We start from the raw sequence: 56997 nt of genomic DNA, 5'->3' as shown, positions 1-56997 counted from the left end.
GCGCATCGCCAAATTCGGCTTCCGCATCACCCTGGAGCAGGGCCTGAACCGGCAGATCCGCCTGATGGCGGCGGAATTCGGTTACCGCGTCACCCAGCTGCGCCGCGTCCGCATCGACAACATCAAGATCGGCGCGCTGAAGCCGGGCCAGTGGCGCAACCTGACCGAGCAGGAGCTGCACGGCCTGCTGCCGCAGCAGCAGGACTGGTAAACGACAGCGGTCGGACGTCGGCCCGGCCGCGCATCGGATAGACTCCGCCGAGACCTGCCGGAACATGACGCTGCATGATCAAGCCCGACAAGCCCGCCAATGAAGCGCTTCGCCTGGAAGCGCTGTACCGCTACCGCATCCTTGATTCGGAACGCGAGAGATCGTTCGACGATCTGGTGGTGATCGCCAAGGCGGTCTGCGGCACGTCGATGGCGGCCGTCACGCTGATCGACGTTGAACGGCAATGGTTCAAGTCGATCCAGGGCATCGATGCCACCGAGAGAGAACCTGCGCAGTGAATCGATGTGCGGCCATGCGATCCTGCAGCCGCAGGAGGTGATGGTGGTCGAGGACGCACTGCAGGACGTGCGCTTCCATGACAATCCGGTGGTGGTGGGCGATCCGCACATCCGCTTCTACGCCGGCGCGCCGCTGATCAGCTCCGACGGACTGCCGCTGGGGACGCTGTGCGTGTTCGATGCGCGCCCGCAGCATCTGGAACGGGCCAAGGCCGAGGCACTCAGTGCGCTGTCACGGCAGGTGATGCTGGTGATGGAGCTGCGCCGTTTTGCACTGGACATCCAGAAGCACATGCTGGAACGCGACGACTACGAACGCCTGTTGTCCGAGTATCACGATGTGCTGCTGGCACAGAACGCGGATCTGGCCGAACAGAGCCGCACCGATGCACTGACCGGGCTTCCGAACCGGCGGGCGATGGCGGTCGCGCTGGAAGAGTCCGTCGCCGACGCCGATGGCCAGCCACGACAGGTCTGCGTGGCATTGCTGGACATCGACCACTTCAAGAACATCAATGATTTCCACGGGCATGCGACCGGTGACCGTGTGCTGGCCGAACTGGGGGCATTGCTGCGTGCGCATTTCGCCGGCGGCGGAACGGCGGCGCGATATGGCGGCGAGGAATTCGTGGCGGTGATGCCGGACACGGATCTCCACGCGGCAGGCGTGCAGTGTGAGTTCCTGCGTATGGCCGTGGGCAACCTGCCGCTCGGCTTTCCGGTTACGGTCAGCATCGGCGTGGCCATGCATCGCGCCGGCGACAGTGTCGACCAGACCCTGGCCCGTGCCGACGCGGCGCTGTACCGGGCCAAGGGCAACGGACGCAACCGCGTGGAGTTCGCGGACTGAGCCGGTCGTCCGCAACCGGCGGCCCCATCGCTGCATGGCGCCGGGTCGCAGCGGGTGCGAACGCCCCGGGTCACCATGGTTGCCTTGTTTCCAAGGATGACCACCGTGCTGCAGACCCTGGCCGTCGCCAATTATCGCTCGCTGCATACGCTGGTGCTGCCGTTGCAGCAGCTGAACGTGATCACCGGCGACAACGGCAGCGGCAAGTCCAGCCTGTATCGGGCGCTGCGCCTGCTGGCTGAAACCGCCCAGGGCGGGGTGGCCTCAGCGCTGGCGCGCGAGGGTGGGCTGGGCTCGGCGCTGTGGGCAGGGCCCGGCAGGATCGACCGCCGGGTAGCTGCAGGCGAGATTCCGCTGCAGGGAGGGCCGCGACAGGAGCCGGTAGGCCTCAGACTGGGTTTCACCACCGATGACTACGGCTACGCCATCGACCTCGGTTACCCGCCGCCCAGCCTGTCGGCATTCGCCCTGGACCCGCAGATCAAGGCCGAAGCAATCTGGGCCGGTCCCTTCCTGCGCACAGCCAGTCAGCTGGTGGATCGCCGGGGCGGGATGGTGCGGCAGCGCCATGCACGTGGCTGGGATGTGCTGGACGACCGGTTGTCGCTGTTCGACAGCCTGTTCACCCAGGTAGCTGATCCGCAGCGCATGCCGGAGACCTTCGCCCTGCGCGAGTACATCCGGCGCTGGCGCTTCTACGATCACTTCCGCAGCGATGCCGATGCCCCGGCACGGCAGCCGGCGATGGCCACGCGTACCCCGGTGCTGCACCACGATGGCCGCGATCTGGCCGCAGCGTGGGTGACCATCTTGGAAAACGGTGACCCGGTCGCGCTGGCTCGCACGGTGGACGATGCCTTTCCCGGGGCTTCGGTGGGATTCGAGGTGCTGGATGGACGGATGGTGCTGCGGTTCCACCAGCCCGGCCTGCTGCGGCCGCTGTCGATGGCCGAACTGTCCGACGGCACGCTGCGTTTCCTGCTGCTGGCCGCTGCCCTGCATACGCCGCGGCCGCCGCCGCTGATGGTGCTCAACGAACCGGAAACCAGCCTGCATCCTGACCTGCTGCCTGCGTTGGCGCGGCTGATCGTGGCGGCCAGTTCACGCAGCCAGGTGTGGGTGGTGTCGCACGCCAGCCGCCTGATCGCCGCTCTGGAGCAGGCGCCCGCATGCCATTCCGTGCATCTGCACAAGGAACACGGCCGCACGCTGCTGAGCGGGCAAGGCCTGCTGGACGCGCCGGCATGGCACTGGCCGCGGCGGTGACGTGCCCGCTCAATCGGCGACGTTGCGGGCCTCCGCGGTGCCGAGGATTTCCGGATGCTGCAACGGCTTGCGGCGGTTCAGCAGCGGATGCAGGAAGACCGCACCGACGATGATCGCCACGCCCAGGTAGAACCAGGGAGTGACTTCGTGCTGCTCGCGCAGCAGCAGTACCGCCAGCAGCACCGCATACACCGGTTCCAGGTTGGTCACCAGCTGCACGGTGTAGGCGCTGAGGTGGCGCAGCGCGACCAGGGCGAGGGCGAACGGCAGCAGGGTGCAGATACCCGCCAGTACCAGCAGCAGGATGCCGTCGTGCAGGTCCGGCACCACCCACAGCGGGCTGGCCAGGGCCGGCAGCAGGTAGGGCATCAGCGGCGCAAGCAAGGTCAGGGTCAGGGTGCCGGCCCCCAGTTCAAGCGCAGTCACCGTCAACGGATCGGCGTGGCTGACCATGCGCTTGTTGAGCGAGCCGAACACCGCCACCAGCAGTGCAGACAGCGCGCCAACCAGAACCCCCAGCCGCATGCCATCCGGCACGCCCCCCACCACCAGCGCCACGCCCGGCAGAACTGCCAATCCGAAGGCCAGTTCGCGCAGCTGGAACGGACGCTTGGCCACCCACGGCTCGATGATCGAGGTGAACACCGGCGCCAGCGCGATGCAGGTCGCCGCCACCGAGGCATTGGCCAGTTTCACCGCACCGTAGAACGTCAGCCAGTGCAGGGCAACCAGCGCACCGATGCCGGCGTATCCGGCCACCACCCGCAACGGCAGCGTGCGCAGGCCGCGCCACACCCGTGGCAGCAGTGCCAGCATCGCCGTCACCAGCAGCATGCGCCACCACACCAGCGGCAGCGCCGGCAAGGTGATCAGCTTGCCCAGGATGGCCGTGACGCCCCACAACAGGACACAGAAGTGGATCTGCCAAAGTGCTTTGCGGGTGTCGGGCGTGCTCATCCGCCTATTGTGCGGCAAGGCGGTGACCGCTGGGCGTCGGCAGCTCGATCCTGGCCGCGTTTACCGCCCCTGAGACCCGAGCAGGTCGTCCAGCCGCCGCTGCAGGGCCATCGCCGCGGCCGGATTGCGTGCCTTGCCGGCACCGATGCAGAGCAGGTACACCTCTCGTGGCGTCGATGGGGCGGATCCGGCAAGGCATGGCAGGTCGTCGACCGGCTCGCCGACGGCCCAGCGCCGGGCGCGTTCGGCCCAGCGCTGCTGCGTGGCGGCAGGCAGCCCCTGCAGCAGACGGGCCTGGCTGCGCTTGATGCGCGCGTAGACGAAGCTGGCGGTGACGTCGCCGTGCAGCGGGGCTTCGTCGCTGTCTTCGATGACCAGCGCCACCCCGTGCCTGCGCGCGGCAGTGACCAGGGATGCGCTGTGCACCTGCGGATTGCGGATTTCAACAGCGTGCTGCAGCGCCACGCCATCGAGCTGCTTGGGCAGCTGGGCCATCAGCGCGTCCAGTGCCCCGGCATCGGCAGGGTGGCGGGGATCGAACTGCCACAGCAGCGGCCCGAGGCGGTCGCCCAGGGCGATCGCTGCCTGCAGGAACGGCGCGGCGGCCTCCACGGTGCCGGACAGGTCGCGACGCTGCACCAGATAGCGGGGTGCCTTCAGGGAGAAGCGGAAGCCGGCCGGAGTCTGCGACGCCCACTGCGCACACTGGGCCGGGGTCGGGGTGCGATAGAAGGTGCCGTTGATCTCGATGCAGCGCAGGGCACGGCTGGCGTGCGCCAGTTCCTCCCGCTGCGGCAGGCCGGGCGGATAGAACATGCCGCCGCGCCATTCCGGGAACACCCAGCCGCCGATGCCGCAGCGGATGGGGGCGGGTGCCGGCGCGGTCACTGGCGGTGGTCCGCGCGCCAGGGATCGTAGCTGCCGAACCACCACACGTAGCCTTCCGGATCGGCACAGGCGTAGCCACGGCCGCCATACGCCTGGTCGGCAATGTCGATCACGATGCGCGCGCCGGCCGCCTTGGCCCGCGCATAGTGCGCGTCGGCGTCGCTGACGATCACGCAGGCGCTCTGGGTCTGGCGGCCCCCTGTTTCGTCAGGCATCACCGCCAGCTTCGACCACGCGCTGTCGTTGCTGGTCGAACCCAGCATGATCATGCCGTGCCCGAACACCAGCTGCGCGTGGAACACCACGTCGCCATCGGCGTACACCGCCTGCGCCTGGAAGCCGAACGCGCGCTGCAGCCAGTCGATCGCCGCCAGCGCGTCGCGGTAGCGCAGGCATGGAATGATGGTGGATCCACTGCTTGATCGGCCGTTCTCGTCCATGGCACCCCTCCTATGGCACAGGGCACGATGCGCCGGCGACCGTTACCATCCCGCGAAACCCCGGTGATGGCCTGCACATGGCCGCGACCCCTGCTCGGAGATGGTTCTGGATGAATACCTGGATTGGAGGAGCCGTGCTGCTGGCCTGCACGACCATGGCGAATGCTGCAACGCCCCCGCAGCTGCAGGATCTGGATGCGACCGTCGAGCGCGTGCGTGCGCAGTTCGACGTGCCGGGCATCGCCGTTGCCGTGGTCAAGGACGGCAAGGTGGTGCTGGAACGCGGCTGGGGCGTGCGTGAGCAGGGCAGGCCGGATCCTGTGCAGGCCGATACCCTGTTCGCGATCGCCTCCAATACCAAAGCGTTCACCGCCACCTCGCTGAACCTGCTGGCCGAGGACGGCAAGCTGAAGATGGACGACAAGGTGATTGACCACCTGCCGTCGTTCCGCATGTCCGATCCGTTCGTGACCGGGCAGATGACGATCCGTGACCTGCTCTCGCATCGCAGCGGCCTCAGCCTGGGCGCGGGCGACCTGCTGTTCTGGCCGGCCACCGCCTACAGCAATGCCGAAGTGGTGGAGCGGCTGGGCAAGGTGCCGTTGAAAGGGGGATTCCGCGAGAGCTATGCCTACGACAACATCCTGTACGCCGTCGCCCAGCAGGTGATCGAGCACGTTTCCGGCATGAGCTACCAGCAGTTCCTGCAGACCCGCATCTTCGACAAGGTGGGCATGGCGGGCACGCGCTACAACGCCGACCACCTGCGGCCCGGCGACAAGGCGGCCGTCGGACACGCCAAGTACGATTTCAAGGATCTGCGCACCGTCGCACCGCTGACCTGGTCGAACAATGCCGGGGCCGGCGGCATCTATTCCAGCGCGCACGACATGGCGCGCTGGATGCAGGTGCAGCTGGCCGAGGGCGCGCTGGCCGATGGCAGCCCGCTGTTCACCGCGAAGAGCCAGCAGCAGATGTGGCGCATGATCACGCCGCAGTCGATTCCGGCGCCGAGCGTGCCGGAGCTGGCACCGGCGCGGCCGAACTTCGCCGGTTACGGCGAAGGCTGGAGCCTGAGCGATTACCGCGGGCAGAAGCTGGTCTGGCACACCGGTGGCTGGCCGGGCATGGTCTCGCGGCTGACGCTGGTGCCGGGCGAGAAGCTGGGGGTCGTGGTGCTGACCAACCAGGAAGTGGGCGCTGCGTTCAACGCGATCACGCTGAGCGTGCTCGATGCCTATCTGGGTGCGGAGAAGCACGACTGGGTGGACGCCTATGCCAAGGCCGTGGCCAAGGGCCAGGACAAGGCCGATGAGGCCTGGGCCAAGCACCAGGCAGCGCGTGTCAGGGGCAGCACTCCCTCGCTGCCGCTGGCCGGTTACACCGGCACCTTCCGCGACCGCTGGTATGGCGACATGCAGATCAGCACGGAAGGCAAGGGGCTGCGCCTGCGCTTCATGAAGACCGCGCAGCTGAGCGGCCGGCTGGAGCACTGGCAGCACGACACCTTCATCGTGCGCTGGGACGACCGTTCGCTCAATGCCGATGCCTTCGTGAACATCAGTCTCGACCCGGATGGCAAGGTGCGCGAGGTGCGCATGCAGCCGATCTCCGACCTGACCGATTTCAGCTTCGACTTCCAGGACCTGCTGTTCACCCCGGTCAACTGACGCCGCATGATCGGTAGCGCCGGGCCATGCCCGGCGAACACGGGCCGGCGCTACCGGCACCGCGCATCGTCGGTTGGCGTACACATCCGGCATGGGATACTCCGTCGGTTGCAAGAGGCGAGGGAATGCGATGTTCCGTTGGTTTGAATCCCTGATTCCGGTGTTCCCGCCCGTGGACGGGCGGATGCCGCCGCGCAGGGTGCTGCCGTTCTACCTGCACTACCTCCGGCCGGTGTGGCCGGTGCTGTTGGCCACGCTGATCGCTGGCCTGCTGCTGGCGCTGGTGGAAGTGGCGATGTTTGATTACCTGGGCCGCATTGTCGACATGGTCGCCGAGCAGCCCGGCGCCGGCTTTTTCAAACGTCACGCCAATGAGCTGGGCTGGATGCTGTTCATCACCGTGATCGCGCGCCCGGTGCTGGTCGGCCTGCACAACCTGCTGGTCAACCAGGCCATCGTGCCAGGCCTGAGCAATCGTTCGCGCTGGTTGATGCACAACTACGTGGTACGTCAGAGCCTGAGCTTCTTCCAGAACGACTTTGCAGGCAGCGTCGCCAACCGGGTGATGCAGACCGGCACGTCGCTGCGCGAATCCGCTGTGCAGATGGTCGACTCGCTCTGGTACATCGTGGTCTATACCGGCACCGCGCTGTATCTGTTCGCACAGGCCGACTGGCGATTGATGATGCCGTTGCTGCTGTGGCTGATCGCCTATGCGGTGATCATGGTCTACTTCGTGCCGCGCGCGAAGGAGCGGGCATGGATCGCCTCGGAAGCACGCTCCAAGGCGATGGGTCGCATCGTCGATGGCTACACCAACATTCCTACGCTGAAGCTGTTCGCCCATGGCGGCCGCGAGCAGGCCTACGTGGCCGAGTCGATCCAGGAGCTGGCGGTCAAGCACCGCGCGCAGACCCGGGTGACGACCGGCATGGACCTGGCCATCGCCATCGTCAACGGCTTCCTGATCGCCGGGACCTGTGGCCTGGCACTGTGGCTGTGGAACGGTGGCCACATCACCGTCGGCGCGATCACCTTGGCGACGGGCCTGGTCATCCGCATCCACAACATGTCGGGCTGGATCATGTGGACCATCAACGGCATCTTCGAGGACATCGGTACGGTGCAGGACGGCATCACCACCATCGCCCAGCCGCTGACCGTGCAGGACCGTGAGGACGCCGTGCCGCTGCAGGTCACCCAGGGCGGCGTGCACTTCCAGGATGTCCATTTCCACTACGGCAAGAAGGGCGGCGTGATCGCCGGCCTTGACCTGGTGGTGAAGCCGGGCGAGAAGATCGGCCTGGTCGGGCCCTCCGGTGCCGGCAAGTCGACCCTGGTCAATGTGCTGCTGCGGCTGTATGACCTGGAAAGCGGCCGCATCCTGATCGACGGCCAGGACATCGCGCATGTCACACAGGAGAGCCTGCGCCAACAGATCGGCGTGGTGACCCAGGACACCTCGCTGCTGCACCGCTCGATCCGCGACAACCTGCTGTACGGGCGCCCGGATGCCACCGATGATCAGTTGCGTGCTGCGGTCGCCAAGGCGCGTGCGGAAGCGTTCATCGACACGCTGGTGGACGGGCAGGGGCGCCGTGGCTACGACGCACATGTCGGCGAGCGTGGGGTGAAGCTGTCCGGCGGCCAGCGCCAGCGAATCGCCATTGCCCGCGTGCTGCTGAAGGACGCGCCGATCCTGGTGCTGGACGAGGCGACGTCGGCGCTGGATTCGGAAGTGGAAGCCGCGATCCAGGACAGCCTGGACGAACTGATGGGAGGCAAGACGGTGATCGCGATCGCGCATCGGCTGTCGACCATCGCGCGCATGGACCGTCTGGTGGTCATGGACCAGGGCCGGATCGTGGAAACCGGCAGCCATGCCGAGCTGATCGCGGCCGGTGGTCTGTATGCGCGGCTGTGGGCACGGCAGACCGGCGGGTTCGTGGCGGCCGACCAGTAGCCGTTTCGGCTGCGGCCGTTCCGCGCAGGCGTGGATGCGGCGCAAAGAAGAACGGCCCGGTTGCCCGGGCCGTTCATCATCCACATCCAGCGCAGCCGCTTACTCGATCGGCTGGTCCAGCATCAGCTGGCGGGCGAAGCGCACCGGCGGTGCGCCGTAGGACAGCATCTGGTCGTGGTAGGCCTTCAGGTTGAACGTGTCGCCCAGCTTGTCCTGCATCGCCTTGCGGGTGTCGAAGTGCTCCTGCGCGCCCACGAAGTAGGTCGGCAGCTGCGCCGAGGTCAGCTGCGCGCGCACCCACTTGCCGGCCGCTTCGCTCTCCTGCTGGAACGCGTCGTGGGTCATCAGGTGCATCGCCTTCTCGCGATCCCAGTTGTCCACGTGCACGCCCTGGTCGAGGATGGCGTTGGAGATCGTGCGCAGGTAGAACTTCAGCTGCACCAGGTGGAACAGCGGATCGTTGTCGAGGTAACCCTGCTCCTGCATCATGCGCTCGGTGTAGACCGCCCAGCCTTCGGCGAACAGGCCCGACCGCAGTACCGCGCGCAGGGTCGAGGGGAACTTGGCCGAATGCCAGCCTTCCAGGTAATGGCCCGGCGTGCCCTCATGGATGCTCAGGAGGTGGATCATGCGCGAGTTGTACTCACGCAGGAAGGAATCGACCTGCTTGTCGTTCCAGTCGTCGGGAATCGGCGACACCGCGTAGAAGGTCTTCAGGTTCTTGTCCAGCGGGCCCGGCGAATCGCAGTAGGCCACGGCCACGCCACGCTGGAATTCCGGCATCAGGATGATGTCCACCGGCGCATCCGGCAGCGTCATCAGGTCGTGCTCGCGCACGAACGCGGTTGACTGGTCCAGCGCGGCCTTGGCGTCGTCGACCACCTTGTCACGTGCCGGCTTGTCGGCGTAGGCCAGTTCCAGCGCGGCCTCGATGGCCTTCTGCTGCTGCTCGTCGGTCGGCTGCGCCGGCATCTCCGGCGCGCCCGGCTTGTCCTTCAGCACCGTCTGCGCGATGCCGTACATGTCTTCGCGCACGCGCTTGAGCTCGGCACGCGCGCGCTCACCGATCTCCTGCCGCGACAGCGAAGAACTGAGGGCGAACTTGAGCTTCTGGTCGTACTTCTCCGCACCGATGCGGAAATCACCCTTCGCGTTCGGCACGAGGGTCTTGTCCAGCCAGGTCTGCTGCTCGTCCACGGCCTTCTTCAGGCCATCGATGGCGGCCTGCAGGCGCTGCTGGTCGGCCTGCGGCAGTTCGCCGATATGCGGGGTGATGAAGGTATCGACGATGCTGAGAATGCCCTTGTTCTGCTTGGCCACCGTCTCGGCATGGATCTTCGGCACACGCGCCGGATCGAGGTTCTCGCGGGCCTGGGCGAAGATCGCCGGCAGCTTTTCCATGCGCGCGGTGGCCGACTTCAGCCGTTCCGGCAGCGGCGCGAACTCGCGTGCCATCAGGCCGTAGATCGCGCTGCCGGCGATGCCGTTGTACAGCTGCGGATCCCACTTGCCGGACTGCAGCACTTCGGCGTTCCAGATTTCCGACTGCAGCTGGTTGCGCAGGATGGCGGCATCGACCTGGTTCTCCCGGCCCAGCTTGGCCACGTCGATCCTGTCCAGCTCGCCCAGCAATGCCTTGTAGGCGGCGACAGTCTTCTGCTGGCCGGCAGCACTCAGGTCGTCGATCTCGCTGTCGTAGCGGTGGTCGCCGATCTGGGTGGCGCTGACCGGGGACAACTGCATCCAGGTGTCCAGGGCGCGCTTGGACAGATCGGCAAAGGCCGCATCGGCTGCCGCGTCACCGGCCTGCTGGCTGGCGGCGGAGGTGGAACCGGCGGTCGGGGCGTCGGCCTGCTGGCAGCCGGCGAGGGCGGTGACCAGGGCGAGGGCAAGAAGATGCGGGCGCATCGGCATTCCTGTACGGGGTCAAACCCCGAGCATAGGCCGCCAGGGCTGCTTTGTCCCCGTGCCATAGGATTACCATTGGCACCTACACGGACCCGCCAGCGGAGAAAAGGACATGGAATACCAGGGAAGCTGCCATTGCGGCAGGATCGCATTCACGGTGCAGGCCGAGGCCCCGATCAGCGACGTCATCGACTGCAACTGCTCGATGTGCCGCCGCCGCGGCAGCCTGCTGTGGTTTGCGCCACGCGAGGCATTCCAGCTGCAGACCGATCCAGCCGATGTGGCCACCTACCAGTTCAACAGGCACCACATCGACCACCACCATTGCCGCGAGTGCGGCACTGCACCGTACAGCGAGGCCGTGGATCCGCGCAGCGGTGCGGCCATGGTGGCGGTCAACGTACGCTGCCTGCCGCAGGTCGACCTGGCCGGCCTGTCGGTGACCTCCTACGACGGAGCCGCAGCGTGACGGTCCGGCATGGATGGGTGGGCGCATTGACCGTGCCCGCACTCGTGCTGGCCCTGGCGGCCTGCGCGAAGGTGGAGCACGCGGCCGGTGGCGGTGGTGCCGCAGCCGAAGCCGAAGCCGTGGCGTCGCCCGAAGGCGCCTTCCTGGCCTATGAACACGACGTACAGGTACAGCTGGACGCGGAAGCGATTGCGCCGCGCATCCAGCAGGTCGCGCAGGCCTGCCAGAGTGCGAAGTTCGGTGACTGTGCGGTGCTGCAGGTGGACCAGCGCAGTGGCGATTCACCCAGCGGCGAGGTCCGGGTGCGCATCGCGCCGAAGGGCGTGGAGCCCCTGATCGGCCTGGCGGGCGAGGGCGGCTCACTGCAGTCGCGCACCACCCGCGCCGAGGATCTTGCACAGCAGGTGGCCGATACCGCGTTGACCAAGGCACGGTTGGAGAAGGAACACGCACGCCTGCTCGCCTACCAGGACCGTGGCGGTCTGAAGATCGAGGATCTGCTGGCGATCAGCACGCGCCTGTCGGAGATCGAGGCGGGGGTGGAGCAGGCCAGCAAGGACGCCGCGCAGCAGCGTCGCCGCATCGATACGCAGCTGCTGACGCTGCACTTCGGTACCACCTCCGGCGAGCGCGGCCGCAGCGAGATCGGCGATGCGCTGAGCGAGTCTGGCAGCATCCTCAGTACCAGTATCGCCTTCCTGATCCGTGCGGCGGCTGCATTGCTGCCGGTCGCGGTACTGGCATTGATCGCAGGATGGGGCGTGAGGGCGGGGTTGCGTCGCCGCCGTCGGACGCCGTAACGCGCGGGTTCGCCGGGCCACGCCCGGCGATGCTCAGCCTTCGTCGGTCTCGTATTCGACGAACACGTCCAGCTCCAGCGCAAGCTCCTGCACCGCGTCACGAACCTTCTGCGCGGTGCTTTCGTTGCCCACCTCCACCTCCAGTTCGTGGATGCCCGGACCGATGTCATCGGACAGTCCTGCCGAACTGGAGTCATCGTCGTCCATGTGTGGCATCAGATCGTCGGTTTCCTCGACATGTTCGATGCCTTCCAGGCCCAGCAGCAGGTCGCTGATCGCACGGGCGTCGTCTTCGGTTCCAGTAATGCGCATTCGCAGCAGGGCCATGGCAGATGCAGGTCGTTGTGGAGGTATCCGCAGCGTAGCCAGCGATGGGCAAAGACCGGGTGAGGGCCTGGTCAGCCGGGCGTGGGCGCGCGGCCGAGCAGACTGTCGGGCAGTGCCGGGATCGGTGTGCGGTCGTCCTGTGCCTGGGCCAGCAGCCAATCGATGAACAGGCGTGCGGCAGGGCTGGGCGGCTGGCCTTCGGCATGCACCACGTAATACGCATAGCGGGCCTTCAGGGCGGGCCCAGGCAGCCGCACCACCTCGTAGCGCTGCAGGTAGGGTTGGGCGATGTGGGTGCGCGCCAGCACCGCGCCCATGCCATACACCGCGGCCCGCATCGCATCGGTGCTGTCGGCGAAGGTGTGCATCGGCGGCAGCGGCGAGGGCGGACGTACGCCCGCATGGCGGAACCAGTCGCGCCAGCCCTGCGGCGAGAGATCGGTCAGCAGCGGCAGCTCGGCGATGCGCGCCGGATCGTGCAGGGCTTCCACGCCCGGCAGCGCCGGCGAGGCGACCGGGAACAGGCTGTCGTCCATCAGGTGTTGCGCGTGCAGCCCCGGCCACTGGCCCAGGCCATAGCGGATGCCCACCTCCGGTCCGTTGTCGTCGTAGCGGTCCAGGCCGCTGCCGGTGTGCAGTTCCACCCGGATGTGCGGATGCGCCTGGGTGAAGCGCGGCAGGCGTGGCAGCAGCCAGCAGTACGACAGCGAGCGCAGGGTGGTGATGCGCAGCGGCACGCTGTCCGCATCCGGATGCAGGTTGTGGGCGACGGCGGCGACATCGGTGAACGCCGCACTGGCGGCGTCGGCCAGCTGCCGGCCTTCGGCGGTCAGCCGCACGCCGCGGGCATGGCGCAGGAACAGGCGGGTTTCCAGCACCTCTTCCAGGCGGCGGACATGGTGGCTGACCGCGCTGGCGGTCAGGTGCAGTTCCTGCGCGGCCTGGGCGAAGTTCTGGTGGCGCGCCGCGACCGCGAACACGGCCAGGGCAGGGAGCAGGGAAGGGCGTAGCTGCATGTCCAGCCTCAAACCATATTTGTGGCTGGCAGCGATACTACGCGCTTGTGCGGCGGGCGTCTGCGTCTGATCCTGTTGCACCAACCGAGGAGTGGATGATGGACGGAGGCAGGGCATGAATGCGGTCCCACAGGCGGCCGAGCGCGACTGGCGCACGCCGCTGGAGTTGACCCTGCTGGGCGCCATCTGGGGGTGCTCGTTCCTGTTCATGCGGGTGGCGGTGCCATCGTTCGGCCCGTTCGCCCTGGTCGAGGTGCGTCTGCTGCTGGGGGCACTGGTACTGCTGCCGTTCCTGTGGCGCGCGCGGGCGCAGTTCCCGCCGCGGCGCTGGCTGTGGCTGGCGCCGATCGGCCTGGTCAACTCGGCGTTGCCGTTCGTGCTGTTCGCCTACGCCGCCGAGCACGCACCGGCGGCGATCGGTGCGATCTGCAATGCGATGACGGTCCTGTTCGCCGCGCTCATCGCCTTCCTGTTCTTCGGCGAGAAGATCGGTGTGCGTCGCGCGGGTGCGTTGCTGGTCGGCTTTGCCGGCGTGGTGGTGCTGGCGACGGCCAAGGTCTCGGGCCTGGGCATCGGCACGGCCGTGCTGGCCGGCGCCGCGGCATCGCTGCTGTACGGACTGGGGGTGAACCTGGTGAAGCGGCACATGGCGGGCCTGCCGCCTGCTGCCGCGGCGGCGGCGACGCTGTCCTGCGCCTCGCTGTGGATGCTGCCGATGGCGGTGAGCCATTGGCCGCAGGCCGCGATTCCGCTCAAGGCGTGGGGCGCGGCGATTGCCTTGGGCGTGGCCTGCACCGGGCTGGCGTTCCTGATGTTCTACCGTCTGATCGGCCGCATCGGCCCGTCGCGTGCATCCACGGTGACCTACCTGATTCCGCTGTTCGGTGCGGCGTTCGCGTGGCTGTTCCTGGGTGAGCCGGTGACGCTGCAGATGCTGATTGCGGGTGCGTTGATTCTGGGTAGCGTGGCGGTGAGTCAGAAGGGCTGATGCGTTGGCGTTTTGCGCGTGGCGCGTGCTGAGGGTGCTTCACTGTTCATGGGCGTTACTTTTCTTTGTACGCAAAGAAAAGTAACCAAAAGAAACGTTCCGCCGACCGCGAGCCGATGCGCGTTGCGCATCGGTACCCTGCGCTCCTCGGCCCGTCGAGGGACGGCGCGGGAACTCGCTGCGCTCAGACACCCGCGCCTCTTCGCCCTCGCCGGACCTGCGGTGCTCGGCTCGCTCAAGGCGGACCCAGATCAAAGTCCACAGCTGCACCCAGCAGATCCACGTCAAGCGTGGATGCTGTTGCTGTTGCTGGTGATCTTGACCTTCAGTCCGCCTTGAGCGAGCCGAGCATCGCAGGGGAATCAGGGGCGGAGAGGTGCCGATGTCTGAGCGCAGCGAGTTCGGCACCGTCCCCTGATTCACCGAGAAGCGCAGGGGACCGACGTGCGAAGCACGGCGGCTCGCGGCTTGGCGGCGCGTTTCTTTTGGTTACTTTTCTTTTCGCGCGAAAAGAAAAGTAACGCCCATGAACAGTGAAGCACCTTCAGCACGCGCCACGCGCAGTAAGCCAGGCTCCTACCGCACCGGCACCGGAACATTGCACAGATCGATATGCCCAGCCGGACGCTTGTAGAAATCATCCACGCGATTGCGTCGCGCCTCCACCGTATCGGCGAAAGTCTTTGAATCAGTACGCAACACCTGGATCGGCGTGCGTTCGGCGGCCGTCACGTCGCTGGCACGGCGGATCGAAATGATTGGCGTGCGCAGCTTCGGATCTTCATAGAAGCCCATCGGCGCCGGGCCGCGCGGGATCGCGCTGAGCAGTTCCATGCCCTTCAGGACGCGACCGACCAGGGTGATGTTGCGGTCCAGCTGACGTGGCGACTGCCCGGTCACCACGTACAGTTCGGCACCGATGCTGCTGTCCTCGTCGTTGTTGCGACCGGCCCCCAGCATGCCGTAGCAGTGCGCCAGCCAGGCCTTGCCGGCCTGCGGATCCTGTCCGACCGGGAAGCCATCGACGAAACCGGTCTGCGCCGCCCAGCCATCGCGGTCCGGCAGCACGCTCACCTTCAGGCCGGCGCTGGCACGCTCGAACTCGGCCGGCAGCTTGCGCGCGGCACTGCCGAACGGCCTGGCCTTGGCCGGGTCATCGGCGTCGGCATCGCCGAACTGCACGACGAAGTTGTCCTGGGAACGGTAGATGCTGGTGCCGTCCCAGAAGTGCTCGTGGGCGAACGTCTGGATGTTGGCGACATGGCGTGGTGCGAACTGGGGCGCCAGTTCGATGATCACCCGGCCGGCAGGCAGATCCATGTACAGCAGGTTGGCCGGGTCGGGGGTGCGCCAATCGCTGGCGGCCGAGGCGTCAAGGATCTGCTGCGGGCTGCGGTAGGGCGTCGCTGCGCTGGCCAGCGAGGGCAACAGGCAGGCCAGGGCGAAGGCGGTCAGGGCAAGGCGACGACGGTGCGGCATGGAGACCCCGGAACATGAACGAGCCCTCGATTCTGCGCGAGGCGCAGGGCCACGCCAACCGGCAGGATGACTAACGACACATTCGCTATACCGAACTTCGCACTACTGTGGACTTCAACGTAGTGGAGGGCCGGGCATGTCGGAAGACGACATCCACCTGAAGAAGTTCCAGAAGGAGCTCAGCGCCGGAACCGTGTCGCTGGCCCTGCTGGCGGTGCTGGCCCGTACCGGCGAGCCGCTGTACGGGTACCTCATCGCCAAGGAGCTGGAGCGCGTGGGCGAGGGCGTGCTGAGTGGCAAGCAGAGCGCGCTGTACCCGGTGCTGCGCAACCTGGAGAACGGCGGCCTGCTGGAGAGCCATGTCGAGCCCTCCAGCAGCGGGCCGCCCCGGCGCTACTACCGCATCAATGACCGTGGCCGCGAAGTGCTGGCGCAGTGGCGCCAGGCCTGGCAGGCCACCCGTGATTCCGTCGATTCCGTGTTGGAGGGGGTACCGCAATGAACGACCCGAGCCTGGCAGGCCGCGCCCTGCCGACCACCATCCCGCAGTACCTGGCGCAGCTGCGCGAGGCGCTGCAGGGCGCCGATCCGGCGATGGTGCAGGACGCGCTGTATGACGCCGAGGAATACCTGCGTTCCGAGCTGGCCGCCCAGCCCGGTCGCAGCGAGGCGGAGGTGATTGCCGATGTGGCCGGCAGCTACGGTGCGCCGGATGAAGTGGCGGAGATCTACCGCGAAACGGAAGTCACCGTGAACCGTGCATTGCGCACGCCGCGCGCCGACACCGCGCCGGTGCTGCGTGTGGCAGCCGAGGCCAGTGGTGTGGAACCGGCCGCGGCACCGCCGGTGCCGGTGCCGCGCTCGCTGCTGTCGCGCTTCTTTGGCGTGGTGGCCGATCCGCACACCTATGGCGCGCTGTTCTACATGCTGCTGTCGCTGGCCACCGGCATCTTCTTCTTCACCTGGGTGGTGACCGGCCTGTCGCTGTCGCTCGGCCTGCTGATCCTGATCATCGGCGTGCCGTTGACCGTGCTGTTCTTCGGTTCGGTGCGCGGGCTGGCACTGCTGGAGGGGCGCTTGGTCGAGGCGCTGCTGGGCGAGCGCATGCCGCGGCGGCCGCGCTACACCGACCGCAGCCGCAGCTGGCTGCAGCGTATCGGCGACATGTTCACGGACGGCCGCACCTGGCTGACGCTGTTGTACTTCGTGCTGATGCTGCCCTTGGGCATTGTCTACTTCACCATCGCGGTGACGCTGCTGTCGCTGTCGCTGGGACTGATCTGGGCGCCGGTGGCAGCGATCTTCAGCGGGGAAATCCCGGGCGTGTACGTTGATGGCGTGAACGTGCTGCCGATGGCTGCCTCGCCGCTGGTCGGGATCGTGGTCGCCGCGGCGGGTGCCCTGCTGCTGCTGCTGACGCTGCACCTGGCACGCGGCATCGGCAGGCTGCATGGCCTGATCGCCAAGAACCTGCTGGTGCGCCTGTAAGCGACAAGGGGTCGGATCCCTGTTCGCAGAACAGGGCTCTGACTCCGTTCGAGCGGGGTGCCGGGGTCAGAGCCCTTTCTGTTGGAAAGGGATCCGACCCCCGGCGCGGGGTCAGCCCGCCTTGCGGCGCAGCGGGGTGACGTTGCTCTTCTTCTTCGCTTTTGCCGCTGGCGCTTCTGCGTGCGCTGCGAAGAAGTCGCGTACCTTCGGGTACACCACCTCGCGCCAGCGGCGGCCGCTGAAGATGCCGTAATGGCCGGCGCCTTCGACGATGAAATGCTCGCGGCGCTCGGCCGGGATGCCCGTACACAGCGCCTGCGCAGCTTCGGTCTGGCCGAGGCCCGCGATATCGTCCAGTTCGCCTTCGATGCTCAGCAGCGCGGTATCGCGGATCGCCGAAGGGTCGACCTTTTCGCCGTTGACCACCCACTCTCCGCGCGGCAGCAGGAAGTCCTGGAAGACCACGCGGATGGTGTCCAGGTAGTACCTGGCAGGCATGTCCAGCACCGCGTTGTACTCATCATAGAAGCGGCGGTGCGCGTCGGCGTCTTCCAGATCGCCCTTGACCAGGTCGGCGTAGAAGTCCCAGTGCGAGCTGAAATGGCGGCTGGGATTCATCGACAGGAAACCGGCGTGCTGCAGGAAACCCGGGTACACGCGACGGCCTGCGCCGGGGTAGCCGGCGGGCACGCTGTGGATGACGTTGTTCTCGAACCAGGACAGCGGGTTCTGGGTCGCCAGATTGTTCACCGCGGTGGGGCTGCAGCGTGCGTCGATCGGACCGCCCATCATCACCAGCGTGCGCGGGGTGGGCTCGCCACGGCTGGCCATCAGTGATACCGCAGCCAGCACCGGTACGGTCGGCTGGCACACGCTGACCACGTGCAGGCGCTCGACGCCAAGGTGGCGGATGAACTCCTGGATGTAGGCGATGTAGTCGTCCAGGCCGAAATCACCTTCGCTGGCCGCAACCATGCGCGCATCGACCCAGTCGGTGACATAGACACGATGGTCGCGCAGCAGCGTGCGCACGGTATCGCGCAGCAGCGTGGCGTGATGGCCGGACAGCGGCGCCACCACCAGCACGAAGGGCTGGTTGAGCATGGTGTGCAGCTGGTCGGCTTCGTTGCTGTGACGCTTGAAGCGCAGCAGCTTGCAGAACGGCTTGCTCACTTCCTCGTGCACGACGATCGGCACGCGCTCGCCTTCGACCTCGATTTCGTTGATGCCCCACTCGGGCTTCTCGTAATCCTTGCCGATGCGATGGAACAGTTCGTTGACCGCCGCCAGGCGTTCGGCACCCGGCATCTGCGACCACCAGTGGCCGGGATTGGCGAAGAACTTGGCGTTGGCCTGGGCCTGGTGCACCCAGGGGGCGAGCAGGTTGCGGGTCAGTTCGTGCAGTTGATAGAGCATGACGACCGAATATGTATGGTCATATGTTGCCGCGCAGCATATCCCATCCGGGTGTCCCGCAGGTTAAGTTGGCTGAAAATAATGAATCCGGATTCACATCCGTTCCAGCGCGGCCGCATCGCCTGCCAGGGCGGGGCCGAGCCAGCAGTGCGACCCTGCCGGCTGCAGGCCGTGCCGGGCCAGCGTCCGGCGATACCAGCCTGCCGGGCGGGCCTGGAAGCCCTCATGGTCGCCCTCGAACGCGTCCTCCGCGGCGAAGGTCTCCAGGAACGCGATGCCGCCGGTCAGCTCGGCCACGCCGGCCAGGCCGGCGCGCAGTTCGCGGTCGGGCACGTAGTGCATCACGTCCGAGCAGACCAGCAGGTCCACCGGCGCGCACGGCCGCAGCCAGGCAAAGTCGCCGAAGCGGGCCAGATGCAGGTTGCGGGTCCGGCCATAGCGACGCACAGCGTACTCGCTGCTGTCGAAGCCCAGATACTCGACCTTCGGACGCAGTTTCCGCAGCGGCGCGCGCCAGGCCCCCTCGCCGCAGCCGATGTCCAGCACGCTGCGGATCGGCCGCTCCAGGTAGTACTCGGCAGTGGCCACCGCCAATGCCACCTTGCGGGCGAGGCGGGCGCTGCCGCCGATGTCGGCCCGGCGGTACCAGCGCTGGAAGTAGGCGGCGTCGTAGGTCTTGTCCACGCAGAAGGAGGTTTCGTTGAAAACGGTGCCTATCGTACGGCGTTGCCGCTCGCCGTGCGTCGATCGGTCGCGCCGACCGCAGCCGGTACACCGGCACGCCATGCGAGAATGGCCGCCACCTACGCCAGCCGCTGGAGCGAGCGCATGCAGAGCTACTACTGGGTCAAGACCTTCCACATCGTGTTCGTGGTGGCGTGGATGGCGACGGTGTTCTATCTGCCGCGCATCCTGGTGAACCTGGCCGAGGCGGCGGGACAACCCGCGGTGGTCGAGCGCCTGCAGCTGATGGGCCTGCGCCTGTACCGTTTCGGCCACTCGATGTTCGGCCTGGCATTCGTCCTGGGACTGGTGTTGTGGCTGGGCTACCGGGTCATTCCGGACTTCCCGACGATGGTCGCGCCGGGCGGTGCCGGCTGGCTGCATGCCAAGCTCGGCCTGGTGGTGCTGCTGCTGGTCTACTTCGGCTGGACCGGCCGCCTGCTCAAGGGCGTCGCCAAGGGCCGGCCTCTGCCGTCCTCGCGCGCGCTGCGCTGGATCAACGAAATCCCGCTGCTGGCCTTCATTCCGATCGTCTGGCTGGTGCTGGCCAAACCCTTCTGAGCCGGCGCACATCGCGCACCTCCAGATGAATCGCCGCGTAACCTGACAAGCGGCGCGGCGCTCCTTGCAACAAATTGCATGGGCCCCGCCCGTGCGTCTCCAGATACTGCGCGCCTTCGACACAGCGGCTGCCTGCAACAGTCCCGCTATTGCTCCGCGTGGGCATGGATGGGAATGCCAGGTACTGCACGCACGCTGTGCCGCATACGTGCCCCCTCTGGAGATCCATCATGAAACATGCCCATCGTTCCGCCGCAGGCGGGCGTTCCCTTGCCCTGCGTCCGCTCTCGCAGTGCCTGCTGCTGGCACTGGCCCTGCCGTTGGCGCAGCACGCGTTGGCCGGCAACCTCAACGGCGAGGATCACGAGGTGGTACAGGGTGACCCGACCGAAGCATGGCAGGTGACCAATGGGTCCAACCTGACGGTGACCGACGCGTCCACTTACGGCATCAATGCGACCTACGGCGCCAACGTCGTGCTCACGCGTGCGGATGTGCTGGTCCGCAATGCCAATCAGAACATTCACGTGCAATCGGGTTCCAGCCTGATCGCGCGCAACAGCCGCATCGACCTGGGCATGACCCAGTTCAACATCTCGGTCGATTCGTCGGCACGCCTCTACAACACGCGGATCGATTCCATCGGTGGTGCCATCGCCTTGTACCCGGACCGCCGCGGTGGACAGGGCGACGTGTACCTTCTGATGGACAATTCCCACCTGGCGGTGGCACACCGCGACAGCACTGCCTGGTACCACAACGTCGGTCTGAGTATGGGCGCGGGCAGGGCTGACATCGTCAACGGTTCGACGATCCGGGCCAGCCGCAACGGCGCCGTCATGTACTTCAGTTATCGGGGTGCGGACAACCTGGTATTGAACGTCGACAATTCCAGCCTGGAGTCGCAGACCGGCCCGGCGATCTGGGTCAATCCCGATGCCGACGTCGACGGCGAATCCGCCGAGATGAACATCCGCAACGGTGCGCGCCTGATTGCCGGCGATGGCACGCTGCTGCTGGTCAAGCATGGCGAGGAGGGGCAGGTCGGCAACGTTGCTGTGCGCTTCAACGTGGAGAATGCGGCGCTGACCGGCGACATCATTGCCGATCGCGCCTCCTACACGGGCCAGCTGGATGTCTCGCTGCGCAACCGTGCCACGCTGATCGGCCGCATCGTCGATGCGAGCTCGGTGGCGGTGGGTGAGCACAGCACCTGGCAGCTGACCGGCGACAGCAGTGTCGGCCGTCTGCAGCTGGATGCGGGCAGCATGGTCAAGCTGGGCGACGGCGCGGGCGGTTTCAATACGCTGTCACTCGATGAGTTCGTTGGTAACGGCGGCACGCTGGTGTTCAACACGGTGCTTGGCGAGGACGACTCGCGGACCGACCGCCTGGTGATCGCCGGTGATGCGACCGGGCAGGCCAATGTGCGGGTGCTCAATGCCGGCGGCCAGGGCGCGCAGACCGACAAGGGCATCGAGCTGATCGAGATCAACGGCGCGTCCGACGCGCAGTTCGACCTGGTCGGCCGTGCGGTCGGCGGGCAGTACGAGTACTTCCTGTTCAAGGATGAGGCCGACGGCAACTGGTACCTGCGTTCGGAACTGCCGGTGACGCCGCCGGATCCCTGTGACCTGGATCCGTCGCTGCCCGACTGCGACCCGACCGGTCCGATCAATCCGGATCCGAAGCCGGTGCTGCGCCCGGAGACCGGCGCGTACCTGGCCAACCAGTACGCCGCGGGGCAGTTGTTCCGCCTGCAGCGCAGTGATCGCGACGGCAATGCGGCCGTTGCCGAGGGTGTGCACGGCTGGGCACGCGTGGACAGCCAGCAGGCGCGCCTGGGGGCCATGCAGGAGCAGCTGGATCTGCGCACGCAGCGCCATGTGGTGCAGGTGGGCGCAGACGTGGGGCTGTTCGATGAAGGGCGTGGCCGCCTGGGCGTGATGCTCGGTAGTGGGCGTGCTGACAGCACCAGCACCTCGGCGCTGACCGGCTTTGCGGCACGCGGCAAGGTCGCCGGCGTGGCCGCAGGGGTGTACGGCAGCTGGAACACTGGTCGTGCCTATGTGGACAGCTGGGTGCAGCACGGCCGCTTCAACAACCGGGTGGAAGGCGATGGCCTGGCTGCGGAGCGCTACGACAGCGACCTGTGGCAGGGTTCGCTGGAGGCGGGTTACCGCTTCGGCGTCGGCACGCTGGGCGACAGCAGGGTCAGCCTGCAGCCGGAGCTGCAGCTGGTCTACACCAACGTCAACACGGATCGACATACCGAGCAGAACGGCACCGTGGTGCGTGGCCTGGGCGAAAGTGGCCTGTCCGGCCGCCTCGGCCTGCGCCTGGAAGCGGAATCGACCAGCACGCATGGCGCCGTGGTGACCCCGTACCTGACCGCCAACTGGTATCGCGACGCCCGCACGGGTGGCATGGCGTTCGATGACGTGGCCATGGACAGCGACGTGCCGCGCAACCGCTACGCGCTGGGTGCAGGCGCGCGGGTGGAATTCACCAAGGGCTGGACGGGCTGGGGCGGTCTGGACGTGAGCCGCGGTGACTCCGGCTACCGCGAAGTCAGCGCCACGCTGGGCATGTCCTACAACTGGTAAGCAGATCGGCGTACGGCGGGCCCGTACGCGCAGGAACAGGGACGTATCGCCACACGGATGTGGCACTGAAGCCGGGCATTGCCCGGCTTCAGCCGTTACCGTGCAGCGGAAGCAGCGATTACGCCGCCTCGTAGGTGCCGTAGCTGCGCAGGCGCTTGTAGCGCTGCTCGAGCAGTTCCCCGGTGGACAGCTTGTCCAGCGCGTCCAGCTCGTTCAGCAGCACGGCCTTCAGGCGCCGGGCCATCTGCGTCGGGTTGCGGTGGGCGCCGCCGGTCGGCTCGCGCACGACCTTGTCGACCAGGCCCAGGCTCTTCAGGCGCGGGGCGGTCAGGCCCAGCTGTTCGGCCGCGTCCTTGGCCTTGCCGGCGTCCTTCCACAGGATCGAGGCGCAGCCTTCCGGGGTAATGGTCGAATACACCGCGTACTCCAGCATCACGGTGCGATCGCCCACGCCCAGTGCCAGCGCGCCGCCCGAGCCGCCTTCGCCGATCACGGTGCAGATCACCGGCACCTTCAGTTCGGCCATTTCCATCAGGTTGCGCGCGATCGCTTCGGACTGGCCGCGCGATTCGGCGTCGATGCCCGGCCAGGCGCCGGCGGTGTCGATCAGGGTCAGCACCGGCAGGCCGAAACGCTCGGCCATCTTCATCAGGCGCAGCGCCTTGCGGTAGCCCTCGGGCTTGGGCATGCCGAAGTTGCGCTTGATCTTCTCCTTGGTGTCGCGGCCCTTCTGGTGGCCGATGACCATCACCGCGCGGCCATTGATGCGGGCCAGGCCGCCCATGATGGCCTTGTCGTCGGCAAAGGCGCGATCACCGGCCAGTTCCTGGAACTCATCGAAGATGATGCGGATGTAATCGGCGGTGTAGGGCCGCGACGGGTGGCGGGCCAGCTGCAGCACCTGCCAGGAGGTCAGGTTGCGGAAGATCTGTGCGGTACGCATGCGCAGCTTGTCCTGCAGCGCGTGCACTTCGGCCTCGACATTGACCGCCGGACCGGCACTGGCGTTGCGCAGCTCCTGGATCTTCGCTTCCAGGTCGGCGATGGGTTGCTCGAAGTCGAGGTAGTTCGGATTCATCGGAAGCCGTCGTGTAAAGAAGGAGGAAAGTGTAGCCGAACCCGGTGAAATTCCCCGTACGCCCCTGTCTGGAGCGTACGGAGGGGCTGGCCGGCAGGCAGCGCGCTGCCTTGGCCGCGCCGGCTGGACGCGGGACCTGGCGGGGCGGGATCAGCTGGCCCAGGGCGGGCTGTAGCGCACCTTCAGGGTGCGCACGGCCGGGTCGGCGCGCAGCGCTTCCATCAGCTTCGAGTCGATGCGCACGGCGCTCTGTCCGGACACGTCGAGCATGCCGGCGATACCGCCGTGCGGGCCCTTCAGCAGCAGGTCCAGGCGCAGGGGCGTGCGGCCGGGGCGATGGCGGTCGAGCAGGGCATCGATGCGCTCCCACACCGGCCGTTGCTGGCGAAGGTCCAGCCGCAGCGACAGGCGCGTAGCGTAGTTGGCGCAGACCTCATCGAAATCCCAGCACTGGCGGATGCGCAGGGCGTAGCCACCGTTGAATTCGTCTTCACGCAGGCCGCCCTTGACCACCAGGATGCGGTCCTTGGTCATCAGGTGGCCGAACTCGGCCAGGGTGTCGGAGAACGCGCTGCACTCCACGCGTCCACGCCCGTCCTCGAGCTGGATGAAGATCTGGCTTTCGCCCTTGCGGCGCACGCCGACCACCTGGCCGGCCAGCACGGTCTGCACTTCCGGGCGCCAGCGCTTCTCACCGCCACCACCACCACCGCCGCTGTTGGCGCTCCAGATCTTTTCCACCGCGCCCAGATCGTTGCCGACCAGATCGCGCACGTCGTCGCGCCACGGATCGAATGGATGGCCGCTGAGGTAGAAGCCCAGCGTGTCGCGCTCGCCGTTCAGGCGCTGCAGCAGGGGCCACTCTTCGGCCTCCGGCAGGTCCAGCTGGATCGTCGTCGCGCTCGGGTCCGGCCCACCGAACAGCGAGTTCTGCCCGGAGGCGCGCTCGCGTGCCATCTGCTCGGTGGCCTTGATCACTTCCGGCAGCTGCAGCATCAGCGAGGCGCGGTTGCGGCCCAGCTCATCCAGTGCGCCGCAGTTGATCATCGCTTCCAGGGTGCGCCGGTTGAGCTTGGCCGAGCCGACGCGGGTACAGAAATCGAGCAGGTCGGTGTAGTTTCCGCCCCGCAGCCGCTCGTCCACCACCGCTTCGCAGGCACCCTGGCCGACACCCTTGATCGCACCCAGGCCGTACTGGATGGTGTCCGGCGTGGCTGCCTCGAACATGAAGGCGGACTGGTTCACCTTCGGCGGCAGCACGGTCAGGCCGAGGTTGCGCACCTCGTCGAGGAAGCCGACCACCTTGTCGGTGTTGTCCATGTCCGAAGACAGCGTGGCCGCCATGAACTCGGCCGGGTAATGGCGCTTGAGCCACGCGGTCTGGTAACTGACCAGCGCGTAGGCAGCGGCGTGCGACTTGTTGAAGCCGTAGCCGGCGAACTTCTCCATCAGGTCGAAGATCTCGTCGGCCTTGGGGCCGTCGACGCCGCCCTTGGCCGCGCCCTCGCGGAAGATCTCGCGGTGCTTGGCCATTTCGGCCGGCACCTTCTTGCCCATCGCACGACGCAGCAGGTCGGCGCCGCCCAGCGAGTAGCCGCCGACGATCTGCGCCATCTGCATCACCTGCTCCTGGTACACCATGATGCCGTAGGTGTCCTTGAGGATGGCTTCGGTGCGCGGATCGGGATAGATGATTTCTTCCTGCCCGTGCTTGCGCGCGTTGAAGGACGGAATCAGGTCCATCGGGCCGGGGCGGTACAGCGACACCAGCGCGATCAGGTCTTCGAAACGGTCGGGGCGTGCGTCCTTCAGCAGGCGGCGCATGCCGGAGGATTCGAACTGGAAGACCGCACCGGTGTTGCCGTTGGCGAAGATGTCCTTGTAGGTCGGCGCGTCGTCCAGCGGGATCGCCGCGATGTCCACCGGCGGAATGCCGGCGCGCGCGTGGCGCTTGTTGATCGCCTTCACTGCCCAGTCGATGATGGTCAGCGTGCGCAGGCCAAGGAAGTCGAACTTCACCAGGCCCACTTCTTCGACGTCGTTCTTGTCGAACTGGGTGACCGGATTCTTGCCGATGCCGTTCTCGTCGTGTTCGGCGTACAGCGGGCAGAACTCGCTCAGCGGCTCGGGGCCGATCACCACGCCACCGGCGTGCTTGCCGGCGTTGCGGGTGAGGTCTTCCAGCTGCAGCGCCAGATCGATCAGGTCACGGACATCGTCTTCGGTCTCGTAACGCTGGATCAGCTCGGCCGATGCCATCTCCGAGCCCGGGCCTTCCTTGCCCTTGCCGAGCGCATCCTTCAGGTGGATGCCGAGGATGTTCGGGATCAGCTTGGAGACACCGTCAACCAGGCCATAGGGGAAACCGAGCACACGGCCGGAATCGCGCACCACGGCCTTGGCGGCCATGGTGCCGTAGGTGATGATCTGGCTGACGCGTTCGCGCCCGTATTTGCGCGCGACGTAGTCGATCACTTCGTCGCGGCGGTCCATGCAGAAATCGATGTCGAAGTCGGGCATCGACACGCGTTCCGGATTCAGGAACCGCTCGAACAGCAGGTTGTAGGGCAGCGGATCCAGGTCGGTAATCTTCAGCGCCCACGCCACCAGCGAACCGGCACCGGAACCACGGCCCGGGCCGATCGGGATGCCCTGGTTCTTGCCCCACTGGATGAAGTCGGCCACGATCAGGAAGTAGCCGGGGAAACCCATCTTGATGATGGTGTCGAGCTCGAATTCGAGGCGCTCGAAGTACTCCTCGCGGGTCTTGCCCGGCGCCAGCGGGTTCTTCTGCAGGCGTTCTTCCAGGCCGTCGCGCGACATCTTCTGGATCCAGGTATCCAGGGTCTCGTCGTCCGGCACCGGGTAGTTGGGCAGGAAGTAGGTGCCCAGCCGCATCTCGATGTTGCAGCGCTCGGCCAGCGCCAGCGTGTTGTCGATCGCATCGGGGATGTCGGCGAACAGCGCGCACATCTCCTCGGCCGACTTCAGGTACTGCTGGTCACTGTACTCGCGCGGCCGCTTGGGATCGTCCAGCACGCGGCCGGTCGAGATGCACACACGTGCCTCATGCGCGCTGAAGTCCGACGGTGCAAGGAAGCGCACATCGTTGCTGGCCACCACCGGCAGGCCGCGCTGGCCGGCGGCCATCAGCGCGAAGCGGTTGAAGGCCTCCTCGCCATCGCGGCCGGTGCGGGTCAGCTCCAGGTGCAGGCCATCGCCGAACACCCGCTGCCAGTCGGCCAGATGCTGCTCGGCAAGGTCGTGCTTGCCGTCCAGCGCCAGGCGCCCGGCCAGGCTCTCGCGCCCGGCCAGCGCGAACAGGTTGGCGTTGCCCGCCTTCAACCAGTCCGGATGCACGGCGACGCCGCCTTCCGGACGATGGCCCTCCATCCAGGCACGGGTCAGCAGCCGTGACAGGCTCAGGTAGCCTTCGCGGTCGCGGCACAGCAGGGTCATCCGCCACGGGTCCTGGCCCTCCTCGGCGATCATCACGTCGGCGCCGGCGATCGGCTTGATGCCCACGCCTTCGGCTGCCTTGTAGAACTTGATCAGGGCGAACAGATTGTTGAGGTCGGTCACCGCCAGCGCGGGCAGGCCCAGCTCGACCGAGCGTGACAGCAGGTTGGCCTGCTTGGCCTTCTTCGGGTCGGCCTGGTCCGGCTTGGCCGGCACACGGATGGTCGAGTCCGCCAGCGAGAACTCGGTGTGGACGTGGAGATGTACGAAGCGGGAGTTGGACATGCCGGACCAGGTTGGAGCGCAGGGGCCCCGGGTGCCGACGGGAGTTCGTCGCCGGGGTCGGGAAGCGCTGGAATGCCCGGTCAGGGTAGCGAGGGCAGGGGGAGGCGACAAGCTCTTGACGGCGCGTCGATTGCGCGAACAGGCCGCCGGGCATGGCCCGGCGCTACCGCGGCAATGTGGGCGCACGATGCCGCCGGGCCATGCCCGGCGGCAGTTGTTCAGGCGATGGCCGCGGCCGCCGGGTTTTCCAGGCATTCACGCACCGGGGCGAAACTGCGCCGGTGCTCGCCACAGGGGCCGTGTTCACGCAGTGCCGCCAGGTGGGCCGGAGTGCCGTAGCCCTTGTGCTGGTCGAAACCGTAGTGCGGATGCTGTACGTGCAGGTCCTGCATGTACCGGTCGCGCGACACCTTGGCCAGGATCGACGCCGCCATGATCGCGCGGTCGATGCCATCGCCACCAACCAGCGCCTGCGCCGGCAGTACCAGCCCCTTCGGAACCACGTTGCCGTCGATGCGGGCGAAGCCGGCCACGTGGGCCACGGCCGCCACCACGTCGCGCATGCCCTGCAGGGTGGCCTGGTAGATGTTCAGGCGGTCGATCGCTGCCACGTCCACCAGCACCACATGCCAGGCCAGGGCGCGATCGATGATTCGATCGTACAGCTGCTCGCGGCGCGCGGCGGTGAGCTGCTTGGAGTCATCCAGACCGTTGATGCGCGGGCGGGCAGGATCGAATACCACCGCCGCGACGGCGACCGGCCCGGCCAGCGGGCCACGGCCGGCCTCATCGACACCGGCGACCAGGCGGTCCGGTTCAACCCGCAGTGAACCGTCGAACAGGGCCAGGCTGGCTGCGGCGGCGTGGCGGCGGCTCATGCCTTGTCCAGCTCGCGTACGAGCAGCTCGCCGACAGCGTCGGCGGCGCGTGCCGAGGCATTGCGGCGCAGGCGTTCATGCAGGCGCGAATAGGTTCCCTGCAGGTCGGCGGCCCGTTGCGGATGGTCGAACCACTGCTGGATGGCGGCGGCCAGCTTGTCCGGCGTGCAGTCGTGCTGCATCAGCTCCGGTGCCAGGTCCTGGCCGGCCAGGATGTTGGGCAGGGCGAAGCGGTCGACCTTGATCAGGCCCAGCGCCTTGACCAGGCGGTAGGTCAGTTCGTTGACGCGATAGCCGACCACCATCGGCCGCTTCACCAGCATGGCTTCCAGGGTCGCGGTACCGGAGGCGAGCACCACCACGTCGGCGGCGATCATGGCGTCGCGGGCCTGGCCATCAAGCACATGCGAGTAGGCGACCGGCAGCGCCGAACGCGACAGCTGTTCCTCGATCAGGCGACGGCAGGCGGCATTGGCGGCAGGCACCACGACGTGCAGCCCCGGAATCCGCTCGGAAACCTGCCACGCGGCCTCGAAGAACGGTTCGCCCAGACGCGAGATCTCGCCCAGGCGGCTGCCCGGCAGCACCGCCAGCACCTTGGCCGTGGCCGGCAGGCCCAGCGCGGCACGGGCTTCGTCGCGGTTGCCCTGCAGCGGAATGTCATCGGCCATCGGATGACCGACAAAGCGCGCGTCGATTCCGTGCCGGGCGTAGATGGGGGGTTCCATCGGGAACAGGCACAGCACGAGGTCGGCACTGTTGCCGATCTTCTCGGCGCGCTTCTCGCGCCACGCCCAGACCGAAGGGCTGACGTAATGCACGGTGCGCACGCCACGCTGCTTCAGCCAGCGCTCGATGCCCAGGTTGAAGTCCGGCGCATCGATGCCGATGAACACGTCCGGCTGCCACTCGAGCGCGCGCTGTCGGAAGGCCGAGCGCAGCTTCAACAGGCGCGGCAGGTGGCGCAGGACTTCGGTCAGCCCCATCACCGCCAGTTCGCTGGCGTCGTGCCAGGTCTGGCAACCGGCATTGCGCATGGCATCGCCGCCGATGCCGGCGAACTCGGCGTTCGGGAAGCGGGCCTTCAACTCGCGCACCAGGCCGGCACCGAGCAGGTCGCCGGAGGCCTCACCGGCCACCAGTGCGATCCGCAGCGGCCGCTCGCTGAGCACCCGCTGTGCAGGCACGCTGCCGGCCAGGGAGGCCAGCGGAATGACAGCGGCGCCGGCCGGCGCCTGGCCGGGCGTGCTGCTCATCGCAGCAGGGGCCTCTCTGCGTGTTCGATGAACTCCAGCATGGACTTCACGTCCTCGCTGTCGCGCGCCTGTTCCACCAGCTGCTGCTTGGCTTCGGCCAGCGGCAGGCCGGCCACGTACAGGGTCCGGTAGGCACGCTTGATGGCGGAGATGCGTTCGGCATCGAAACCGCGGCGCTTCAGGCCTTCACTGTTGATGCCGCGCGGGCGGCCCAGCGAATCGGAGCCCACCATGGTGAACGGCGGAACATCGCCGTTGGTCAGCGCACCCATGCCGAGGAAGGCGTGGGCGCCGATGCGGCAGAACTGGTGGGCACCGGCGAAGCCGCTGATGATCACGTAGTCGCCGACAGTGACGTGGCCGGCCAGCGTGGTGTTGTTGGAGAACACGCAGGCGTTGCCGACGTGGCAGTCGTGTGCCACATGCGTATAGGCCAGCATCCAGTTGTCGTCACCGATCGTGGTGATGCCACCGCCGCCGCCGGTACCGCGGTTGACGGTGACGAACTCGCGGAACACGTTGCGGTCGCCGATCACCAGTTCGGTGCGTTCACCGGCGAACTTCTTGTCCTGCGGCTCGCCGCCGATGGCTGCGTGGCCGATGAAGCGGTTGTCGCGGCCGATCCGGGTCGGTCCGAGAATGCTGCAGTGTGGGCCGACGACCGTGCCTGCGCCGATGTCCACATCGGCACCGATCAGGGTGAAGGCACCGACCTGCACATCGTCGGCCAGCCGGGCGGACGGGTCGATGACGGCGGTGGGGTGGATCCGTGGGGCGTTGTCAGTCATTCCTGGCTCCGTTATGGCTCAGCCCTTGGCACCGGCGCACATGACCTCGGCAGAGGCCACCACTTCGCCGTTGACCTTGGCTTCGCCGTAGTACCAGCCCATGTTGCGGATCAGCCGCTTCATCTGCACGTCCAGCAGCAGCACATCGCCCGGCACCACCTGCTTGTTGAAGCGGGCGTTCTCCACCTTGACCATGTAGAACAGCTTGGACTGCGCATCGCGGCCGAGCGAGAGCTGGGTCATCACACCGCCGGCCTGCGCCAGTGCCTCGATGATCAGCACGCCGGGCATGATCGGGCGGCCCGGGAAATGGCCCTGGAAGAACGGCTCGTTGATGCTCACGTTCTTCTGGGCAAGGATGCGCTTGGCGTCCACATCCAGCTCGAGGACCTTGTCCACCAGCAGGAATGGGTAGCGGTGCGGGATCAGCTCCTGGATCTGGAGGACATCGATCGGAAGCTGCAGCGTGTCGTTCATTCTTTCTCCTTGCTCACAGCCAGGATGCGCCGGGCCAGCGTATCGAGCTGCTTGAAGCGCGCGGCGTTCTTGCGCCACGTGCGGTTGTCGGTCAACGGGGTGCCGGACGAATACTCGCCCGGCTCATGGATGGAGTTGCGCACCACCGATTTGCCGGTGATCACGACCTTGTCGCAGATCTCCAGGTGGCCGACCACGCCTACGTGGCCGCCGAGCAGGCAGTAACGTCCGATCTTGGCGCTGCCGGCAATGCCAGTGCAGCCAGCGATGGCCGAGTGCGCGCCGATCTGCACGTTGTGTGCGATCTGCACCAGGTTGTCCAGGCGCACGTCTTCGTCCAGCACGGTGTCTTCCAGCGCGCCGCGGTCCACGCAGGTGTTGGCGCCGATTTCGCAGTCGTCGCCGATGCGCACGCCGCCAAGCTGCGGCACCTTGATCCACTTGCCCGCGTCCATCGCCAGGCCGAAGCCATCGGCGCCGAGCACGGCGCCGGGGTGGACGCGCACACGCTTGCCCAGCCGGACGCGGGTGACCAGGGTGACCCGCGCAATCAGTTCGCAGCCGTTGTCCAGGCTGCAATCCTCGCCGATCACGCTGCCGGTGCCGATGATGCAGTTCTCGCCGACCACGCTGCGGGCGCCGATGGACACGAACGGACCGATATGGGCGCTGGCTGCGACCTGGGCAGTGGGATCGATGACGGCGCTGGGATGGATGCCCGGCGGGCGTGTCGGCGCGATGTCGAACAGCGCGGCGATCTTGGCGAAGGTGGTGTACGGGTCCTTGGCCACGAGCGCGGCGCCGGGAGCCGCCTCGGCATCGTCGGCACGCAGCACCACCAGCGAGGCCTGGCTGTCGGCCAGCTGGGTGCGGTAGCGCGGATTGGCGAGGAAGGTCAGCTGGCCAGGGCCGGCATGGGCGAGGGTGGCCACGCCATGGATGGCGGTGGCGGGGTCGCCATGGACCTGCAGGCCGAACTGCTCGGCGAGTTGCTGGGCGGTGTAGGAGGGAGTATTCACGGCGGGAGTTTAACGTGTGACGCCATTGCGGTCATGCGGGGGGCAGTTGTGCAGCCAACGGCGGGGCCCCTCGCGGCCGGCAGAGCCAGGCTCATGGGCTGGGTCGGACGGGTCGGGGCTGCGGGGGACGGCGCAAGTACGTCCCTGTAGCCTTGATCGCCGCATCCATGCGGCTCACACCCCCGCAGCCCCGACCCGCCCGACCTCTGACAGCGTGGCGCGAGTGCCAGCCGCGGAAAACAGAAAAGATCAAAAGCAGATCGTGCGCTTCAGCCATCCGGGTTAAACGAAAACGCCGGGCAGAGCCCGGCGCTTCGTACCCCGTCTGGTGGAGAGCCCCCCTTCTGTTAAGGGGGGCGCGCCAGCGGCGCGGGGGATAGGGGGTAGGTCGGGACCCGCTGCTTGCGCAGCAAGCCGCGGCGCACCTTCGGTGGTCAGTTCTTAGAACTGCCCACCGAAGGTGAATTGCAGGCGCTCGATCTTGTCGTCGTCTTCCTTCTTCAGCGGGAACGCATAGCTGATCGAGATCGGGCCGACCGGGGCGCGCCACAGCAGGGCCACACCGGTGGACACACGCAGTTCGTTGGCCTTGAAGTTGTCGGCGCCGTTGTAGACGTTGCCGAAGTCGACGAAGGCCGACACGCGGGCCGACGGGCTGTCGAACAGACGCGGGAAGTAGGCTTCGATCGAACCGACGGTCTTCAGCGAGCCACCCAGCGGCTGGCCTTCGGGATAGCCGGAAGTGACTTCGCGCGGGCCCAGCGTGTTGTCCTCGAAGCCGCGCACCGAGTTGGTACCGCCGGCGTAGAAGTTCTCGTAGAACGGCAGGCCGCTGGCGGTCACCGTCTTCCTGTAATCCGGTGAGCCCGGGTTGCAGTTGACCGTCTGGGTCGGGTTCGGGTTGGCCTCGGTCGGCGCGGTGTAGCAGAGATCGCGCGAGGTGTCCTTGCCATAGCTGTCGCCGTAGCCGATTTCCGCACGCGTGTTGATCACCAGCGACGGCATGATCGGCCAGTACTTGGAGATCTGGTAGTTCAGCTTGTAGTACTCGACGGTCGAACCCGGCAGCGTGGTCTCCAGGCCGATGCGCTGGTAGGTACCGCGGGTCGGCATGAAGTAGTCGTTGCGCGAGTCGCGTGCCCAGCCGAGCTCGGTGCGCCAGGCATGGAAGGTGCGGCGGCCGACGGCGTTGATGTAGTCGATGATCGATTGCGGCGTTGCGTTCTGGTACGTCGAGATCTGGTTGCTGTCGATGCCGAACATCAGCGAGACCGAGTCGGTTTCGGTCAGCGGCACGCCGAACACCACCTGCGCGGCACCGTTGGTGCTGTTGTACTGCGCGGTGTTGAAGTCGGAGTAGTCCAGTTCGCGCCAGGACAGGTTGTAGCCCAGCGACACGCCGTCATCGGTGAAGTACGGGTTGGTGTAGCTGAAGCCGTAGCGCTGCAGGTAGCTGCTGCGCGAGGCTTCCACCGACACGCGGTTGCCGCCGCCGAGGAAGTTGTTCTGCGACAGCTGCACGGAGGTGGTCATGCCGTAGGACTGCGAGTAGCCCAGGCCGAACACGAAGCTGCCGGAGGTGGTTTCCTTGACGTTGTAGACGACGTCGACCTGGTCGTTGCTGCCGCTGACGGCCGGGGTTTCCACATCCACCGATTCGAAATAGCCCAGGCGCTGCAGGCGAATCTTGGAGCGGTCGATCGCGGCCTGCGAGTACCAGCTGTTCTCGAACTGGCGCATTTCGCGACGCATCACCTCGTCGGAGGTGCGGGTATTGCCGCGGAAGACGATGCGACGCACCGACACGCGTGGGCCCGGCACCACCTGCATGTTGATGGCAACGGTCTGGTCAGCACGGTTGGTGGTCGGGATCGGGTTCACCTTGGCGAACGCGTAGCCGATGTTGGACAGCGAGTTGGTGATCGTGTCCGAGCTGAATTCCAGCAGCGCCCGCGAGAAGGTGTCGCCGGACTTCTGGATCACCATGCGCTCCACGTCCTCCTGCGGGAGGATGGTGTCGCCGCTGACCTTGATCTCGGAGATCTTGTACTGCTCACCCTCGGTCACGCCGGCGGTGAGGAACATGTCGCGCTTGTCGGGGCTGATCGACACCTGGGTGGAGTCGATGCTGAAGTCGACGTAGCCACGGTCGAGGTACCACGAGTTCAGCTTTTCCAGGTCGCCGGACAGCTTTTCCTTGGAGTACTGGTCATCGCGGCGGTACCACGAGGCCCAGTTGTGCTCCTTGGATTCCCAGGTTTCCAGGATGTCCTTGCTGTCGTACTTCTCGGTGCCGACCAGGTTGACATGGCGGATCTTGGCCGCCTTGCCTTCCTTGATCGCGATGGCGATGTCCACACGGTTGCGGTCCAGCGGGCTCACCGTCGGGGTGATCTCGACGTTGTACTTGCCGCGGTCGTTGTACTGGCGGCGCAGTTCCTGGGTCACGCGGTCCAGGCTCAGGCGATCGAACGTGCCACCTTCGGTCAGGCCGATGTCGGACAGGCCCTTCAGCAGCTGGTCGGACTTGATGTCCTTGTTGCCGGTCACGGTCAGCTTGTTGATCGCCGGGCGTTCCTTGACCGTCACCACCAGGATGTTGCCCTGGCGGTCCAGCTGCACGTCCTCAAAGAAGCCGGTCTTGTACAGGGCGCGGATGGTTTCGCCGACCTTGCTGTCGGTGACCGTCTCGCCACGCTCCACCGGCAGGTAGGTGAACACCGTACCCGAGCTGATGCGCTGCAGGCCGTCGACGCGGATATCGCTGACAGTGAAGGGCTCGGCTGCCTGGGCCAGGGCGGGAGCGCCGGTGACGGCGGCGAGGGCGAGGGCCAGCAGGCGGCGATTGGGGAGTCGCGTCATGTCACGTCCGGTAGGAAGGTCGATTTCATTGGTGCGGGATGCCGACGCTGTAGACGGCAACAACGTGGAAAAGTTCATCGCGGGACCAGGCCGAGGATGTCGTTGTAGAACGCCAACCCCATCAGCCCGGCCAGCAACGCCAGGCCGATGTATTGGCCGGCGGCGATGGCACGCTCGCTCAGCGGGCTGCCCTTGACCAACTCGATAAGGTAATACAGCAGGTGGCCGCCGTCCAAGATCGGGATCGGCAGCAGATTGATGATGCACAGGCTCAGCGACAGCAGCGCGAGGAACTGCAGGAACCAGTCGAGCCCACGTTTGGCCGATACATTGGCCACACGGGCGATGGTGACCGGGCCGGAAACGTTCTGCAGCGAGGCCTTGCCGGTCACGATGCGGGCCATCATGCCCAGCGAGTCGGCGGCCAGCCGGCCGGTTTCACGCACCGCCACGGTGACCGCGTCCAGGGGCCCGTAACGCAGCAGGGTGTCGTAGGCCGGGCTGTAGGTGGTGGGGAAACCGACGCCGATCTGCCAGACCGGCTCGCCCTTGCCGTCCTTGCCCTGGCGCGGAGTCACTTCCAGTGCCAGCCGCTCGCCGCCACGCAGGACTTCGATCATGCCGGGGCCGCCGGTGCGGCCCAGGGCCTGGATTTCGCCGATCACCTGGTCGACGCTGTCAATGCGCTGCCCGTCGATGGCCACGATGAGGTCGCCCGGCTGCAGCTGGCCCGCAACAACGGAATCCGGTGTGAGCCTGTCGACCAGGGCGGGCTGCAGCCATGACTGCCAGTACAGGCCCGCCAGGATCGGCACCCGCCGTTCATCGAAGCCTGCCGGCAGCTGCGACAGCGGCAGGGTACGGGCATGCACCTGATCGCTGCGGTCGATCACGTCCAGCGTGACATCACGACGGTCCATCGCTGCCGCGGTCAGGGCCATGCTGGCCTCGCCCAGGGTGCTGACCGGGCGGTCGTCCACGCGCAGCACGCGGTCACCACTGTTGAGCCCCGCCGTCGCCGCGATGCCGCTGGTGCGGCCGAGGGTGGGCGAATAGTCCTGCTTGCCGATCACGAACATCGCCCACAGCAGCAGGATGCACAGCAGCAGGTTGGCGACCGGCCCGGCAGCAACGATGGCGATGCGCTGCCAGACCGTCTTGTGGTTGAACGCCTGGCCGCGTTCCTGCGGATGCACCTCGACTTCGCGCTCGTCGAGGAATTTCACATAGCCGCCCAGCGGAATCGCAGCAATGGCGAATTCGGTTCCATGCCGGTCGCGCCGCGACCACAGCGGCCGGCCAAAGCCGACAGAGAAGCGCAGCACCTTGACTCCGCACAGGCGGCCGACCCAGTAATGCCCGAGCTCGTGGAAGGTGACCAGCAGCCCCAGGCTGACAATCATCCACCAGACCGATCCGATGAAGTCAGTCATGCAGGCTCACGTTGGCGGGCAGGGGCGGCGTCGTCATGCAGGGCTGGGCAGGCGGGCGGTTCAGGCGGCGTCGATGGCGTTCAGGGTCAGCAGGCGTGCGCGCTGGTCGGCGGACAACAGGACCTCCAGTGTATCGGCTGGCTCGGTCGGCAGTGTTGAAAGAGCGTTAGCAACCAGCGCCGGGATGGTCAGGAAACCGATCCGGCCCTGAAGAAACGCTGAAACGGCCTCTTCGTTGGCGGCGTTCAGCATCGCCGGGGCGGTGCCACCGGCGCGCATCGCCTGCCAGGCCAGCGCCAGGCAGGGGAAGGCCTCGGTATCGGGCGCCTCGAAATCCAGCCGGCCCTGCGCCAGCAGATCCAGCCCGGCCACGCCCGAGGCGATGCGTTGCGGCCAGCCCAGGCCAACGGCCAGGGTGGTGCGCATGTCCGGCAGGCCCATCTGCGCCAGGGTCGAGCCGTCGACGAATTCGACCAGCGAATGGACCAGGCTCTGCGGATGGACCAGCACCTCGATGCGTTCACCCGGCACGGCGAACAGGTGGTGGGCCTCGATCACTTCCAGGCCCTTGTTCATCAGGGTCGCGGAATCGACCGAGATCTTCGGCCCCATCGACCACTTCGGGTGGGCCACGGCCTGGGCCGGGGTGACCTGCGCCAGTTCGGCGCGGCTGCGGCCACGGAACGGGCCACCGGAGGCGGTGAGCAGGATCCGGCGCACCCCGGCGCCTTCGAGGCTGGCGTCGCGCGAGCGCAGGCACTGGAAGATGGCGCTGTGCTCGCTGTCGATCGGGATGATCTCGGCCCCGGCACGTTCGGCGGTACGGGTCAGCAGTTCGCCCGCCAGCACCAGTGATTCCTTGTTCGCCAGCAGGATGCGCTTGCCCGCGGCGGCGGCGGCCAGGGTCGAGGACAGCCCTGCCGCGCCGACGATGGCGGCCACCACGGTGTCGCAGGCGTCACTGGCGGCCAGCTGGTCAAGCGCTGCCTGGCCGGCGTGGGCCTGGGTCGCCAGGCCGGCCTCGCGCAGACCGTCGCGCAGCGCAGGGTACAGGGCCTCGTCGGCGATCACCGCGTGCAGGGGCTGATGCTGGCGGCACAGCGCAAGCAGCGCCTGCACCTGGCGGCCGGCGGCAAGCACGGTGGCCCGGTAGCGCTGCGGATGGCGCGCGATCACATCCAGGGTGGAGGCACCGATCGATCCGGTGGCGCCGAACACGGCGACCCGGCGCAGGTGTGCTGCTGCATGCATGGTCAGAATCCGAAGATTTCCTTGCCCAGCGCGAACACCGGCACGGCTGCCAGGACGCCGTCGACACGGTCGAGCACGCCACCATGGCCCGGGATCAGGTTGCCCGAGTCCTTGGCACCGGCATGGCGCTTGATCAGGCTCTCGAACAGATCGCCCAGCACCGAGGCCAGCACGGCGACCACGGACGTGATCAGCAGGCCCGGCAGGTGGGCCAGGTCGATACCGGCCAGCCAGCCCAGGCCGACGGCCACGGCCACGCCGGCCAGCAGGCCGCCGACCAGGCCTTCCCAGGTCTTGTTCGGGCTGATGCGCGGGGCCAGCTTGTGCCTGCCGAAGCGGCGACCGGCAAAGTAGGCGCCCGAATCGGCGGCCCAGACCAGCGCCAGCGCGGCCAGCAGCCACAGATGCCCCTGCCGGCCGGGCGGGTCGCCGCCGGCGTGGATCAGCACCAGCGCGGCCCAGGCCGGCACGATGGCCAGTGTGCCGGCCAGCAGCTTGAGGATGCGCGCGGGGCTGCCCGGCTGTGCACCGAAGTTGAAGAAGCGCAGCCAGACCAGCGCCGCCAGCCACCAGGCGACGCCGACCAGCGTGGTGATCTGGAACAGCACCAGGGTACTGCCGTCGGCCCACACCAGCAGCACCATCAGCAGCAGGTTCAATACCAGCAGCACGGTGCGCGCCAGGGTGTCTTCAACGTCGGCCAGCTTCAGCCATTCCCACAGGCCGATCAGCAGGACGGCGGCGGCCGCGGCGGCCAGCCATTGCGTCGGCAGCAGCAGGATCGCGGCAATGGCGACCGGCGCCATGATCAGCGCGGCGAGGACTCGGGTCTTGGTCATGGGCTGGACGTCTCAGTGGCCAGGGCGGCGATCTGGGCGCTGGTCAGGCCGAAGCGGCGCTCACGGCCCGCATAGGCATCCAGCGCCTGTTGCAGCATCGCGGCGTCGAAGTCCGGCCACAGTGCCTCGGTGAACCACAGCTCGGTGTAGGCCAGCTGCCACAGCAGGAAATTGCTGATGCGGGTGTCGCCACCGGTGCGGATGAACAGGTCCGGTGCCGGCAGGTCGGCCAGGGCCATCTGCCGGCCCAGCAGCGCCTCGTCGATCTGTTCGGGCAGCAGGCGCCCGGCCGCCACTTCGGCAGCCAGTGCGCGCGCCGCGCGGGCGATGTCCTGGCGGCCGCCATAGCTGGCGGCGATCGACAGGGTCAGCGTGGTGTTGCCGGCGGTGCGCTGTTCGGCCAGCTGCATGCGGCTGACCAGCGAGGCGCCGAAGCGCTCGCGCTCGCCGATGAAGCGCACGCGCACGCCCCGGCGGTGCAGCTCGTCCACTTCGCGGTCGAGCGCACCCAGGAACAGCTTCATCAACGCATCGACTTCGTCCTGCGGCCGGCCCCAGTTCTCGCTGGAGAAGGCGAACAGGGTCAGCGCCGGGATGCCCAGTTCAAGGCAGCGCTCGATGGTGCGGTTGACCGCGCGCGCGCCGGCACGGTGGCCGATCACGCGCGGGCGGCGGCGCTGCTGTGCCCAGCGTCCGTTGCCATCCATGATGATGGCGACGTGGCGGGGCAGGGCGGCCGGCAGGGGAGGCGGGACTGAAGGCATCGACTTCAGACCGACAACAGTTCCTTTTCCTTGTCCGCGACGACTTTGTCGACATCCTTGATGTTGCTGTCGGTCAGCTTCTGGATATCGTCTTCGCCGCGCTTCTTCTCGTCTTCGCTGATCGCCTTGTCCTTGACCAGCTTGGCGATTTCCTTGTTCGCGTCCTGACGGATGTTGCGGATCGCGATCTTGGCGCCTTCGCCTTCCTTCTGCACCTGCTTGACCAGTTCCTTGCGGCGCTCTTCGGTCGGCGGCGGCATGTTGATGCGGATCGCGGTGCCCAGCGTATTCGGGGTGAACTCGGCGTTGTACAGCCCCTTCTCGATCTCCTTGATCATGCTCTTGTCGAACGGCGTGACCAGCAGCGAGTGGGCGTCGGCGTTGGAGATCGAGGCGACCTGGTTCAGCGGGGTGCTGGCATTGCCGTAGGCATTGACGGTGACGCGGTCCAGCAGGGCCGGAGTAGCACGCCCGGTGCGGATCGAGGTGAGGGTGTGCTTCAGAGCGTCGATGCTCTTGGCCATGCGCGTCTGCGCGTTGTTCTTGATGTCGTTGAGCATCGCCCGGGTCCTGGATGTAACTGGAATCGGGCGATTATAGGCGAATACGGGACGCTGCCGGGCCTGGATCGGCCCGGGCGTCGCCTTGCGCTCAGGCTCAGGCCGGGTCGCGGCCCTGGACCAGGGTGCCGATGTTCTCGCCGCTGAGGATCTTCAGCAGCTCGCCCGGCTGGCCCATGTCGAACACCCGCATCGGCAGATCGCTGTCGCGGGCCAGTGCGAAGGCGGCGGTGTCCATCACTTCCAGGCCGCGGCGGATCACTTCGTCGTAGCTCAGGCTGTCGAAGCGGACCGCGTCGCTGTGCTTGTTCGGATCCTTGTCGTACACGCCATCGACCTTGGTGGCCTTGAGCAGCAGGTCCGCACCGATCTCGATGGCACGCAGGGCTGCGCCGGAATCGGTGGTGAAGAAGGGGCTGCCGACGCCGGCGGCGAAGATCACCAGCCGGCCTTTTTCCAGGTGGCGGATGGCGCGGCGGCGGATGTAGTCCTCGCACACGTCGTTGATCTTGATCGCGCTCATCACGCGGGCCTTGGCGCCCAGCTTCTCCAGGGCGTCCTGCATGGCCAGCGCGTTGATGACGGTGGCCAGCATGCCCATCTGGTCGCCGGTGACCCGGTCCATGCCGCCGGCAGCCAGGCCGGCGCCGCGGAAGATGTTGCCGCCGCCGATCACCAGTGCCACTTCGGCCCCTGCCTGCTGGGCCTCGATCACTTCACGGGCCAGGCGGTTGATGACCTTCGGGTCGATGCCGTAGTCCTCGTCTCCCATCAGCGCCTCCCCGGAGAGTTTCAGCAGGATGCGGCGATAGGCGAGCTTGGACATGGGGACCTCGGGTGCGTGGAAATCGCGGGCGATTCTACGCGCATGCGGCGCCCGGCCAAAGTGTTTTGTGCACTGCGGCGCAAAATCGGCTGGATCGCCCCGCTCATCGGGGCGTCCCGTTCAGCCCGCTTCGAGGCCGGCAGTGGCGGACAGTTCGTCGTGGCCCAGCGCGCCGGGGGAGCGGGCGATCACCCGGTTGCGGCCCAGGTTCTTGGATCGATACAGCACGTCATCGGCGGCGCGCAGCAGGTCCTGCACGTCGGCGAAGCGTTCGTAGCCCCCCTGCGTGGCCACGCCGGCGGAGAAGGTGACGAACAGCGGCCCTCCCTCGAGTTCGGCCATCGGCGTGGCGACGATGTTCGCCAGTACGCGCCGGATCACCTCCAGCGCTACCGATTCGCTGGTATTGGGCAGCAGCGCCACGAACTCCTCGCCACCGAAGCGGGCGACGGTGTCGCTGTTGCGCAGCTGGCCCTGCAGTTTGCCGGCGAAGGCGCGCAGCACCTCGTCGCCGGTCAGATGACCGTGAGCGTCGTTGATCTTCTTGAAGTCGTCCAGGTCGATGAAGGCCACCGAAAGCGGCCAGCCATGCCGGCCGGCGCGCAGGAATTCCTGCTCCAGCACCGCTTCCAGCTGGCGCCGGTTGAGTACGCCGGTCAGCGCGTCACGGTGGGCCTGGTCGGCCAGCCGCTTGGCGCGCGCCTCGAATTCATCGGCGCGTCGCCGTGCCTGGTCGGCATCCTGCAGTTCGCGCAGGTTGCGCAGGGTGGCCAGCTCCTGTGCGTGATCGATCAGTTCGTGCACCCGCGCCGGAGAATTCAGGCCGGCTTCGAACAGGCTGGCGATATCGGGCAGGGCATCGCTGATGCGGGCCAGGACCTGGTCGAAGCGGGCGCTGTCCAGATCCAGGCGGTCATGCACCTGCTGCAGCGCCCGTTCGCGGGCCGCGTCGGCGTCGCCGTCCAGCCAGATGTCGGCGACCGCGCCGGACAGTTGCACGCACGCCTGGAACGGCGAATCGGCGGCGTCCTCGTCTTCGCTGTGGCTGATGCTCTCCACCAGGTAGCGCGGCAGGCCCCACTGCTCGGCCACCCAGGCGCCGACATCGGCGTGGCTGCAGCCCAGCACGTTGCGCTCGCGGGCAACCAGGTCGAGGTTGTCGCGTGCTTCACGCAGCAGGGGCAGGTAGCGCTCGGCTTCGGCCTGGGCCAGGCACAGCACGCCCATGTCCTGCAGCAGTCCGGCCAGCATCAGTTCTTCCAGGCGGCGCAGCCCGCGCGCCTGGCCAAGCTGGCTGGCAGCCAGTGCACTGAGGATGCTGCGCTTCCAGGCCCGCTGGCGCAGGTCGTGATCGGCACCGCTTCCGGTCAGTCCCTGGGTGACCGTGAAACCCAGCGCCAGACTGATGGTGGCGTTGAGGCCCAGCATGGTCAGTGCCTGGCCGAGATTCTCGATGCGCCGCCGGCTGGCATACAGCGGCGAGTTGGCGATGCGCAGCATGCGGGCGCTGAGCGCCATGTCGATGGCGATGATGTCGGCGGCGGTGGCGATGTCCGCTTCCGGATCCTGGGCCAGTTCGATGATGCGCAGGGCAATACCGGGTGGCGAGGGAAGGTTGCGGCAGAGCGCCAGGGCAGCTGTCAGCTCGGGAGGCATGGCGGATCGTTCAATTCCATTAGGGCAAGAATACCTAGGAATTCATCACAGTCTGCGACTTTCTATCCTGCTATGTGACTGAGGATTCCCTGCGCCGAGTATCGGCCTGATTCGCGCGCAACGCAAAGTTCACCGACGGCATAAAAAAAGAGCCGCGGTTCCCCGCGGCTCCTTGTGGTCGCTTCACAGCCGGAAGGCTGGACTCAGACCTGCATCGCCTTGGCAACTTCGGCGGCGTAGTCTTCCACCACCTTCTCGATGCCTTCGCCGACGACCAGCAGCTGGAAACCAGCGACGTCGGCACCGGCGGCCTTGACCACCTGCTCGACGGTCTTGTCGCCGTCCAGCACATAGGCCTGGCCGTACAGGGTCACTTCGCTGACGATCTTGTTGATCTTGCCGCTGATGATCTTTTCCAGGATATCAGCCGGCTTCGACTTGTCCTTCTCGGACATCTTGGCCAGTTCGATTTCCTTTTCCTTCTCGACGAAGTCGGCCGGAACGTCGGCGGCCTTGTTGTGCGGCGGCTTCAGCGCAGCCACGTGCATGGCCAGGCCGCGGGCCAGTTCGGCGTCGCCGCCGACCAGGTCCACCAGGACGCCGACCTTGCCATTGGTGTGGACGTAGGCACCCACGGTGTTGTTGCCGTCGACCTTGGCGATGCGGCGGATCTGGATGTTCTCACCCAGCTTCTGCACGGCCAGGGCGCGGGCTTCTTCGACGGTCTCGCCGGAGGCCAGCTTGGCGGTCTTCAGCGCTTCGACGTCGGCAGCGCCCGATGCCAGGGCGGCAGCGGCAACGGCGTCGACGAAGGTCTTGAAGTTGACGTCGTTGGCGACGAAGTCGGTTTCCGAGTTGACTTCGACCAGCACGGCCTTGCCGCCGTCCTGTGCCAGGCCCAGACGGCCTTCGGCGGCCACGCGGTCAGCCTTCTTGTCGGCCTTGGCAGCGCCGGACTTGCGCAGCAGTTCCGCCGCAGCGTCGATGTCGCCGGCGGCTTCGGTCAGCGCCTTCTTGCATTCCATCATGCCGGCGCCGGTGCGCTCGCGCAGTTCCTTGACCAGGGAAGCAGTGATTTCCACGGGATTACCTCACGAAAGAAAGGGGTTGGGCCGGCATGGTGGCCGGCCCGTATGACATGGTCCTGTCACGCGCCGAGGGCGGCATGCAGGAGGGGTGGGCGCTGGGGCCCACCCCGGGGCCTGGATCAGGCCTGGGCTTCGTCGCCCTTCTTGGCGGTCTTCTTGGCCGGAGCGCGACGGGCCGGCTTCTCTTCGCCTTCAGCGGCGGCTTCAGCGAACTCTTCCTCGCGCACCGAGGCGGCGTGCGGAGCAGCGGCCTTGCCTTCCAGCACGGCGTCGGCGGCGGCACGGGCGTACAGCTGCACGGCGCGGATGGCGTCGTCGTTGCCCGGGATGGCGTAATCGACCAGCTCCGGGTTGTAGTTGGTATCAACCACGGCGATCACCGGGATGCCGAGCTTCTTGGCTTCCTTGATGGCGATGTCTTCGTGGCCGATGTCGATGACGAAGATGGCGTCCGGCAGACGGTTCATGTCCTTGATGCCGCCCAGCGAGGCTTCCAGCTTGTCGCGCTCGCGACGCAGGCCCAGCACTTCGTGCTTGACCAGCTTCTCGAAGGTGCCGTCGGTTTCACCGGCTTCCAGTTCCTTCAGGCGGGCAACCGACTGCTTGACGGTACGGAAGTTGGTCAGGGTGCCGCCCAGCCAACGCTGGTTCATGAACGGCATGCCGCAACGCTCGGCTTCTTCCTTGATGGTTTCGCGGGCGCTGCGCTTGGTGCCCAGGAACAGGACGGTGCCGCGCTTCTGGGCAACCGACGAGATGAAGTTCATCGCGTCGTTGAACAGCGGGACGGTCTTTTCCAGGTTGATGATGTGGATCTTGCCGCGGGCGCCGAAGATGTACGGAGCCATCTTCGGGTTCCAGTAGCGGGTCTGGTGGCCGAAGTGGACGCCGGCTTCCAGCATCTGACGCATGGTGACCTGGGGCATTGCAGTACTCCTGATATGGAACCAGCGATTCCGCCCGCGGGACAGGTATGCGGGACGCGTGGAAGCGCGATCGGTTCCGGGGTTGGGCTTCCCTGTTGCCTCCGTGGCCGAACTCCTTGCGGAGCACCCCGGCACGGATGGGGGCAGCAGGTGTGGATTCACCGGTGACGTCCGGTGTGGACGGGGTCCAGCGCACAGGGCGGCAGGACATCCTGGCGATTATAGCCCGGCGGGCGGGTTCACCGCAATTGACGGGTCCCATGCGTCCAGAACGACCTCCCGGCCGTCCTGCAGGCGGGCCCGGAAGCGGCCGCCGAGATAGCCGTCGCGGCGTGCCGGCAACGTCCAGCGCCTTTCCCGTCCTGCCAGCACATAGCCGGCCAGGCCCGGCAGCAGCACGCTGCGATGGCCGCCGGCGGACTCGAATGAAAGCCCGTCCAGGCGCGCATGCAGGCGGCCCGGGTTGTCCAGTCGCAGATGAGTCTGCGACCCGTTGGATTCGACGCGGGCACGCACGGCCGGGCGCACTGACGACGCAGCCGCACCCTGGAACAGCGGCAGCGAGTAGCGTGGCAGGCTGCTTCTGCCGGGGGCGAGCACGATACGGTAGGCCTGCTCGGCGGCGACCGGGACGGCGCTGCGGGGCAGCAGCCAGACCCGCTGGCGGGCGCCGGGCGCCAGATCCAGTCGGGTCGGACTGGCCAGGATGCGGTCGCTCGGCTGCAGCCGTTCGGCGTCCAGCTGCTGCTCCCACGCCAGGATCTGCACCTCGCCCTGCCAGCGCTCGGGGCCGGGGTTGTGCAGCCAGAGTTCGGTGCGGCCCCCTTCGGCGGGCAGCTGCAGGGTCGTGGGCAGCAGGTCCAGTGCGGCGGCAGGCAGCCCCGGCAGCAGCAGGAACAGGGCAAGGAGTGCGCGCATCGGCATCAGTAGATGAATGTCGGCATCAGTAGATGAATGTCGGCGCGGTGGAAGCGTCGTCGGTGGGCGAGGCTGGCGCGGGGGCGAGTTCACGCAGCTGTGCCGGCAGCTGCGGGGCATCGCTGCGCTGGTGCGGAACGGCACACGCGCGGCCGCCGGCATCGCCCTGGCAGGCTTCCACTACGACCAGGCGCACCTGCACCGGGGCTGCCGGCTCGGCCCAGGCCAGGGGGGCGGCGAGCATCATCGCCAGGATCGGAACTGCGCGAACCACCTGTCATCCACCGTGCCGGGATACCTGCTGGACGCTATCGGCCGGGCGCGCCGGATCTGTAGGGGCAGGTGCTCGCGGCACCGGTCAGTAGGTGATCGTCACCTGCACCACATCGTTGTAGGTACCTGCCGGCGGCTGGCCGGTGACCGGCGGCACCCGGCCGTAGATCGTCAGCTGCTGGGCACTGCCGGTACCGGTTCCGCTGGCGGTATCGACCGTGAGCGTGTTGCCCCAGCGCTGGTTGCGTGCACTGTCGCGGTACAGTTCATAGGCCAGGTAGTAACTGCTGCCCCCGATGGTGGTGCGCATGCGCCGGGTCGGGGTGGCCGGGGGATTGTTCTGGCCGTTGTCCAGGCCGATCTGGAATGCCGTGTTCTTCAGGCAGGTCAGGGTCAGGGTGGCGGTCCGGTCGATGTTGCTGGTGATGCTGCCGGTGACGTTGCCGAAGTCCAGAGGGGTGGTGAGGTAGCTGCCGCACTGTGGCAGCACGGTCGCGGTCGCGATGAAGCTGAAGGCCGCGCTGGCGCTGTTGGTACCGGTGGCGCCGCCGTTGCAGGTGGCCGGTACGGTGGCGTTGCCGAGCAGCACTTCGTTCCAGGCCCAGGTCAGCACCACGTCGGCGCCGCTGAAGGTGCTGCTGTAGTTGCCCGCGGCCAGCACCTGGTTGGCCGGGATCTGTGCGAACAGCTGGGTGGACTGCGCGCCGCTGCCGCCGACCACCAGCGGCACGTTGTAGGTCATGGTCAGCTCCTGCGCTGGCGGCGTACCGCGGGGAACCAGGCCGGTGACCTGGCTGTAGCCGGCATTGTTGTAGAGCTGGAAGTTCAGGGTGTCGGGAGGGGTGCCGGTACTGGTGCGCAGGGTCCGCCAGGTGCTGCTGCTGCCACCGCCGCTGCCGGCACCGATGCCCACGCACACGCGCACGCCGGTAGTGGCCAGCAGGCTCAGCGCCGCCGTCGTGCAGGTGACGGTGATGTTCAGCGTGGCCGAGGTGGGCCCGGGGGCATTGCTGTTGACGTTGCCGAACGGCAGGGTGGGGTTGGCGGTGGCCGTGCACACCGCCGCCGCGTGCGCCGGTGTGGCGGCCAGCAGGCCGAGCACGAGCAGCAGGCCGAGCAGGGGCACCTTCATGGCGCCACCTCGGGAATGCACGGTACCGGTGCCGGGCGGGGCCGGGCGCCGCTGGCAGCCACTTCCGGTGTGGCCGGCACCTTCACCCGGCACTGGCTGCGGCTGGTGGTGATGTACAGCACGCTGCCCGGCGCCACGTCCTCCAGGTACAGCAGGCCGTCGTAGCCGACGGTGGCCTGGCGACCCTGCGGCAGCTGCACTTCGCTGCCCACCTCCAGCGGTTGTCCGGCCATGTCCTGCAGGACCAGGGTCAGCGACGGCCGCGAGCGCAGATGGAACGTCACGCCGGTGCCGGCGCGCTGGCGGGGTGTCACCCAGTCCTCGACGCGGTCGGCGCGCATGTCCGCCGGCAGGTCGAGAGTGTCGATGGAGACCCGGTTGCGCTGCCACGACAGCAGGGGGCTGACCAGCAGCAGGCCACGGTCGTCGGTGACGCCGATCAGGCGGTTTTCCAGCCGTACCGGGACACCGGCGACGCCGCTGGTGCTGACCACCGCGAAGGCATCGGAGACCTCGCGGGTGGCAAAGGTGTGCCCGTCCATCCACACCAGGCTGCCGCTGGCGCTGGCATAGGCGTAGTCAATGCCGGCCTGGCGCGATGCGCCGAGCGCGTAACGCCCCACGTCGTTGAGGATGCCGACCTCGGCCAGGCCGCCTGTGCCCTCGTCGCCCCCGCGCACCTGCGCGCGCCAGCCGATGCCGCCGGCACTGCCATCGCCGGGGACCGGCTGGGTGATATCGGCCACCCAGGCCTGGCTGTCGCCGTTGCGCTGGCTGGAGAGGCTGGCCTGACGGTTGTTGCCGAGGCTCGCGCTCACTGACAGGTAGATGTTGCGGTCGTCGCTGCTGTCCAGATTCTGGTTGACCGAGAGGTAGGCCGACCAGCGCTGGCTCCAGGTGCGCGACCAGAACAGGCTGGCATAGCGGTTGTCGTCGCCATCGGGGTAGCGCAGCCGCAGGTAGCTTGCGCTCAGCGTTCCCAGCCCCAGCAGATCGAGACCGGCAGTGGCCTGTTCGCTGATGCGCGGGGGCAGGTTGTCCTGCAGCGCGCCCAGATCGCGGTAGTCGCCGTGGGTGCGTACGCTGCGCACATTGAAATTGAAGCGGCGGTTGTTCCAGCTGTAGCCCAGTGCCCATTGGCCGCCCTGCAGGCCCTGCAGGCGGCTGTGCGCATAGGCGGCATTGAACACGCCGGCCTCGCCCGCCAGCCACCAGCCACCGACGCCGGCCTGCAGCAGGCCGCCACCGCCTTCGGCGTGCGCTTCGCCGGTGAAGGTGTCGCTGATGCCACCACGCCAGCTGGCACTGGCCACCGTGCGGCTGTCGTACTCGAAGGAGCGTTCGCCGAACGCTTCGCGCAGTTGTCCGGCACCGACCGACCAGTCGGACAGGCCCTTGGCCAGCAGCTGCTGGGTGCCATAGAAGCTGAAATCCAGCGTCTGCATGCGGCCGAAGGCATCGGTCACCACAACCTGCGCGGTGCCGGTGCCGCTGATGCCCGGCTGTGCCGCCAGCTGGAACGGTCCGACCGGCACCTGGCCGCTGTATTGGCGCAACCCGTCGACGTACAGCTCCACCGTTGACGGCACCACCGCCTCGCCCAGGAAGCCGGGCGTCGGTGTCAGCACGCGGTAGGGCTGCAGCCCGTAGTTGCGTCCGACCTGCACGCCGCCCAGTCGCACCGGCCGGGTCCAGTCGACAAAGCCGCTGTAGAAATCACCGATCTCCAGCGTGGTCGCCGACTCGGGAAAATCCAGTGTCCAGTGCGTATCCAGGCGCACGCTTTCGCTGCGCCAGTGACGGTCGTCCGGCTGCTGGTAGCGACGGGTGACCGCCGTGTTCTCGAAGGTGCCGCTGCCGATGCCGAACAGGCGCAGTTCCGAGCTCAGGGTAAGGTTACCGAGTGCTTCGATGCGGCTGCCGTACACGTCGTAGTTGAGCAGCAGGCCCGGCGAGGCGCTGCCGGCCGGCGTACGCACCTGCGGGCGGCCGAGCAGGGTGGTGGGCAGGGTCAGCTGGTCCAGCGGCACATCCAGCGCCAGTGTCTGCAGCTGGGCGTCGTAGCGCGCGACCACGCCGCTGATCTGATCCAGAAACACCGGTGCATCGCCGGTGGCACTGAAGCCGAGCTGGCGCAGCACCTCCGGGCTGGCCTGCAGGCGGCCACGTGCTTCAGTGAAGGGCAGCAGGCCTCGCGGCGTGCTGTTCAGCGAGACGTCCAGGTACAGTGTCTGGCTGGCCGTCAGCGGTGTCGGGGGAGGCAGCAGGGCATCGGCGGAGACGCCGGAGATGCCGGACACGTCGGCGGCCGGAGCCGCGGGAACCCACGCGGCAGCGAGCACCGTGCCCACCACCGCCTCAGCGAGCCGGTGGCGGCGATAGCGGTGTCTGCGTCGACTCGCCATTGATCTTGGCCGTGATCTGGTCGTTGTCCCGGTCGACCGCCGTGCGCTCCACGGGCCAGCGCATCACCTGGCCGGGCAGCACATAGCCCAGCAGGCCGGGGTGGACGATACGCGGGCGTTCGACACTGCCCAGCGCCAGGTCGGCGATCTGCGCGTAGCTGTCGCCGGAATTGCCGATCTCGACGCCACTGCGACCATCGTCCAGCCGCAGCAGGCGTGCCTGCAGGCGCGGCGCCGGCGTGCCCCCAGCCGGCTGGATGAACACCGGGATCGAATAGCGCAGCACGAACTGCATGCCGCTGGCGCGGGTGGCCAGGTCCGGCACTTCGTCGACGATCAGGCGGTAATGCTGCTGGGAGGCCGGTGCCTCGCTGTCCGTGCGCATCACCCGCACCAGCTGCTGCTGGCCTGCGGCCAGTTCCTGCATCGGTGGAGTTGCCAGCAGCCCATCGGTAGGCAGCAGCTGCTCCCTGCCATCCTGCTGGACCCAGCGGAACACCCGCACCTGCAGCTTCACCGGCGCGGTCCCGCTGTTGGTCAGCCACAGCTCGGCGGCACGCTGGCGGGGCTCCAGCTGCAGGGTGGTGGGCGCGACCTGCAGGCTGGTGGCGGCGGAGGTGGCCATGGCGCTGGCCAGCAGGCAGGCGAGCAACGCCACGCCGGCGGCGCGCCACAGGCGGGGTCGGGACATGGAGGCGTGCTCCATCAATAAGTGATCGTGGCGGTGATCGTGTCCAGGTAGTTGCCGGCGGCCGCGTTGTTGGTGCTCAGGTTCAGGATCTGGCCGTAGACGATGTAGGGGACCGCCAGGCCCGTGCCGATGCCGGCCTGGGTATTGGTGCCGGTCGTCGACCCCCAGACCAGGCTGTGTGCCGCGTCGCGGTACAGCTGGTAACCGACGTAGTTGTTGGCGGTCACCGCCGCGTCGGTGTTCTTCATGCGCCGGGTGGTGACGTCGCCGGCCGTACCGGCGTTCGCACCCGCGTTCAGCGCGATCGTATACGGGGTCAGCGCAGAGCACTGGGCGGTCACCGTGCCCTGGCCCAGGGTAGGTATCGCGGTGGTCGATGCGGCGGTACCGAAGTCGACGTTGGTGGCGGCCGCGGCCGTGATCGTGCAGGCCTTGGTGACCACGAGGGTGACGTTGAAGGTGGTGGTATCGGCCGCCAGCGCCGGGCCGGCCAGCAGCAGCGCGGTCATGGCCCCGGCAAGGTAGGAGCGCAGTGGGATTCGCATGGACAACCTCCTTGACCCGAAGGTCCGTTGAACAAGGCGAAGGCGGCACGTTCGAGGCCGCTTCGGCGACGCTGGCGCCAGCTTAGGACCGCCAAGTGTCTGTAATCCGTGATAAACAGGGGCTGCGGAATGTGGGCGCGATCACGCTTTCGCTCGCCTTGCCGGAACTGTGCATGGCCGGGAACGTCCAGTTGGGTGGCGTTCGTTCAGATTGCGGCCGGATCGGCGATAATGGGCGCCATGAGCGTGAATCTGAAAACCCCGCAGGAAATCGAGATGATGCGCATCGCCGGCCGCCTGGCCAGCGAAGTGCTGGACATCGTCACCCCCCACGTCAAGCCCGGTGTCACCACCGAGGAACTGGACCGCATCTGCCATGACCATATCGTCAACGTGCAGGGCGCCATTCCGGCCAACGTCGGCTACCGCGGCTTCCCCAAGACCGTGTGCACCTCGGTCAACAATGTCATCTGCCACGGCATTCCGAGCGAAGGCAAGGTGCTCAAGGACGGCGACATCGTCAACATCGACGTGACCGTCATCAAGGATGGCTGGCACGGCGACACCAGTCGCATGTACTTCGTCGGCACACCGTCGGTGATGGCGCGCCGCCTGGTGGAGACCACCTACGAAGCGATGTGGCGCGGCATCCGCGCGGTACGTCCGGGGGCGACCCTGGGCGACATCGGCCACGCGATCCAGAGCTATGCCGAAGGCGAGCGCTTCAGCGTGGTGCGCGAGTACTGCGGCCACGGCATCGGCAAGGTCTATCACGACGAGCCGCAGGTGGTGCATTACGGTCGCCCGGGGCAGGGCCTGGTGCTGCAGCCGGGCATGACCTTCACCATCGAGCCGATGATCAACGAGGGCACCCGTTACAACAAGGTGCTGCCGGATGGCTGGACCGTGGTGACCAAGGACCGCAAGCTGTCGGCGCAATGGGAGCACATGATCGCGGTCACCGAGACCGGCGTTGACGTGCTGACCCTGTCGCCGGGCGAATCGCAGGTCTCCTGAGGATGCTGCCGGCGAGTTCGCTGCTGGACACGCCGGCCGCGTCGCTCAACGACCCGGACTGGGCTTCCGCTGCACGGCAGGCGCTGCAGCAGGCCGATGCGCGGCTGTACCGCCGTTTCGACCAGGGCGACAACATCGAGCGCCTGCTGGCACTGCGCGCGCGCGCGGCCGATCACCTGATCCGGCTGGCGTGGCAGCGCTGCCTGCCGTCCGACAGCGGGCTGTCCCTGTTCGCAGTGGGCGGCTACGGCCGTGGGGAGCTGTTCCCACGGTCTGACATCGATCTGCTGGTGTTCGGCGCGCCGCCAGCGCAGCTCGCCCACGAAGCGGGCCTGGCGCGGTTGTTCGCCCTGCTGTGGGATTGCGGATTGGCGGTCAGCCATGCCGTGCGCTCGGCGGCGCAGTGCCGCGAGGCGGCCGCCGACCAGACCGTGCTGACCGCGCTGATCGAAGCGCGCCCGATCCTGGCCGACGATGCGGCGCGCCGGGCGCTGCGCGAAGCAACCGACGACGACAGCGGACTGTGGCCGGCGCGCACCTTCTTCCTGGCCAAGCTGGAGGAACTGCGCAACCGCCACCAGCGTTTCGGCGATACCGCCGACAACCTCGAGCCCGATCTGAAGGATGGCCCCGGCGGGCTGCGTGATCTCAATACGCTGGGGTGGATGGCGCTGCGCGCGTTCGGCGTTCGCGACCTTGAGGCGCTGGTCGGGTTGGGCCATCTGGGTGCCGACGAAGCCGCGGCGCTCCAGCGCGAGCGCGCGGTGCTGGCGCGCCTGCGCTTCGGCCTCCACCTGGTGGCACGGCGGCCGGAGGAGCGCCTCCGCTTCGATTACCAGAAGACACTGGCCGCGCGGCTGGGTTTTGAGGACGACGCCGAGAACCTGGGCGTCGAGAAGATGATGCAGGGGTTCTATCGCGCCGCTTCGGTGGTGCGCCGGATCAGCGACCGCCTGCTGCAACGCTTCGAGGAGCAGTTCGACGGCGAAGCGCTGCCGGAACCGCTGACCGTGGGTTTCTCGCTGCGCCGCGGCTATCTGGCGGCGAACGAGGCGGCGTGGCCGCGCGGCGACATCGGCCAGGTGTTCGCCCTGTTCGCCGGCTGGGCCAACAACCCGCAGGTGCGTGGCCTGCATTCGCTGACCGCGCGCGCACTGGCCGAGTCGCTGCCGCTGCTGCCCGCCTATGACCAGGCCGATGCCGATGCGCGTGAGCAGTTCATGGCGCTGCTGCGTGGCCAGCGCCCGGTCGACACGCTCTCGCGGATGGCCCGGCTGGGTGTGCTGGGCCAGTGGATTCCCGCGTTCGCCCAGGTCAGCGGGCGCATGCAGTTCGACCTGTTCCACGTCTACACCGTCGATCAGCACACGCTGATGGTTCTGCGCAATATCGGCCAGTTCGCCAGCAGCCGTGCCGACGAGCGCTTCTCGATCGCGCATGAAGTGTGGCCGCGGCTGCGCAAGCCGGAACTGCTGCTGCTGGCCGGGCTGTTCCATGACATTGCCAAGGGCCGCGGCGGCGATCATTCCGAGCTGGGAGCGGTGGATGCGCGCGCGTTCTGCCAGGCGCATGCGCTCAGTGCCTCGGATACCGAACTGGTGGCGTGGCTGGTCGAACAGCACCTGCGCATGTCGGTGACAGCGCAGAAGCAGGACATCGCCGATCCGGCCGTGATCCATCGTTTCGCAACCCTGGTCGGCAGCCGCGACCGCCTCGACTACCTGTACCTGCTGACCTGCGCCGACATCGCCGGCACCAGCCCCAAGCTGTGGAACGCCTGGAAGGACCGGCTGCTGGCCGATCTGTACTTCGCCACGCGGCGCGCACTGCGCGAGGGCCTGGAGCATCCGGTGCCGGCCGCCGAGCGCGTTGCCGAGGCGCGTGACAGCGTGCGCGCGCTGGTACGCGAACAGGGCTATGACGACGCCACGATCGACCGCCAGTTCGCTGTCATGCCTGATGAAGGCTTCATCCGCCTGCGTCCGGAGCAGCTGGCCTGGCAGGCCGCTGCGCTGGTGCCGGTGAAGCAGGGCCAGGCGCTGGTGAAGGTGCGCCGCATCAGCGTCGACGACCCCGCGCTGGAAGTGTTCGTGCATTCGCCGGATCGCGACGGCCTGTTTGCTGCCATCGTGATGACGCTGGACCGCAAGGGCTACGGCATCCATCGCGCACGGGTACTGGACGGCCCCGCGGGCACCATCTTCGATACCTTTGAGGTCAGCCCCGCCGATACCTTCGCCGATGGCAGCAGCGCCAACCTGGAAGCTGCGCTGCGCGAGGCGCTGGCCGGTGACCTGGGCCGTCTGCGCCCGTCGCGGCGGGTGGTGCCGCGGCAGCTGCGTCACTTCCGCTTCGTGCCGCGCATCGAGTTCCGCGATGAGCCCGGCGCAACCCGATTCGCCCTGGTCGCACCCGACCGCCCCGGCCTGCTGGCCGACGTGGCGTTCGTGCTGCGCAACCAGGGCCTGCGCGTGCATGACGCGCGCATTGCCACGTTCGGCGAACGCGCCGAAGACACCTTCGTGATCAGTGACGAACACGACCTCCCCCTGACCGAACCCGCCCGGCAGCAGCTGCATGACGCGATGCTGGCCTGCCTGGACCCTGATCGAAACGCCGGAGACCCCACCTGATGGCCACCAAGCCTGCAAAGAAGACCGCCGCGACCGCCAAGAGCGCGGCGGCCCGAAAGACCACTGCCGCGACGGCCGCAAAGAAGACCGTTGCCCCGGTGAAGAAGGTGGCTGCCGCGAAGAAGCCGGCGCCGAAGAAGGCCCCGGCCAAGAGCGCGGAAGCCGCGCGCGCCGAGACCATCGCCCGCAAGTCGCTGCGCAGGCCGGCCGCGCCGGGCGTGGAAGAACTGAAGTTCGGCATCGAAAGCGCCTTCGAGCGCCGCGCGACGCTGACCCTGCATGAACTGGAGGGCTCGACCCGGGTGCTGGTCAACCGCGTGATCGACGGCCTGGAAAGCGGCGAGTTCCGTGTCGCCGAGCCGGACGGGCAGGGGGGCTGGAAAGTCAACGAATGGCTGAAGAAGGCGGTGCTGCTGTACTTCCGTGTCAATGACATGGCAGTGGTCGACGCCCGTCCGGCCCCGTTCTGGGACAAGGTCGAATCGCGCTTTGCCGGGTACGACGAAGCGAAGTTCCGTCGTGCCGGGGTACGCGTGGTGCCGGGCGCGATCGCGCGCCGGGGTACCTACTTCGGCAAGGATGTGGTGCTGATGCCGAGCTTCACCAACATCGGCGCCCATGTCGGCGAGGGCACCATGGTCGATACCTGGGCCACCGTCGGCTCCTGTGCGCAGATCGGCCAGCATTGCCACCTGTCCGGTGGCGCCGGCATCGGCGGCGTGCTCGAACCGCTGCAGGCCAGCCCGACCATCATCGAAGACCATTGCTTCATCGGCGCGCGTTCGGAAGTGGTGGAGGGCGTAGTGGTCGGCCACCACAGCGTGATCGGCATGGGCGTGTTCCTCAGCCAGAGCACCCGCATCTACAACCGCGCCACCGGCGAGATCACCTACGGCTACATCCCGCCGTACAGCGTGGTGGTGTCGGGCTCGCTGCCGAGCAAGGACGGCACGCACTCGCTGTACTGCGCGGTGATCGTCAAGCAGGTCGATGCCCGCACCCGCAGCAAGACCAGCGTCAACGATCTTCTGCGCGGCCTGGCGGACTGACGATGGCTGCGCCGGACGACCTGGCGCAGTCCGCGATCTACCGGCATCCGTTCGACAACGTGTTCGCGCGGATGCTGCCGCGCCTGCTGCACGCACCGCGCTGGACCCGGCTGCGCCGCGCGCTGTCGCGGCGCTGGCCGATGCCGGCGCTGGCCAGCGATGTGCGCGACGTGGTCTACGCGAGCTGGTGGGTCGATGTGCGTCATGCGCCGTCACCGCCGCCTGGCCATCACTACGTGGTCCATGCCGGTCGTACGCCTTACACCATCCTCAGCTATCGCCACGGCCACTTCGGGCCGGCCCTGGCCGGCCCTCTGCGGGCGCTGATGCCATCGCCGCAGCAGAGCAACTGGCGCTGGTACCTGCGCCGCGACGACGATCCGGACGGCACCCCGGTCGTGCTGTTCGACCGCAACGTGATGGATCAGCTGGCCTTCGTCGCCGGTGCGCGTGCCTTCAGCGATGCCATGCAACCTCATCTCTCCGTGCGCTTCGCACATGTGCTTGAGGCCAATGGCGGCGGCCATACCCTGATCGAAGGTGGGCACGGCAGCGCGCCGGCGCTTCGACTGCAGTGGCAGGTTGCCGCAGGCTGGGACGATGCCACGTGGTCGGCGGCCTTTGCCGGCCATGACGCCCTGCTGCGTTTCCTGACCTGCCAGGACGAGGCCATCGCCCGTACCTGTGACGGGCACTGGGCCAGCACCCGCATCGACCTGCCGGTGGAGCTGACCCATCTGCGGCCGCTGCACCTGCAGGGTACGCTGCAGTGTCCACGCCTGCAGGCGATGGGCGTTGCGCTGCCCGACGGGCTGGCCTTCCACCTGCCACGCGTGCCGTTCCGGGTCGTGTCCGAGCGTCTGTTGTGAGATTCTGCCCCTCTGTTTTCCAGCATTGCCGATGGCCATGAGCACCACTGTCTACGGATTGAAGAACTGCGATACCTGCAAGAAGGCGACCAAGTGGCTGGACCGCTTCGGCGTGCCATACACCTTCGTCGACTACCGCGAGACCAAGCCCGGCCCGGAAACGCTGGTCGAGTGGGCCGCGCAGCTGGGCGGCCTGTCCGCAATGGTCAACCGGTCATCGACCACCTGGCGGCAGCTGCCGGACAACCGCAAGGCGGCCGCCTCCGATGCCGAGTGGAAGCTGCTGCTGCGCGAGTACCCGCAGCTGATCAAGCGCCCGCTGGTGGTGACGTCCGACGGCAAGGTCAGCCAGGGATTCAGCGACAACGGGTTCAAGGCGCGCTTCGGCGTGGGTGGCGCGTGAGCGCGGTGCTGGACCTGGCCAGCGAGCTGATCGCACGGCCATCGGTCACGCCGGACGATGCCGGCTGCCAGGCGCTGCTTGCGGCGCGGCTGCAGCGTGCGGGGTTCGACTGCGAGCACCTGCGCCTGGGCGACGTCGACAACCTGTGGGCGACCCATGGCAGCGGTGCGCCGGTGCTGGTCCTGCTGGGCCACACCGACGTGGTGCCACCGGGACCGCGCGAGGCCTGGCAGAGCGATCCGTTCGTCCCGCAGATCCGCGATGGCGTGCTGTACGGCCGTGGCGCGGCCGACATGAAGGGCAGCGTAGCCGCGTTCGTCATCGCGGCCGAGCAGTTCGCCGCAGCCCACCCGCATCACGCGGGAACGCTGGCGGTGCTGCTGACCAGTGACGAGGAGGGCGATGCGATCGACGGCGTGCGCCATGTCGCGCGCCTGTTCGCAGAGCGCGGCCAGCGCATCGACTGGTGCATCACCGGCGAACCCTCGTCGACCGCAACGCTGGGCGATCTGCTCCGCGTCGGCCGCCGCGGCAGCCTGTCGGCGAAGTTGCGCGTGCAGGGCGTGCAGGGCCATGTGGCCTACCCGGAGAAGGCGCGCAACCCGATCCACCAGGCGGCGCCGGCGTTGGCCGAACTGAGTGCGCGGCGCTGGGACGAGGGTTACGAGAGCTTTCCGCCGACCAGCCTGCAGATCTCCAACATCCATGCCGGCACCGGTGCCAACAACGTGATTCCGGGCGAGCTGGAAGTGGATTTCAACGTCCGCTACAACCCGCATTGGGATGCGCCGAAGCTGGAAGCGGAGATCACCGCGCTGCTGGACCGCCACGGCCTGCAGTACACGCTGAAGTGGCACCGCAGCGGCGAGCCGTTCTACACGCCCGAAGGCACGCTGCGTGCCGCCGCGCGCGCTGTGCTGGCCGACCACATCGGCGGTGCGCCGGAAGAAAGTACCGGTGGCGGAACGTCCGACGCCCGCTTCATCGCGCCCTTGGGCGCGCAGTGCATCGAAGTGGGACCGGTCAACGCCAGCATTCACCAGGTGGACGAGAACGTGCGTGTGGACGAGCTTGAGGCCCTGCCGGGCCTGTACCTGCGGCTGGTCGAGCGCCTGCTGGTGTGAGGCACGACGCCGGGTATGGCCCGGCGCCGCCCTTGGCCGACGGTAGCGCCGGGCCCTGGCCCGCGGACGCCCCCCCAGGTTTCCCACCCCACAGTTTGGCGGCCCCCGAAACCGGGGTTGGGGGGGGGGGTGTGGGTGCGCCCGGCCCCCCCCCGCCACAAAAACCCC

Annotated in this window: 49 protein-coding genes and 1 pseudogene (1 of these 50 only partly in view); 18 read left to right on the top strand and 32 right to left on the bottom strand. The window is 67.5% G+C overall.

Annotation, left to right across the window (positions count from 1 at the left end; genetic code table 11):
• The 3 genes and pseudogenes from ACVOMM_RS12470 to ACVOMM_RS12460 form a co-directional block, all read left to right on the top strand.
• Positions 1-211 carry the 3' end of a pseudouridine synthase gene (locus ACVOMM_RS12470; protein WP_481526311.1) on the top strand. The gene continues 512 nt to the left of window position 1, outside the view, so 211 of the gene's 723 nt are visible here — the last part of the coding sequence; its start codon lies off the left edge, out of view; its stop codon occupies positions 209-211.
• Between the two features lie 74 nt (positions 212-285).
• A pseudogene (locus ACVOMM_RS12465) lies at positions 286-1360 on the top strand (sensor domain-containing diguanylate cyclase).
• 105 nt (positions 1361-1465) lie between these two features.
• A complete protein-coding gene (locus ACVOMM_RS12460) occupies positions 1466-2626 on the top strand; it encodes an AAA family ATPase (protein WP_065174679.1) in 1161 nt (386 codons plus the stop codon).
• A 9-nt stretch (positions 2627-2635) separates the two neighbouring features.
• Here the strand turns inward: ACVOMM_RS12460 and ACVOMM_RS12455 are convergent, their stop codons facing one another.
• The 3 genes from ACVOMM_RS12455 to ACVOMM_RS12445 form a co-directional block, all read right to left on the bottom strand.
• Positions 2636-3583, bottom strand: a complete 948-nt coding sequence (locus ACVOMM_RS12455; protein ID WP_053518775.1) for a DMT family transporter — start codon at positions 3581-3583, stop codon at positions 2636-2638.
• A 60-nt stretch (positions 3584-3643) separates the two neighbouring features.
• Positions 3644-4399 carry a DUF72 domain-containing protein gene (locus ACVOMM_RS12450; RefSeq protein ID WP_258391145.1) on the bottom strand — a complete coding sequence of 252 codons (756 nt, stop codon included), beginning with the start codon at positions 4397-4399 and terminating at the stop codon, positions 3644-3646.
• Positions 4400-4467: 68 nt separating this feature from the next.
• Positions 4468-4911 (bottom strand): VOC family protein, encoded by a 444-nt coding sequence (locus ACVOMM_RS12445; protein ID WP_128990037.1) that lies wholly within the window; start codon positions 4909-4911, stop codon positions 4468-4470.
• A 110-nt stretch (positions 4912-5021) separates the two neighbouring features.
• Here ACVOMM_RS12445 and ACVOMM_RS12440 point away from each other — a divergent pair, with 110 nt between their 5' ends.
• Positions 5022-6581: a serine hydrolase gene (locus ACVOMM_RS12440; protein ID WP_065174683.1), complete on the top strand. Its 1560-nt coding sequence runs from the start codon at positions 5022-5024 to the stop codon at positions 6579-6581.
• 130 nt (positions 6582-6711) lie between these two features.
• Positions 6712-8544, top strand: a complete 1833-nt coding sequence (gene smrA, locus ACVOMM_RS12435) for a multidrug efflux ABC transporter SmrA (protein ID WP_128990033.1) — start codon at positions 6712-6714, stop codon at positions 8542-8544.
• A gap of 99 nt (positions 8545-8643) precedes the next feature.
• On the opposite strand, the gene ACVOMM_RS12430 is transcribed toward smrA, so the two are convergent.
• Positions 8644-10452: a DUF885 domain-containing protein gene (locus tag ACVOMM_RS12430; protein ID WP_481526310.1), complete on the bottom strand. Its 1809-nt coding sequence runs from the start codon at positions 10450-10452 to the stop codon at positions 8644-8646.
• Between the two features lie 112 nt (positions 10453-10564).
• On the opposite strand from ACVOMM_RS12430, the gene ACVOMM_RS12425 reads away from it, so the two are divergent.
• Both ACVOMM_RS12425 and ACVOMM_RS12420 read left to right on the top strand, forming a co-directional pair.
• Positions 10565-10921, top strand: coding sequence for a GFA family protein (locus ACVOMM_RS12425; protein ID WP_053518787.1), 357 nt, complete (start codon positions 10565-10567; stop codon positions 10919-10921).
• On the top strand, positions 10918-11721 hold the full coding sequence (locus ACVOMM_RS12420) for a DUF4349 domain-containing protein (RefSeq protein WP_481526309.1): 804 nt from the start codon (positions 10918-10920) through the stop codon (positions 11719-11721). The genes ACVOMM_RS12425 and ACVOMM_RS12420 overlap by 4 nt, the downstream gene beginning before the upstream one ends.
• A 33-nt stretch (positions 11722-11754) precedes the next feature.
• Here the strand turns inward: ACVOMM_RS12420 and ACVOMM_RS12415 are convergent, their stop codons facing one another.
• Together ACVOMM_RS12415 and ACVOMM_RS12410 are read right to left on the bottom strand one after the other, a co-directional pair.
• Positions 11755-12048, bottom strand: coding sequence for a hypothetical protein (locus ACVOMM_RS12415; RefSeq protein ID WP_053518791.1), 294 nt, complete (start codon positions 12046-12048; stop codon positions 11755-11757).
• A gap of 71 nt (positions 12049-12119) precedes the next feature.
• Complete coding sequence (locus tag ACVOMM_RS12410) at positions 12120-13064, bottom strand: LysR substrate-binding domain-containing protein (RefSeq protein WP_053518793.1); 945 nt, start codon at positions 13062-13064, stop codon at positions 12120-12122.
• Between the two features lie 115 nt (positions 13065-13179).
• Here ACVOMM_RS12410 and ACVOMM_RS12405 point away from each other — a divergent pair, with 115 nt between their 5' ends.
• Entirely contained in the window at positions 13180-14052 is an 873-nt protein-coding gene (locus ACVOMM_RS12405; protein WP_322523270.1) for a DMT family transporter, read from the top strand.
• Positions 14053-14628: 576 nt separating this feature from the next.
• On the opposite strand, the gene ACVOMM_RS12400 is transcribed toward ACVOMM_RS12405, so the two are convergent.
• Complete coding sequence (locus tag ACVOMM_RS12400; protein ID WP_481526308.1) at positions 14629-15531, bottom strand: peptidylprolyl isomerase; 903 nt, start codon at positions 15529-15531, stop codon at positions 14629-14631.
• A 136-nt stretch (positions 15532-15667) separates the two neighbouring features.
• On the opposite strand from ACVOMM_RS12400, the gene ACVOMM_RS12395 reads away from it, so the two are divergent.
• Positions 15668-16033: a PadR family transcriptional regulator gene (locus tag ACVOMM_RS12395; protein ID WP_053519902.1), complete on the top strand. Its 366-nt coding sequence runs from the start codon at positions 15668-15670 to the stop codon at positions 16031-16033.
• A complete protein-coding gene (locus ACVOMM_RS12390; protein WP_111185795.1) occupies positions 16030-17019 on the top strand; it encodes a sensor domain-containing protein in 990 nt (329 codons plus the stop codon). The genes ACVOMM_RS12395 and ACVOMM_RS12390 overlap by 4 nt, the downstream gene beginning before the upstream one ends.
• Positions 17020-17130: 111 nt before the next feature.
• On the opposite strand, the gene ACVOMM_RS12385 is transcribed toward ACVOMM_RS12390, so the two are convergent.
• Both ACVOMM_RS12385 and ACVOMM_RS12380 read right to left on the bottom strand, forming a co-directional pair.
• The gene (locus tag ACVOMM_RS12385) at positions 17131-18435 is read right to left on the bottom strand and encodes a polyhydroxyalkanoate depolymerase (RefSeq protein WP_053519900.1); all 1305 of its coding nucleotides are present in this window, start codon (positions 18433-18435) and stop codon (positions 17131-17133) included.
• Positions 18436-18528: 93 nt separating this feature from the next.
• A complete protein-coding gene (locus tag ACVOMM_RS12380) occupies positions 18529-19119 on the bottom strand; it encodes a class I SAM-dependent DNA methyltransferase (protein WP_414488206.1) in 591 nt (196 codons plus the stop codon).
• 144 nt (positions 19120-19263) lie between these two features.
• On the opposite strand from ACVOMM_RS12380, the gene ACVOMM_RS12375 reads away from it, so the two are divergent.
• Complete coding sequence (locus tag ACVOMM_RS12375; protein ID WP_053519905.1) at positions 19264-19719, top strand: CopD family protein; 456 nt, start codon at positions 19264-19266, stop codon at positions 19717-19719.
• A gap of 230 nt (positions 19720-19949) precedes the next feature.
• Complete coding sequence (locus ACVOMM_RS12370) at positions 19950-22325, top strand: autotransporter family protein (protein ID WP_481526307.1); 2376 nt, start codon at positions 19950-19952, stop codon at positions 22323-22325.
• Between the two features lie 118 nt (positions 22326-22443).
• Here the strand turns inward: ACVOMM_RS12370 and ACVOMM_RS12365 are convergent, their stop codons facing one another.
• The 23 genes from ACVOMM_RS12365 to ACVOMM_RS12255 all read right to left on the bottom strand — a co-directional run bounded on the left by ACVOMM_RS12365 (position 22444) and on the right by ACVOMM_RS12255 (position 49734).
• Positions 22444-23403, bottom strand: a complete 960-nt coding sequence (locus ACVOMM_RS12365; RefSeq protein ID WP_053519898.1) for an acetyl-CoA carboxylase carboxyltransferase subunit alpha — start codon at positions 23401-23403, stop codon at positions 22444-22446.
• 150 nt (positions 23404-23553) lie between these two features.
• A complete protein-coding gene (gene dnaE / locus ACVOMM_RS12360; RefSeq protein WP_128990023.1) occupies positions 23554-27147 on the bottom strand; it encodes a DNA polymerase III subunit alpha in 3594 nt (1197 codons plus the stop codon).
• 218 nt (positions 27148-27365) lie between these two features.
• A complete protein-coding gene (locus ACVOMM_RS12355; protein ID WP_065181173.1) occupies positions 27366-28025 on the bottom strand; it encodes a ribonuclease HII in 660 nt (219 codons plus the stop codon).
• The gene (gene lpxB / locus ACVOMM_RS12350) at positions 28022-29281 is read right to left on the bottom strand and encodes a lipid-A-disaccharide synthase (RefSeq protein ID WP_180875673.1); all 1260 of its coding nucleotides are present in this window, start codon (positions 29279-29281) and stop codon (positions 28022-28024) included. The genes ACVOMM_RS12355 and lpxB overlap by 4 nt, the downstream gene beginning before the upstream one ends.
• Positions 29278-30069 carry an acyl-ACP--UDP-N-acetylglucosamine O-acyltransferase gene (lpxA, locus tag ACVOMM_RS12345; RefSeq protein WP_053519894.1) on the bottom strand — a complete coding sequence of 264 codons (792 nt, stop codon included), beginning with the start codon at positions 30067-30069 and terminating at the stop codon, positions 29278-29280. Before lpxA ends, lpxB begins: the two co-directional genes overlap by 4 nt.
• An 18-nt stretch (positions 30070-30087) precedes the next feature.
• Complete coding sequence (fabZ, locus tag ACVOMM_RS12340; protein WP_053519893.1) at positions 30088-30546, bottom strand: 3-hydroxyacyl-ACP dehydratase FabZ; 459 nt, start codon at positions 30544-30546, stop codon at positions 30088-30090.
• Positions 30543-31565, bottom strand: coding sequence for a UDP-3-O-(3-hydroxymyristoyl)glucosamine N-acyltransferase (gene lpxD, locus ACVOMM_RS12335; RefSeq protein ID WP_180875672.1), 1023 nt, complete (start codon positions 31563-31565; stop codon positions 30543-30545). Before lpxD ends, fabZ begins: the two co-directional genes overlap by 4 nt.
• A gap of 441 nt (positions 31566-32006) precedes the next feature.
• A complete protein-coding gene (gene bamA / locus ACVOMM_RS12330; RefSeq protein WP_180875671.1) occupies positions 32007-34427 on the bottom strand; it encodes an outer membrane protein assembly factor BamA in 2421 nt (806 codons plus the stop codon).
• Positions 34428-34501: 74 nt separating this feature from the next.
• Positions 34502-35860, bottom strand: coding sequence for an RIP metalloprotease RseP (gene rseP, locus ACVOMM_RS12325; protein WP_053518305.1), 1359 nt, complete (start codon positions 35858-35860; stop codon positions 34502-34504).
• A gap of 60 nt (positions 35861-35920) precedes the next feature.
• Positions 35921-37111, bottom strand: coding sequence for a 1-deoxy-D-xylulose-5-phosphate reductoisomerase (gene dxr, locus ACVOMM_RS12320; protein WP_481526306.1), 1191 nt, complete (start codon positions 37109-37111; stop codon positions 35921-35923).
• 2 nt (positions 37112-37113) lie between these two features.
• Positions 37114-37950, bottom strand: a complete 837-nt coding sequence (locus tag ACVOMM_RS12315) for a phosphatidate cytidylyltransferase (protein ID WP_053518308.1) — start codon at positions 37948-37950, stop codon at positions 37114-37116.
• Entirely contained in the window at positions 37947-38714 is a 768-nt protein-coding gene (uppS, locus tag ACVOMM_RS12310) for a polyprenyl diphosphate synthase (protein WP_065174698.1), read from the bottom strand. Before uppS ends, ACVOMM_RS12315 begins: the two co-directional genes overlap by 4 nt.
• A 5-nt stretch (positions 38715-38719) precedes the next feature.
• The gene (gene frr, locus ACVOMM_RS12305) at positions 38720-39274 is read right to left on the bottom strand and encodes a ribosome recycling factor (protein ID WP_053518312.1); all 555 of its coding nucleotides are present in this window, start codon (positions 39272-39274) and stop codon (positions 38720-38722) included.
• Between the two features lie 97 nt (positions 39275-39371).
• Positions 39372-40100 carry a UMP kinase gene (gene pyrH / locus ACVOMM_RS12300; protein ID WP_053518314.1) on the bottom strand — a complete coding sequence of 243 codons (729 nt, stop codon included), beginning with the start codon at positions 40098-40100 and terminating at the stop codon, positions 39372-39374.
• Between the two features lie 120 nt (positions 40101-40220).
• Positions 40221-41756, bottom strand: a complete 1536-nt coding sequence (locus ACVOMM_RS12295) for a sensor domain-containing diguanylate cyclase (protein ID WP_111185787.1) — start codon at positions 41754-41756, stop codon at positions 40221-40223.
• Positions 41757-41959: 203 nt separating this feature from the next.
• Complete coding sequence (gene tsf, locus ACVOMM_RS12290; protein ID WP_053518318.1) at positions 41960-42838, bottom strand: translation elongation factor Ts; 879 nt, start codon at positions 42836-42838, stop codon at positions 41960-41962.
• A 125-nt stretch (positions 42839-42963) separates the two neighbouring features.
• Positions 42964-43770 (bottom strand): 30S ribosomal protein S2, encoded by an 807-nt coding sequence (rpsB, locus tag ACVOMM_RS12285; RefSeq protein WP_053518321.1) that lies wholly within the window; start codon positions 43768-43770, stop codon positions 42964-42966.
• A gap of 219 nt (positions 43771-43989) precedes the next feature.
• Positions 43990-44688: a fimbrial biogenesis chaperone gene (locus tag ACVOMM_RS12280; RefSeq protein ID WP_065181383.1), complete on the bottom strand. Its 699-nt coding sequence runs from the start codon at positions 44686-44688 to the stop codon at positions 43990-43992.
• Between the two features lie 25 nt (positions 44689-44713).
• Positions 44714-44962: a hypothetical protein gene (locus ACVOMM_RS12275; RefSeq protein ID WP_481526305.1), complete on the bottom strand. Its 249-nt coding sequence runs from the start codon at positions 44960-44962 to the stop codon at positions 44714-44716.
• Between the two features lie 84 nt (positions 44963-45046).
• A complete protein-coding gene (locus tag ACVOMM_RS12270; protein ID WP_065174699.1) occupies positions 45047-46093 on the bottom strand; it encodes a Csu type fimbrial protein in 1047 nt (348 codons plus the stop codon).
• Positions 46090-48444 carry a fimbria/pilus outer membrane usher protein gene (locus ACVOMM_RS12265; protein WP_164150838.1) on the bottom strand — a complete coding sequence of 785 codons (2355 nt, stop codon included), beginning with the start codon at positions 48442-48444 and terminating at the stop codon, positions 46090-46092. The genes ACVOMM_RS12270 and ACVOMM_RS12265 overlap by 4 nt, the downstream gene beginning before the upstream one ends.
• A 7-nt stretch (positions 48445-48451) precedes the next feature.
• Positions 48452-49204 (bottom strand): fimbrial biogenesis chaperone, encoded by a 753-nt coding sequence (locus ACVOMM_RS12260; RefSeq protein ID WP_481526304.1) that lies wholly within the window; start codon positions 49202-49204, stop codon positions 48452-48454.
• Complete coding sequence (locus ACVOMM_RS12255; RefSeq protein ID WP_481526303.1) at positions 49204-49734, bottom strand: Csu type fimbrial protein; 531 nt, start codon at positions 49732-49734, stop codon at positions 49204-49206. The genes ACVOMM_RS12260 and ACVOMM_RS12255 overlap by 1 nt, the downstream gene beginning before the upstream one ends.
• 240 nt (positions 49735-49974) lie before the next feature.
• Here ACVOMM_RS12255 and map point away from each other — a divergent pair, with 240 nt between their 5' ends.
• The 6 genes from map to dapE are packed head-to-tail and all read left to right on the top strand — an operon-like array spanning position 49975 to position 56829.
• Positions 49975-50751, top strand: a complete 777-nt coding sequence (gene map / locus ACVOMM_RS12250) for a type I methionyl aminopeptidase (RefSeq protein ID WP_111185881.1) — start codon at positions 49975-49977, stop codon at positions 50749-50751.
• Between the two features lie 20 nt (positions 50752-50771).
• Complete coding sequence (locus ACVOMM_RS12245; protein WP_414488209.1) at positions 50772-53384, top strand: [protein-PII] uridylyltransferase; 2613 nt, start codon at positions 50772-50774, stop codon at positions 53382-53384.
• Entirely contained in the window at positions 53384-54433 is a 1050-nt protein-coding gene (dapD, locus tag ACVOMM_RS12240) for a 2,3,4,5-tetrahydropyridine-2,6-dicarboxylate N-succinyltransferase (protein WP_053518332.1), read from the top strand. The genes ACVOMM_RS12245 and dapD overlap by 1 nt, the downstream gene beginning before the upstream one ends.
• Before the next feature lie 2 nt (positions 54434-54435).
• Entirely contained in the window at positions 54436-55302 is an 867-nt protein-coding gene (locus tag ACVOMM_RS12235) for a hypothetical protein (RefSeq protein WP_445393751.1), read from the top strand.
• Positions 55303-55333: 31 nt separating this feature from the next.
• Complete coding sequence (locus ACVOMM_RS12230; RefSeq protein WP_180875666.1) at positions 55334-55705, top strand: arsenate reductase; 372 nt, start codon at positions 55334-55336, stop codon at positions 55703-55705.
• Positions 55702-56829: a succinyl-diaminopimelate desuccinylase gene (dapE, locus tag ACVOMM_RS12225; protein ID WP_279941828.1), complete on the top strand. Its 1128-nt coding sequence runs from the start codon at positions 55702-55704 to the stop codon at positions 56827-56829. Before ACVOMM_RS12230 ends, dapE begins: the two co-directional genes overlap by 4 nt.
• Positions 56830-56997 lie beyond the last annotated feature (168 nt).

Source organism: Stenotrophomonas sp. STEN009 (assembly GCF_056760395.1).
Note: the sequence above shows the minus strand (reverse complement) of the source record. Positions and strands in the feature narration are given on the sequence as shown.

What these genes read in the sequence shown, in the direction of transcription:
- ACVOMM_RS12235 (WP_445393751.1), top strand. Translation starts at nt 54,436, where the DNA reads ATGGCTGCGCCGGACGACCTGGCGCAGTCCGCGATCTACCGGCATCCG.
- ACVOMM_RS12260 (WP_481526304.1), bottom strand. Translation starts at nt 49,204, where the DNA reads ATGGAGCACGCCTCCATGTCCCGACCCCGCCTGTGGCGCGCCGCCGGC.
- rseP (WP_053518305.1), bottom strand. Translation starts at nt 35,860, where the DNA reads ATGACTGACTTCATCGGATCGGTCTGGTGGATGATTGTCAGCCTGGGG.
- ACVOMM_RS12270 (WP_065174699.1), bottom strand. Translation starts at nt 46,093, where the DNA reads ATGAAGGTGCCCCTGCTCGGCCTGCTGCTCGTGCTCGGCCTGCTGGCC.
- ACVOMM_RS12440 (WP_065174683.1), top strand. Translation starts at nt 5,022, where the DNA reads ATGAATACCTGGATTGGAGGAGCCGTGCTGCTGGCCTGCACGACCATG.
- ACVOMM_RS12355 (WP_065181173.1), bottom strand. Translation starts at nt 28,025, where the DNA reads ATGAGCCGCCGCCACGCCGCCGCAGCCAGCCTGGCCCTGTTCGACGGT.
- ACVOMM_RS12455 (WP_053518775.1), bottom strand. Translation starts at nt 3,583, where the DNA reads ATGAGCACGCCCGACACCCGCAAAGCACTTTGGCAGATCCACTTCTGT.
- ACVOMM_RS12390 (WP_111185795.1), top strand. Translation starts at nt 16,030, where the DNA reads ATGAACGACCCGAGCCTGGCAGGCCGCGCCCTGCCGACCACCATCCCG.
- ACVOMM_RS12375 (WP_053519905.1), top strand. Translation starts at nt 19,264, where the DNA reads ATGCAGAGCTACTACTGGGTCAAGACCTTCCACATCGTGTTCGTGGTG.
- ACVOMM_RS12410 (WP_053518793.1), bottom strand. Translation starts at nt 13,064, where the DNA reads ATGCAGCTACGCCCTTCCCTGCTCCCTGCCCTGGCCGTGTTCGCGGTC.
- ACVOMM_RS12315 (WP_053518308.1), bottom strand. Translation starts at nt 37,950, where the DNA reads ATGACCAAGACCCGAGTCCTCGCCGCGCTGATCATGGCGCCGGTCGCC.
- ACVOMM_RS12295 (WP_111185787.1), bottom strand. Translation starts at nt 41,756, where the DNA reads ATGCCTCCCGAGCTGACAGCTGCCCTGGCGCTCTGCCGCAACCTTCCC.
- lpxB (WP_180875673.1), bottom strand. Translation starts at nt 29,281, where the DNA reads ATGAGCAGCACGCCCGGCCAGGCGCCGGCCGGCGCCGCTGTCATTCCG.
- ACVOMM_RS12280 (WP_065181383.1), bottom strand. Translation starts at nt 44,688, where the DNA reads ATGCGCGCACTCCTTGCCCTGTTCCTGCTGCTGCCGGGGCTGCCTGCC.
- ACVOMM_RS12430 (WP_481526310.1), bottom strand. Translation starts at nt 10,452, where the DNA reads ATGCGCCCGCATCTTCTTGCCCTCGCCCTGGTCACCGCCCTCGCCGGC.
- ACVOMM_RS12365 (WP_053519898.1), bottom strand. Translation starts at nt 23,403, where the DNA reads ATGAATCCGAACTACCTCGACTTCGAGCAACCCATCGCCGACCTGGAA.
- lpxA (WP_053519894.1), bottom strand. Translation starts at nt 30,069, where the DNA reads ATGACTGACAACGCCCCACGGATCCACCCCACCGCCGTCATCGACCCG.
- fabZ (WP_053519893.1), bottom strand. Translation starts at nt 30,546, where the DNA reads ATGAACGACACGCTGCAGCTTCCGATCGATGTCCTCCAGATCCAGGAG.
- smrA (WP_128990033.1), top strand. Translation starts at nt 6,712, where the DNA reads ATGTTCCGTTGGTTTGAATCCCTGATTCCGGTGTTCCCGCCCGTGGAC.
- ACVOMM_RS12425 (WP_053518787.1), top strand. Translation starts at nt 10,565, where the DNA reads ATGGAATACCAGGGAAGCTGCCATTGCGGCAGGATCGCATTCACGGTG.
- ACVOMM_RS12395 (WP_053519902.1), top strand. Translation starts at nt 15,668, where the DNA reads ATGTCGGAAGACGACATCCACCTGAAGAAGTTCCAGAAGGAGCTCAGC.
- ACVOMM_RS12415 (WP_053518791.1), bottom strand. Translation starts at nt 12,048, where the DNA reads ATGGCCCTGCTGCGAATGCGCATTACTGGAACCGAAGACGACGCCCGT.
- ACVOMM_RS12445 (WP_128990037.1), bottom strand. Translation starts at nt 4,911, where the DNA reads ATGGACGAGAACGGCCGATCAAGCAGTGGATCCACCATCATTCCATGC.
- map (WP_111185881.1), top strand. Translation starts at nt 49,975, where the DNA reads ATGAGCGTGAATCTGAAAACCCCGCAGGAAATCGAGATGATGCGCATC.
- dxr (WP_481526306.1), bottom strand. Translation starts at nt 37,111, where the DNA reads ATGCATGCAGCAGCACACCTGCGCCGGGTCGCCGTGTTCGGCGCCACC.
- ACVOMM_RS12370 (WP_481526307.1), top strand. Translation starts at nt 19,950, where the DNA reads ATGAAACATGCCCATCGTTCCGCCGCAGGCGGGCGTTCCCTTGCCCTG.
- ACVOMM_RS12255 (WP_481526303.1), bottom strand. Translation starts at nt 49,734, where the DNA reads ATGCGAATCCCACTGCGCTCCTACCTTGCCGGGGCCATGACCGCGCTG.
- ACVOMM_RS12405 (WP_322523270.1), top strand. Translation starts at nt 13,180, where the DNA reads ATGAATGCGGTCCCACAGGCGGCCGAGCGCGACTGGCGCACGCCGCTG.
- ACVOMM_RS12400 (WP_481526308.1), bottom strand. Translation starts at nt 15,531, where the DNA reads ATGCCGCACCGTCGTCGCCTTGCCCTGACCGCCTTCGCCCTGGCCTGC.
- ACVOMM_RS12230 (WP_180875666.1), top strand. Translation starts at nt 55,334, where the DNA reads ATGGCCATGAGCACCACTGTCTACGGATTGAAGAACTGCGATACCTGC.
- bamA (WP_180875671.1), bottom strand. Translation starts at nt 34,427, where the DNA reads ATGACGCGACTCCCCAATCGCCGCCTGCTGGCCCTCGCCCTCGCCGCC.
- rpsB (WP_053518321.1), bottom strand. Translation starts at nt 43,770, where the DNA reads ATGCCCCAGGTCACCATGCGTCAGATGCTGGAAGCCGGCGTCCACTTC.
- dapD (WP_053518332.1), top strand. Translation starts at nt 53,384, where the DNA reads ATGGCCACCAAGCCTGCAAAGAAGACCGCCGCGACCGCCAAGAGCGCG.
- dnaE (WP_128990023.1), bottom strand. Translation starts at nt 27,147, where the DNA reads ATGTCCAACTCCCGCTTCGTACATCTCCACGTCCACACCGAGTTCTCG.
- pyrH (WP_053518314.1), bottom strand. Translation starts at nt 40,100, where the DNA reads ATGTCCAAGCTCGCCTATCGCCGCATCCTGCTGAAACTCTCCGGGGAG.
- ACVOMM_RS12385 (WP_053519900.1), bottom strand. Translation starts at nt 18,435, where the DNA reads ATGCTCTATCAACTGCACGAACTGACCCGCAACCTGCTCGCCCCCTGG.
- uppS (WP_065174698.1), bottom strand. Translation starts at nt 38,714, where the DNA reads ATGCCTTCAGTCCCGCCTCCCCTGCCGGCCGCCCTGCCCCGCCACGTC.
- frr (WP_053518312.1), bottom strand. Translation starts at nt 39,274, where the DNA reads ATGCTCAACGACATCAAGAACAACGCGCAGACGCGCATGGCCAAGAGC.
- ACVOMM_RS12450 (WP_258391145.1), bottom strand. Translation starts at nt 4,399, where the DNA reads ATGTTCTATCCGCCCGGCCTGCCGCAGCGGGAGGAACTGGCGCACGCC.